This is a genomic window from Nocardia sp. NBC_01388 (assembly GCF_045040085.1).
GTDB lineage: Bacteria > Actinomycetota > Actinomycetes > Mycobacteriales > Mycobacteriaceae > Nocardia.
In genome coordinates this window covers 2845369-2903039 of the sequence record NZ_CP109553.1, presented here as the reverse complement: position 1 = coordinate 2903039, position 57671 = coordinate 2845369, and the positions used below count along the sequence as shown (strand labels likewise).

The 57671-nt window shown below is 66.3% G+C and carries 51 protein-coding genes and 2 pseudogenes (1 of these 53 running past the window's edge); 25 read left to right on the top strand and 28 right to left on the bottom strand.

Annotated features, from left to right (window positions below):
* The first annotated feature begins 13 nt into the window (after positions 1-13).
* Positions 14-1351 (top strand): magnesium transporter MgtE N-terminal domain-containing protein, encoded by a 1338-nt coding sequence (locus OG716_RS14215; RefSeq protein ID WP_405138099.1) that lies wholly within the window; start codon positions 14-16, stop codon positions 1349-1351.
* Between the two features lie 203 nt (positions 1352-1554).
* Positions 1555-3195: an NRAMP family divalent metal transporter gene (locus tag OG716_RS14210; RefSeq protein ID WP_405138098.1), complete on the top strand. Its 1641-nt coding sequence runs from the start codon at positions 1555-1557 to the stop codon at positions 3193-3195.
* Positions 3196-3198: 3 nt separating this feature from the next.
* On the opposite strand, the gene OG716_RS14205 is transcribed toward OG716_RS14210, so the two are convergent.
* The 4 genes from OG716_RS14205 to OG716_RS14190 are packed head-to-tail and all read right to left on the bottom strand — an operon-like array spanning position 3199 to position 6793.
* A complete protein-coding gene (locus tag OG716_RS14205) occupies positions 3199-3405 on the bottom strand; it encodes a hypothetical protein (protein ID WP_405138097.1) in 207 nt (68 codons plus the stop codon).
* Between the two features lie 54 nt (positions 3406-3459).
* The gene (locus OG716_RS14200; RefSeq protein WP_405138096.1) at positions 3460-4560 is read right to left on the bottom strand and encodes a TerD family protein; all 1101 of its coding nucleotides are present in this window, start codon (positions 4558-4560) and stop codon (positions 3460-3462) included.
* Positions 4561-4597: 37 nt separating this feature from the next.
* Positions 4598-5557 carry an NAD(P)H-dependent flavin oxidoreductase gene (locus OG716_RS14195; protein ID WP_405138095.1) on the bottom strand — a complete coding sequence of 320 codons (960 nt, stop codon included), beginning with the start codon at positions 5555-5557 and terminating at the stop codon, positions 4598-4600.
* A 42-nt stretch (positions 5558-5599) separates the two neighbouring features.
* Positions 5600-6793: a PucR family transcriptional regulator gene (locus tag OG716_RS14190; protein WP_405138094.1), complete on the bottom strand. Its 1194-nt coding sequence runs from the start codon at positions 6791-6793 to the stop codon at positions 5600-5602.
* A gap of 130 nt (positions 6794-6923) precedes the next feature.
* Here OG716_RS14190 and OG716_RS14185 point away from each other — a divergent pair, with 130 nt between their 5' ends.
* Both OG716_RS14185 and OG716_RS14180 read left to right on the top strand, forming a co-directional pair.
* Complete coding sequence (locus OG716_RS14185; protein WP_405138093.1) at positions 6924-7763, top strand: alpha/beta fold hydrolase; 840 nt, start codon at positions 6924-6926, stop codon at positions 7761-7763.
* 120 nt (positions 7764-7883) lie between these two features.
* On the top strand, positions 7884-8150 hold the full coding sequence (locus OG716_RS14180; protein ID WP_405138092.1) for a hypothetical protein: 267 nt from the start codon (positions 7884-7886) through the stop codon (positions 8148-8150).
* A 104-nt stretch (positions 8151-8254) separates the two neighbouring features.
* On the opposite strand, the gene OG716_RS14175 is transcribed toward OG716_RS14180, so the two are convergent.
* On the bottom strand, positions 8255-8632 hold the full coding sequence (locus OG716_RS14175) for a hypothetical protein (RefSeq protein WP_405138091.1): 378 nt from the start codon (positions 8630-8632) through the stop codon (positions 8255-8257).
* 95 nt (positions 8633-8727) lie between these two features.
* On the opposite strand from OG716_RS14175, the gene OG716_RS14170 reads away from it, so the two are divergent.
* Entirely contained in the window at positions 8728-9270 is a 543-nt protein-coding gene (locus OG716_RS14170) for a YaeQ family protein (protein ID WP_405138090.1), read from the top strand.
* A 68-nt stretch (positions 9271-9338) separates the two neighbouring features.
* Here the strand turns inward: OG716_RS14170 and OG716_RS14165 are convergent, their stop codons facing one another.
* Entirely contained in the window at positions 9339-9734 is a 396-nt protein-coding gene (locus OG716_RS14165) for a nuclear transport factor 2 family protein (protein WP_405138089.1), read from the bottom strand.
* A gap of 29 nt (positions 9735-9763) precedes the next feature.
* Complete coding sequence (locus OG716_RS14160; RefSeq protein WP_405138088.1) at positions 9764-11353, bottom strand: HD domain-containing phosphohydrolase; 1590 nt, start codon at positions 11351-11353, stop codon at positions 9764-9766.
* A gap of 129 nt (positions 11354-11482) precedes the next feature.
* Between OG716_RS14160 and OG716_RS14155 the strand changes: the two genes are divergently transcribed.
* The 3 genes from OG716_RS14155 to OG716_RS14145 all read left to right on the top strand — a co-directional run bounded on the left by OG716_RS14155 (position 11483) and on the right by OG716_RS14145 (position 14671).
* Positions 11483-11908 carry a hypothetical protein gene (locus OG716_RS14155; protein WP_405138087.1) on the top strand — a complete coding sequence of 142 codons (426 nt, stop codon included), beginning with the start codon at positions 11483-11485 and terminating at the stop codon, positions 11906-11908.
* Between the two features lie 169 nt (positions 11909-12077).
* Positions 12078-13322: a threonine--tRNA ligase gene (gene thrS / locus OG716_RS14150; RefSeq protein WP_405138086.1), complete on the top strand. Its 1245-nt coding sequence runs from the start codon at positions 12078-12080 to the stop codon at positions 13320-13322.
* A gap of 191 nt (positions 13323-13513) precedes the next feature.
* Positions 13514-14671: an alpha/beta hydrolase gene (locus tag OG716_RS14145; RefSeq protein WP_405138085.1), complete on the top strand. Its 1158-nt coding sequence runs from the start codon at positions 13514-13516 to the stop codon at positions 14669-14671.
* 85 nt (positions 14672-14756) lie between these two features.
* On the opposite strand, the gene OG716_RS14140 is transcribed toward OG716_RS14145, so the two are convergent.
* A complete protein-coding gene (locus tag OG716_RS14140; protein WP_405139685.1) occupies positions 14757-17792 on the bottom strand; it encodes an arabinosyltransferase domain-containing protein in 3036 nt (1011 codons plus the stop codon).
* 375 nt (positions 17793-18167) lie between these two features.
* A pseudogene (locus OG716_RS14135) lies at positions 18168-18464 on the bottom strand (hypothetical protein); the annotation flags it as partial.
* Between the two features lie 538 nt (positions 18465-19002).
* Between OG716_RS14135 and OG716_RS14130 the strand changes: the two are divergent.
* Positions 19003-19512, top strand: a complete 510-nt coding sequence (locus tag OG716_RS14130; RefSeq protein ID WP_405138084.1) for a hypothetical protein — start codon at positions 19003-19005, stop codon at positions 19510-19512.
* Positions 19513-20729: 1217 nt separating this feature from the next.
* On the opposite strand, the gene OG716_RS14125 is transcribed toward OG716_RS14130, so the two are convergent.
* On the bottom strand, positions 20730-22244 hold the full coding sequence (locus tag OG716_RS14125) for a DUF222 domain-containing protein (protein WP_405138083.1): 1515 nt from the start codon (positions 22242-22244) through the stop codon (positions 20730-20732).
* A 337-nt stretch (positions 22245-22581) separates the two neighbouring features.
* On the opposite strand from OG716_RS14125, the gene OG716_RS14120 reads away from it, so the two are divergent.
* From OG716_RS14120 to OG716_RS14095, 6 genes are all read left to right on the top strand, one after another.
* Positions 22582-22755 (top strand): hypothetical protein, encoded by a 174-nt coding sequence (locus tag OG716_RS14120; protein WP_327146223.1) that lies wholly within the window; start codon positions 22582-22584, stop codon positions 22753-22755.
* Positions 22756-22759: 4 nt separating this feature from the next.
* Positions 22760-23548: a helical backbone metal receptor gene (locus OG716_RS14115; protein WP_405138082.1), complete on the top strand. Its 789-nt coding sequence runs from the start codon at positions 22760-22762 to the stop codon at positions 23546-23548.
* Between the two features lie 154 nt (positions 23549-23702).
* On the top strand, positions 23703-26717 hold the full coding sequence (locus tag OG716_RS14110) for an alpha-mannosidase (RefSeq protein ID WP_405138081.1): 3015 nt from the start codon (positions 23703-23705) through the stop codon (positions 26715-26717).
* 147 nt (positions 26718-26864) lie between these two features.
* On the top strand, positions 26865-27872 hold the full coding sequence (locus tag OG716_RS14105; protein ID WP_405138080.1) for an LLM class flavin-dependent oxidoreductase: 1008 nt from the start codon (positions 26865-26867) through the stop codon (positions 27870-27872).
* 96 nt (positions 27873-27968) lie between these two features.
* A complete protein-coding gene (locus OG716_RS14100) occupies positions 27969-28709 on the top strand; it encodes an SDR family oxidoreductase (protein ID WP_405138079.1) in 741 nt (246 codons plus the stop codon).
* A gap of 117 nt (positions 28710-28826) precedes the next feature.
* Positions 28827-29153: a helix-turn-helix domain-containing protein gene (locus tag OG716_RS14095; RefSeq protein ID WP_405138078.1), complete on the top strand. Its 327-nt coding sequence runs from the start codon at positions 28827-28829 to the stop codon at positions 29151-29153.
* Between the two features lie 61 nt (positions 29154-29214).
* On the opposite strand, the gene OG716_RS14090 is transcribed toward OG716_RS14095, so the two are convergent.
* The 7 genes and pseudogenes from OG716_RS14090 to OG716_RS14060 form a co-directional block, all read right to left on the bottom strand.
* Entirely contained in the window at positions 29215-30051 is an 837-nt protein-coding gene (locus tag OG716_RS14090; protein WP_405138077.1) for a dienelactone hydrolase family protein, read from the bottom strand.
* Between the two features lie 2 nt (positions 30052-30053).
* On the bottom strand, positions 30054-30662 hold the full coding sequence (locus OG716_RS14085) for a TetR/AcrR family transcriptional regulator (protein ID WP_405138076.1): 609 nt from the start codon (positions 30660-30662) through the stop codon (positions 30054-30056).
* An 8-nt stretch (positions 30663-30670) separates the two neighbouring features.
* Positions 30671-31078 (bottom strand): hypothetical protein, encoded by a 408-nt coding sequence (locus OG716_RS14080; protein ID WP_405140318.1) that lies wholly within the window; start codon positions 31076-31078, stop codon positions 30671-30673.
* Positions 31079-31133: 55 nt separating this feature from the next.
* Positions 31134-31322, bottom strand: a pseudogene (locus OG716_RS14075) (maleylpyruvate isomerase N-terminal domain-containing protein); the annotation flags it as partial.
* 191 nt (positions 31323-31513) lie between these two features.
* The gene (locus OG716_RS14070; protein WP_405138075.1) at positions 31514-31975 is read right to left on the bottom strand and encodes a hypothetical protein; all 462 of its coding nucleotides are present in this window, start codon (positions 31973-31975) and stop codon (positions 31514-31516) included.
* A 131-nt stretch (positions 31976-32106) separates the two neighbouring features.
* Positions 32107-33453 (bottom strand): M1 family metallopeptidase, encoded by a 1347-nt coding sequence (locus tag OG716_RS14065; RefSeq protein WP_405138074.1) that lies wholly within the window; start codon positions 33451-33453, stop codon positions 32107-32109.
* Positions 33450-37340, bottom strand: coding sequence for a Pls/PosA family non-ribosomal peptide synthetase (locus OG716_RS14060; RefSeq protein WP_405138073.1), 3891 nt, complete (start codon positions 37338-37340; stop codon positions 33450-33452). The genes OG716_RS14065 and OG716_RS14060 overlap by 4 nt, the downstream gene beginning before the upstream one ends.
* 371 nt (positions 37341-37711) lie before the next feature.
* Here OG716_RS14060 and OG716_RS14055 point away from each other — a divergent pair, with 371 nt between their 5' ends.
* Entirely contained in the window at positions 37712-38638 is a 927-nt protein-coding gene (locus OG716_RS14055; RefSeq protein WP_405138072.1) for a cyclase family protein, read from the top strand.
* Between the two features lie 6 nt (positions 38639-38644).
* On the opposite strand, the gene OG716_RS14050 is transcribed toward OG716_RS14055, so the two are convergent.
* Together OG716_RS14050 and OG716_RS14045 are read right to left on the bottom strand one after the other, a co-directional pair.
* Positions 38645-39466, bottom strand: a complete 822-nt coding sequence (locus OG716_RS14050) for an acyl-CoA thioesterase (RefSeq protein WP_405138071.1) — start codon at positions 39464-39466, stop codon at positions 38645-38647.
* A gap of 95 nt (positions 39467-39561) precedes the next feature.
* Positions 39562-39768, bottom strand: a complete 207-nt coding sequence (locus tag OG716_RS14045; protein ID WP_405138070.1) for a hypothetical protein — start codon at positions 39766-39768, stop codon at positions 39562-39564.
* Between the two features lie 391 nt (positions 39769-40159).
* Here OG716_RS14045 and OG716_RS14040 point away from each other — a divergent pair, with 391 nt between their 5' ends.
* The 4 genes from OG716_RS14040 to OG716_RS14025 all read left to right on the top strand — a co-directional run bounded on the left by OG716_RS14040 (position 40160) and on the right by OG716_RS14025 (position 42858).
* Positions 40160-41053, top strand: a complete 894-nt coding sequence (locus OG716_RS14040; protein WP_405138069.1) for a helix-turn-helix domain-containing protein — start codon at positions 40160-40162, stop codon at positions 41051-41053.
* Positions 41050-41259, top strand: a complete 210-nt coding sequence (locus OG716_RS14035; protein WP_405138068.1) for a DUF397 domain-containing protein — start codon at positions 41050-41052, stop codon at positions 41257-41259. Before OG716_RS14040 ends, OG716_RS14035 begins: the two co-directional genes overlap by 4 nt.
* 316 nt (positions 41260-41575) lie before the next feature.
* Positions 41576-42145, top strand: a complete 570-nt coding sequence (locus OG716_RS14030; RefSeq protein WP_405138067.1) for a hypothetical protein — start codon at positions 41576-41578, stop codon at positions 42143-42145.
* Positions 42146-42450: 305 nt separating this feature from the next.
* Positions 42451-42858, top strand: coding sequence for a hypothetical protein (locus tag OG716_RS14025; RefSeq protein ID WP_405138066.1), 408 nt, complete (start codon positions 42451-42453; stop codon positions 42856-42858).
* Positions 42859-42962: 104 nt separating this feature from the next.
* Here OG716_RS14025 and OG716_RS14020 read toward each other — a convergent pair whose 3' ends face one another.
* The 4 genes from OG716_RS14020 to OG716_RS14005 form a co-directional block, all read right to left on the bottom strand.
* Complete coding sequence (locus OG716_RS14020; RefSeq protein ID WP_405138065.1) at positions 42963-43769, bottom strand: SDR family oxidoreductase; 807 nt, start codon at positions 43767-43769, stop codon at positions 42963-42965.
* A 20-nt stretch (positions 43770-43789) separates the two neighbouring features.
* The gene (locus tag OG716_RS14015; RefSeq protein ID WP_405138064.1) at positions 43790-44827 is read right to left on the bottom strand and encodes an alpha/beta hydrolase; all 1038 of its coding nucleotides are present in this window, start codon (positions 44825-44827) and stop codon (positions 43790-43792) included.
* A gap of 216 nt (positions 44828-45043) precedes the next feature.
* The gene (locus OG716_RS14010; RefSeq protein ID WP_405138063.1) at positions 45044-46267 is read right to left on the bottom strand and encodes a PucR family transcriptional regulator; all 1224 of its coding nucleotides are present in this window, start codon (positions 46265-46267) and stop codon (positions 45044-45046) included.
* 88 nt (positions 46268-46355) lie between these two features.
* A complete protein-coding gene (locus OG716_RS14005; RefSeq protein ID WP_405139683.1) occupies positions 46356-47675 on the bottom strand; it encodes a lipase family protein in 1320 nt (439 codons plus the stop codon).
* Positions 47676-47887: 212 nt separating this feature from the next.
* Here OG716_RS14005 and OG716_RS14000 point away from each other — a divergent pair, with 212 nt between their 5' ends.
* Entirely contained in the window at positions 47888-48901 is a 1014-nt protein-coding gene (locus tag OG716_RS14000; RefSeq protein ID WP_405138062.1) for an LLM class flavin-dependent oxidoreductase, read from the top strand.
* Here the strand turns inward: OG716_RS14000 and OG716_RS13995 are convergent.
* Positions 48898-49200, bottom strand: a complete 303-nt coding sequence (locus tag OG716_RS13995) for an ArsR family transcriptional regulator (RefSeq protein ID WP_327146254.1) — start codon at positions 49198-49200, stop codon at positions 48898-48900. The two genes, OG716_RS14000 and OG716_RS13995, sit on opposite strands and share 4 nt — an antisense overlap.
* A 305-nt stretch (positions 49201-49505) precedes the next feature.
* Here OG716_RS13995 and OG716_RS13990 point away from each other — a divergent pair, with 305 nt between their 5' ends.
* Genes OG716_RS13990 through OG716_RS13980 form a run of 3 tightly spaced genes read left to right on the top strand, consistent with a single transcriptional unit; the run spans position 49506 to position 52411 of the window.
* Entirely contained in the window at positions 49506-50507 is a 1002-nt protein-coding gene (locus OG716_RS13990; protein ID WP_405138061.1) for an AfsA-related hotdog domain-containing protein, read from the top strand.
* The gene (locus OG716_RS13985) at positions 50504-51169 is read left to right on the top strand and encodes an HAD family hydrolase (protein ID WP_405138060.1); all 666 of its coding nucleotides are present in this window, start codon (positions 50504-50506) and stop codon (positions 51167-51169) included. The genes OG716_RS13990 and OG716_RS13985 overlap by 4 nt, the downstream gene beginning before the upstream one ends.
* 24 nt (positions 51170-51193) lie before the next feature.
* Positions 51194-52411 (top strand): cytochrome P450, encoded by a 1218-nt coding sequence (locus OG716_RS13980; RefSeq protein WP_405138059.1) that lies wholly within the window; start codon positions 51194-51196, stop codon positions 52409-52411.
* Here OG716_RS13980 and OG716_RS13975 read toward each other — a convergent pair.
* Positions 52391-53914 carry an FAD-dependent monooxygenase gene (locus tag OG716_RS13975; RefSeq protein ID WP_405138058.1) on the bottom strand — a complete coding sequence of 508 codons (1524 nt, stop codon included), beginning with the start codon at positions 53912-53914 and terminating at the stop codon, positions 52391-52393. The genes OG716_RS13980 and OG716_RS13975 overlap by 21 nt on opposite strands.
* Entirely contained in the window at positions 53911-55455 is a 1545-nt protein-coding gene (locus tag OG716_RS13970; RefSeq protein WP_405138057.1) for an MFS transporter, read from the bottom strand. The genes OG716_RS13975 and OG716_RS13970 overlap by 4 nt, the downstream gene beginning before the upstream one ends.
* 166 nt (positions 55456-55621) lie before the next feature.
* Between OG716_RS13970 and OG716_RS13965 the strand changes: the two genes are divergently transcribed.
* Positions 55622-56623: a GAF domain-containing protein gene (locus tag OG716_RS13965; RefSeq protein ID WP_405138056.1), complete on the top strand. Its 1002-nt coding sequence runs from the start codon at positions 55622-55624 to the stop codon at positions 56621-56623.
* An 11-nt stretch (positions 56624-56634) separates the two neighbouring features.
* On the opposite strand, the gene OG716_RS13960 is transcribed toward OG716_RS13965, so the two are convergent.
* Both OG716_RS13960 and OG716_RS13955 read right to left on the bottom strand, forming a co-directional pair.
* Entirely contained in the window at positions 56635-57087 is a 453-nt protein-coding gene (locus tag OG716_RS13960; RefSeq protein ID WP_405138055.1) for a flavodoxin domain-containing protein, read from the bottom strand.
* Positions 57088-57170: 83 nt separating this feature from the next.
* Positions 57171-57671: the 3' portion of an LLM class flavin-dependent oxidoreductase gene (locus tag OG716_RS13955; RefSeq protein WP_405138054.1), read on the bottom strand. It continues 366 nt past the right edge of the window; the window shows 501 of its 867 coding nt (coding positions 367-867); the start codon falls outside the window, past its right edge; it ends in the stop codon at positions 57171-57173.

The window sequence follows — 57671 nt, the reverse complement described above, 5'->3', positions numbered from 1 at the left end:
ACCAGGAGTGCACATGACTGAGTTCACGCCCGCACCCTCCGAAGCGGCGGTGGCGACGATTCATCTGTCGCAACTGCTGAAGTCACCGGTGATCTCCGAGTCCGGGGAGTCCATCGGCCGCGTCGAGGATCTGATCGTCCGGCTGCCCGGTGGCGATGCCTATCCGCCGGTATCCGGAGTTGTGGTCGGAGTGGGCGGGCGGCACGTGTTCGTCTCGGCCGACCATATCTCGGAGTTCACGGCGGATCGAATCACCTTGACGCGCAATAAGGTCAACCTCACCGGGTTCGAACGCCGCGAGGGTGAGGTGCTGCTGCGCGCCGATATTCTCGGCCACCGGCTCATCGATGTGGCCGCGGCCGAATTGGTCCGGGCCTACGACGTCGAAGTGGACGACACCGGCTCCGGCTGGGTGCTGGCGCGGCTCGACACCCGCCGTCCCGCCCGGTTTTTCGGCCTGCTCAAGACCTCGTCGGGGCATGCCTCGCGGGATTGGAAGGCGTTCGAACCGCTCATCGGGCACAGCCAGTCCATGACGGTGCGGGTCAGCGGGCGGGTGCGCGGTCTGAAACCGGCCCAGCTCGCCGATCTGCTCGAGGACGCCGATAAGCGCGAGCAGGGCGAGATTCTGGATCGGGTGCACAGTGATCCGGAGCTGGAGGCCGATGTCTTCGAGGAATTGGATCCGGACAAGGCCAGCCGGCTGCTCAATGACAAGAGCGATGCCGATGTCGCCGCACTGCTCGGCCGAATGCGCGCCGACGATGCGGCCGATGCGGTCGTGGATCTGCGGCAGTCCCGGCGCCGGCGCGTACTGGATCTGATGCCCGCCGGACAGCGGACCAAGGTCATTACGCTGATGGGCTTCAACCCCGCCAGCGCGGGTGGCCTCATGAATGTGGACATCGTGTCCTGTGGGACCGATGCGACTGCGGCACAGGCGGTCTCGATCATCGCGTCGGCGGTGACGCTGCAGCCGGAGGCGCTGCTGAAGATGCACGTACTCGCCGAATCCGGGCGGCTGGTCGGTGTGATCTCACTTGTCGCGCTGCTGCAGGCACCGCCCGGAAGCCTGGTCGCCGACCTCATGGATTCCGATCCGGTGCGGGTCGGACCGGAGGCCGATCTCACCGATGTCGCGCTGCTCATGGCCGACTACAATCTCTACACCATTCCGGTTGTCGACCAGGACGATCATGTCCTGGGTGTGGTGACCGTCGACGATATTCTCGAGGCGACCATTCCCGAGGACTGGCGCCGACGCGAGCCCGCGCCCCGCCCGGCCCGGGAATCGGGACCGCTCACGGCGGAGAACGCCGGCAGCGGGACCGGCGGTCCCTCACGATCATGAGCAGCAATGACGAAAGACTCTCTGCCACAACCGGAAACGCCGGTCCACCCGGCGCCCAGCCGGTCGCACCGGCCGCAACCGGACCGGTGGCGGCACCAGAATCAGTGTCGGCAGCAGCAGCTGAATCCGCGCCGGTAGCGGAGCCGGCTGCCGCACCGCCCGCATCTGATGCCAATGCTTCGGTCGCGCCTGCGACCACTGCGGTGGTCACATCCGAGGCACCCGCCCCGCCCCGGCAGTCGGCTGTGCTCGATACCGCGCATCTGGGTGATATCGAGGGCGCGTTCGGCAAGATCAAACTTTCCGACGAGCGCTCGCGTGATATGCGCACCCGCATGCTGACCATGCTGGCGATTGTCGGCCCGGGCCTGATCGTCATGGTCGGTGACAATGACGCCGGTGGTGTCGCTACTTATGCGCAGGCCGGGCAGAACTACGGTTACAGTCTGCTCTGGGTGCTGCTGCTGTTGATTCCGGTGCTGATCGTCAACCAGGAGATGGTGGTTCGGCTCGGTGCGGTCACCGGTGTCGGGCACGCACGCCTGATCAATGAGCGCTTCGGCCGCGGCTGGGGCTGGTTCTCGGTCGGCGACCTGTTCATTCTGAACTTCCTGACCATTGTCACCGAATTCATCGGCGTCTCACTGGCCGCGGACTACATCGGCATCTCGAAATACATTGTGGTGCCCACCGCCGCGGTGGCGCTCATCGTGATCATGGCCAGCGGCAGCTTCCGGCGCTGGGAGCGAGCCATGTTCGCCTTCATCGCGATTACGCTGCTGCAGATTCCGATGCTGCTGCTCTCGCATCCCGATTGGAACCGCGCCGCACACGATTTGGTGGTGCCGGGCGTTTCGGGCGGGTTCACCTCGGATGCGGTGCTGCTGGTCATCGCCATTGTGGGCACCACCGTGGCACCGTGGCAGCTGTTCTTCCAGCAGTCCAATATCGTCGACAAGCGCATCACCCCACGTTTCATCGGCTACGAGCGCGCCGACACCACACTGGGCGCCTTCGTCGTGGTGATCGGTGCGGCGGCGGTGCTGATGACGGCCGACTATGCCGCTCGCGCAACCGATTCCGTCGGCAAGTTCATCGATGCCGGCGATATCGCGCACCTGCTCGGCGAGGTGGACGGGAAACTGGGATCGATCTTCGCGATCGTGCTGCTGGACGCGTCCATTATCGGCGCGGCGGCGGTCACCCTGGCGACCAGTTACGCCTTCGGTGATGTGTTCGGCATCAAGCACTCGCTGCATCGAGGGTTCAAGGACGCCAAGCAGTTCTACGTCTCCTATATCGCGATGGTCGCCCTCGCCGCGGGCATTGTGCTGATCCCGGGCGCACCGCTGGGCCTGATCACCACCGCCGTGCAGGCGCTGGCCGGACTGCTGCTGCCCAGTGCGAGCGTCTTCCTGCTGCTGCTCTGCAATGACCCACAGGTGCTGGGGCCGTGGGTGAATCGTGCCTGGCTCAATATCGTCGCGGTCGTCATCGTGGCGGTCCTGCTGCTGCTGTCGGGCATTCTCATGCTGACCACGCTGTTCCCGGATATCGATGTGATCGCCACCGCGGAGTATCTGGCGGTCGCCATGGTCGTGCTCGCTGTTGTTTCCCTGGGTGCGCTGAAGTGGCAGCGCCGCCGGTCGCCGCTGCCGCCGGCACCCGTGGCGCCGGTGATCAGCGCGACCGAGAAGGATAGTTGGCGCATGCCGCCGCTGGCGCTGCTGGAACCGGTGACCTGGTCTGCCGGAACAAAACTCGGCATGCTCGCCCTGCGCGGCTACCTCGTGGTGGGCGCAGTCCTGTTGCTGGTGAAGGCAGTTCAGCTCGGTCGCGGATAATCCTCACGCCTGCGGGCGGCGGGAGCGGCGCAATTGGGAGCGACGGCTCGGGCCGACGCCGCGATGCAGGCTCGGGCGCAGCAGTGCGATCACCACCGCCAGCACGATCAGCAGGACGATCGCCGTGCCGACCCAGACCTCGGTGGCGCTGTACGCCGGGACGCCGTCGGCCCCGAGCGTTGCGATCGCTTCGATACGGAATGAGATCACGAGACCAACGATATCGGCCGGTGCGGGCCGTGGCCCGTAAAGATTCCGCGCTGATCAGAGGAACGGGACGACCTGGGTGACGGCTTCGATGGGGTGACCGGCCTGGATAGGCTGGCCCAGGGACTGGATCTTCCAGACGCCGTCCTGCCGGTGCACCTTGGCCACCACCATGCCGGTGTGCGGCCCGCCCGCGCTGAGATTGGCGCGGGTGAGCTCGGCACTGCTGCTGCCGTCGATGAGCCGCCAGAAGGCATTGCGGACCCGTTCGAAGGTGTGCCCGGCGTAGGAGGTGATCACGAAGACGATCGCGGTCGCGCGCATGGGCAGGCGGGTGAGGTCGACGGTGATGACCTCGTTGTCACCCTTGCCCTCACCGGTGAGATTGTCACCGGAGTGCCGAATCGCACCGTCGCGGGTGGACAGCTGGCCGTAGAAAGCGGCGTCGATGAGATCGTTGCCGGCGAAGACCAGCGCCGAGGCATCGAGGTCGATCTCCGCCGGGCGCGATCCCCAGCGGCTCTGCACATGGACCGGATCCCAGCCCAGCGCCAGCTTCACATTCGCCAATTCCTTGCCGCCGTGTGTACGCAGCGCGACATCCTGGCCGGGCTGCAAAACCGCGGACCAGGCGGGCTCCGCGGACTGGGCGGGTTGGGAGGTACTGCCGATCGATACGGCGTGCGCGGCCACCAGCGCGGCGAACCCACTGGCATAACCATGCCCGACGGCCCGGGTCTGCCAGCCGTCACCCGTGCGATCGAGATCGAGCGCCACGAGCGTCGACTCGGGGCCGAGGCCCTCGATGACGTACTCGTACAACGGGTTTGCCTGCGCGTCCGCGATGGTGAGATGCGGCGGCGGATAATCGTTGAAGTGCGCATTGCGGTCATCGAGCGCCAGCACGATGCGAATGAACCCGATATCGGCCGGAATCTCGCGCAGATTGATCGCGAGCGAGGTCTGGCCCGGAATCAGGCGCACCCCGGGGCCGGCGGGCTGGTTGTAGAAGACGAGGTCCTCGTCACTGCGCACCCGCCCCCGGGCAGTCAGTAGGAGTGCCGCCAAATCGACGCGGGCACTGTGGAATACGGTAACGACGAGTTCGGCGAGACCGAGCTCGCCGGCCTGGCCCTGGGTCAAGAGTGCGGCCGCCACACCTGTCACTCTACGGTGGTTTCGGCCCAGTTCGCCGTCATCCGGTGGTTACGCGAGTCAGCGCGCGTTCGGCCTCGATCGTGAGTCGCTTGACCAGTTCCGCGGCCGAGGGCGCATCGGTGACCAGATCTACGGACTGACCTGCCCATATGGGCGCGACCAGGCCGTTTCCGTGCGGGGCGCCGGTGCGATAGGCCCGCTGGGCGTCGAGGTTGTGCACCAATTCGTCCTCGCGGCCGCGCCAGCGATCGACATCCTCGGTGCGCACGGTTCGGGCCGAATATTGCGGCGGCCAATCCGCGCCGCGCAGGATATCGGTGATCCGGCTGCGCTCGGTATCGCCGCCGCCGGCATCGATCAGCGCCTTGACGACCTCGGCGGGGACGCGCGCTTCGAGACTGGCCTGGAATCGGGTTCCGATGAGCGCCCCCGCTGCTCCGAGCGCCAGGGCGGCCGCGACCCCGCGACCGTCGGCGATACCGCCCGCTGCCAGGACCGGTGTGCTCTCGGCGAGGTCGACGACGGTCGGCACGAACGACATCGTTGACCAGCCCACCCGGCCGTGGCCGCCCGCCTCGCCGCCCTGCGCGATCAGCAGGTCGACGCCCAGATCAAGTGCGTGCCTCGCCTCGTCGAGATCGGTGACCTGCACCAGTACCGGGATGCCCGCTCTGCGTACCCGCTGTACGAACGGAGCCGGATCGCCGAAGGAGAACATGACCGCGGCGGGGCGATGCTCCAGAACCTTTTCGATGGTGCTGATATCCACCGCCCACGCGAGAAACCCGATGCCCCAGGGCTTATCGGTCGATTCGGCGACGAGCCGCAGGTCCTGGCCCAGCCAGTCGTGATCGCCGCGGCCGCCGCCGACCATGCCCAGCCCGCCGCCATTGGATACCGCCGCCGCCAGTGCGCCGCCGGCCGCACCGCCCATGGGTGCGAGCGCGATCGGACTCTCGATTCCGAAGGTCTCGGTGAACCTCGTGGTCAACGACATAGCCCCCAGTGTCGGCACACGATTTCGGCGGGGTCAAGGAATTCAAGGGATGTTTGTGATTTCCAATAGCGCGAGTGCTTGCAGCGCCGTGCCGAATTCGGTGACGGTCGCCGGGTCGCTCAGGGAGCGCTGGGTCAGTTCTTCCACGCGGCGCAGGCGGTAGCGAACGGTATTGGCGTGCAGATACATCCGGGTCGCGGTAGCGGCGGCGGATCCGCCTGCGGCATACCAGTTCTCGAGGGTTTCCAGGAGCCGCCGCCGCTCTTCGAACGGGAGCCGCAACAGCGGACCGAGTTGCACGCGCGCCATGCGCTCGGCCTCGACCGGTGCGGCGGCGATCAGCATGGCCAGGGGATTGTCGTCGAAACGGGCGACGCCGGTACGTCCGCGCAGGCCTGTCAGGGCCAGGCGTGCGAAGTGCAGCGCCTGCGGGGTCTCGGGCAGCGATTCGTACGGCGGGCTGATACCGACGCGGGTCCGATATTTGCGCAAGGTTTTCAGGACCGCCGCCTCGCTGTCGGCGGGCACGGCCAGCACTCCGATCTGCTGATCGGGCAGCAGCCGCCACGCGGAGGTGATCCGGTGCGCGCGCAGGGCGGATTCGATGCCGGGCAGGGCTTCTCGGCCGGGCGCGGGGACATCCGCGGCGGCAACCAGGAAGCGGGCGCTGACCGGCAGTCCGAGAACGCGGGTCGCCTCGCCCAGCGTGGTCGGATCGGCGATCACACCGGTGAACAGCGCCTCGACCAGAACCGATCGCTCGTGCTCGCGCTGCAGCAGGAGCTCCGAGGACTTCTCCCGGTACGACGTGGCCACCGCCACCGAGTACTCGCCCGCGAGCGCCCACACCTCGGCGGCCAGCGAAACCAGCACCGCATCACTCACCCCGGGATGGCGGCGGGCCTCGGAAACCATTTCGGACCAGAGGAATTCGAAGCCGAGCCGGAAGGCGTGCAGGGTTTCGGCCAGCGGCACGCCCTGCTGGGCGCGCAGCCGACCGGTCTCCTTCGGCGGCTCCGGATCGACCGGCGCCGTAGAGGTGAAGTGCTCGATCATCAGGGTCAGGTTCCGGGTGCACGAGGTGCGGATCGACGCGAACGGGACCTGCCCCTCATTGCGATAGGACTCCAGTTCCTGCTGGAAACGATGGGCCAGCGCCAGCCCGAGAGCGTCGATGCGGTCGAGCAGTGCGGCGGCCAGCTCGATGACTGCCTCCGATGGCTTGCTTCGCTGCATCGGACCAGGTTACTGCGGGTGTGATTGTCGCCGAGAACAATCGGCCACCGGTGCTGTTGTCCGTGCATCCATGGGCCGGGGCCCGTTGCGGTGCGACGATCGTCCGCACAGGGACTCACAGGAGCGGGCAGTGTTCACCTTCACCAGTAGCGACGGCGTCGATATCCACGTGCGGGCATGGCTCCCGGACATCGAGCCGGTCGGCATCGTCCAGATCGCGCACGGGATGGGGGAGTACGCCGCACGCTACGGCCATCTCGCCGAACGCCTTGCGGCCCTGGGTTATGCGGTCTACGCAGGCGATCATCGCGGCCACGGGCACAGCATGGCCGGCGCCCCGGGGGAGCTGGGTGCGAACGGCTGGAACCTGCTGGTCGAAGACCTGGTCACCCTCACCGGTCTGCTGCGCGGCAAACACCCCGGGGTGCCGCTGGTGCTCTTCGGCCACAGCCTCGGTTCGTTCGCTGTCCAGCAGTACATTCTCGACCATTCCGCGCTGGTCGATGATGTCGTATTGTGCGGCACCACAGCGGTGGACGAGCTCTTCGTGAATATCGCGGCGGCCGAGGGTGATCTGCTCGGGCTGTTCAATGCGGCGTTCCAGCCCACCCGTACCACCGCGGACTGGCTCAGCCGCGACGAATCCCAGGTGGATGCCTATATCGCGCATCCGTGGTGTGGGTTCGACATCGATGCGGCGAATATGGCGCTGCTGGCGGCGGTGGCGTCCGAGCGTCTGTCGGCCCCTGCCACCGTGCCGAGTGATCTGCCGCTCTACATCATGGTCGGGGACCGTGATCCGCTCAATGACGGTCTGCGCCTGAGCGATCTGCTGGTCGAGCGCTATCGCCGGGCCGGCCTGACCGACCTCACCTACCGCGTGTACGCCGGAGCCCGGCACGAGATTCTCAATGAGATCAATAGGGACGAGGTTGAATCCGATCTGATCGCCTGGATAGCTCGCGGTTAGCCCGGCGGGGAGCGGTGACGACTCGCGCGGTCGCGGCGCGCGGAGGCCGGTTTGGCCCGGTCGCGGGCCGGGCACCCCCGAGGGGTTGGGGAGCACGGCTATCCGAAGGAGATCCCCTCGATGAGTCACCAAGCCAACTTTCCGGAGACCAGCACTCGACCCGGAGAGTCCCTTCTGGATTCTGTTCACTGTTCCGGTCTCGTACTTCTGCTGTGCGGCATCATCATTCTCGGATCGAGCCTGACCGCGGCCACCGACGGCTTCGACGGCTGGACGATCACCTGGTCGCTGATCAGCGCGCTGTGCCTATTGGCAGGCGCTGCAGTCATTTTGATCGAGCATCAGCACGCCCGCGCCGACGGTTCGGTGCATTCCATGCAGAAATAGCGATTGTCGGAAGAAATGATCGAGCCCCGCGGATGGCATGGGCTACATGCCAACCACGGGGCTCTGTTTCAGCCGTTACGGCTGTCGTGGCCGGTGCCGGTGGGTCAGGAGATGATCATCAGGGGCTGGGTTTCGGTTGCGGGGCACGCGGATTCGACTACGGCGGTCAGCCGGATGCGGGAGTCTCCGACGGTGCCGGTGAATGCGCGCCGCCCGCCGGCGGCCTCCCGGTCCGTGGTGGCATCCACCATCTGCAAAGCCATGGCCCACTTCATCAGTTGGGCGTTCGCCTCGATTTCCGGTATATCGGGATGAATTGTGCCGCAGAATTCGGCGGCTCCGGTCGCGTGTGAGGCGAACCGGCCGCAGCAATCCCACATCCATGTCACGTGCGGTAGCGGTACTCCCGCGGCTGCGGCCGCATAGGAGTTCACCGTCTGCGAAAGATTCTCGATCGCAGCCATCGTCAGCGATTCGGTCACAGCCGAAAGGTTGCCACCTGCGGGAACAGCTAGCCCGCAACTCCTTTGAGTGCGCGTGTCGGCGCGCGCGGCGGGGTTAACTAAGCTGCTGCTCCATGGCCCTGAGCGCAACATTGCACACCTTCGCCGTCCAACTGGCCGACGTCGATCGCGGCGTCTACGTAGATTTGGATTTGCGGGTCGCGCGCCACCCGTCCGAGACCGCCGAATACATGCTGACTCGGGTACTGGCCTACTGCCTCGAATACGAGGAGGGAATTGCCTTCAGCGAAGGCGGCATTTCCGCGACCAAGGAACCGGCGGTAGTCGTGCGGGACCTCACCACGAGAGTCACCGCCTGGATCGAGGTCGGGGCGCCGGATGTGGACCGCGTGCACCGCGGCAGCAAACTGGCCGGGCGGGTGGCCATCTACACCCACCACGATCCGGCCAAGGTGCTCTCGCAGCTTCCTGCGAAACGAATCCACCAGGGGACGGAGATACCCCTCTACAGCTTCGACCCCGGCTTCATCGAGTCCGCGGTTCCCGCCATCCAGCGCCGCAACAATGTCACCCTGTCCATCACCGAGCGCCTGCTCTACCTGGACATCAACGGCACCGCCGTGCAGACCCAGATCGAACGACACTCGCTCCGGTAGCAGGCCGGTGCGACCGACGACAGTGCCGTCGCCGGCCGCGAACAGTTCGAATTCGAGACAGCCCGCTGTCACGGCATCGACTCGGGATTCCAGCCCGAGCACAGTAGGTCGAGGGAATCGATGCGGTCGCTGGCGGTCGCGAATACATGCTGCTCGGCCACCCGTGCCGCGCCGTCGGCATCGCACATGCGAATTCGCCAGCGCAGGTAGAGCTTTGCTCCGAGTCGGCCGGCGGAGGCATCCAGGACTTCGAAGCTGTCGCCGCCGCCGAACCATTGGCGGAAGCGGGCTTCGGTCGCATCGGCGCCCTCGGCGTCGAAGGGACCGGGCGGTATCAGACCGCGGAAGTGGACATCCGGGGCGAGACAGGCCGATAGTGCGCTGAAGTCGCGGTTGGCGAGTGCTTCGAGGAACAGTCCGGAGACGGGCCAGCCGGTTTCGGTGGTGGGGTCTGTTGTAGTCATACGCTCTTTCTACGAGCGTCGGGCCACGGTTACATCGGGTGATCACCCGATCTTTCGGCGGGGTCCGTCCCGGTGGTGATCAATCCATGGCGCATGGCGAACATGGCGGCGGCGCCCCGGGTCGTGACGCCGATTTTGGTATAGATGTGTTCGATATGACTGCCGACGGTGCGCGGGGTGATCGAAAGTTGTTGCGCGATCACTTTGTTGGAGCGTGCCCGGACCATCAGGCACAGGACCTCCACTTCGCGCGCGGTGAGTCCGGCGACCTGCACGGTGCGGCGTGGCACCGGCTGATCGGCGGCGATGAGCACCGCGCGCACCGCGTCCGCGTCGAGCCGACCGGCGGCGACCTCCTCGTTGAGCAGCGCGGTACCCGCATCCGGGGTCAGTGCGCCGCGATGCGGGCGGTCTTCGCGCACGGCCTGATAGGTCTGGGCGGCAGCCAGCACCCGCGCGGCGAATGGTATTGCGGCGCCGGACAATCCGCGCGGATAGCCGGATCCGTTCATGCGCTCGTGGCACATACCGGCGATCGTACCGAGCTGTCGTAGTGGAAGGCTCCGGGAAAGTACCCGCTCGGTCAGATAGGGGACCATCCGCACGCGTTCCCACTCCGTGGCAGACAACCCGCCCGTCTTGTTCCAGATACCGGTGGAAACGCCGATAACGCCGAGCCTGCACACCAGAGCTGCTCGTACGATGTCGGTCACCTCGGCCGGCGACATTCCGCGGAGGCGGGCGGCCGTTCCGGCGAGAGCGGCGGTAGCGCGTGAATGTCCCTGGAAACACGGTGCTTTCAGGTCGGCGTAGTCGCCGAAGGTTTCCAGGATCGCAGTCAGTTCGGCGTCCGGTATCGACCGGTCCAGTGGCGCGCAGCCCTCGATGACAACGCGCCAGGTGTCGACCGTATCCATACCGTCGAGGATGTCGTCGTGCTGTGCGCAGAGCTCTACCAGTGCCGGGTCGAATTCGGAGCCGCTACGATCTCGGAGCATCCCGATAGCGGCGTCCGGCCCGCCGATACGGCAGAAGACCTCGGCATCGTCCGCGATCTGGACCACTCGCATGACCGACGCGATCTGTAGGCCGGACAGCCCATTCGGTACCCCTCTGCCGTCCCATCGTTCGAAGGCCTGCGGCAGCGCGATCCGTACCGAGTCGGGCAATCGCAGCCGATCGGCAATATCGGCCGTGGTCTGGCAGTGGGTGATGAAGGAATTCGCCGCATCCCGGAAGCCTCCGGCCAGGAAACGGCCCGCCATGGTGATTCGCCGCATCGCGGACAGGTCGGGGCCGAGGTGGCGGAGTAGGAAGCTCAGCATGGGCGGCCCCGCCTTGTCGACCAGATAGCTGTCCGCCCTGACCTGGAGATCGTCGCCGAACCATGCGGCCATTTCATGGGAATCGGCGACGCAGCCCACCCAGGCGAGCAGCGAGACGTAGAAGGCGGCGGCCTGATCCTGCTCGGAGAGCCCTGCGGCCGCGGCCAGCCGGGTGGCTATCACGGTTTGGCGCAGCACATGCTCTTCCGGCTGGCCCAGTCCGAGATCGGTCGCCAGCGACAGGGACGCGACGAGTTCTGCCAGCCGCGGTCCGGGGGACACTCGCTCCACCATTGTGGTGAGCATATCGCCGGTACGCGGGAGCCGTGGCAAGGTTTGGTAGCGGACTTGTTGCCGATTCCGATAGGCGAGTCGTCCGGCTTCCGAACACGGCGTCATACGACAATGCAGGGAGATGCATTCATGGGTTTTGCTCGTACGTTCGCTATCTGTGCGACAGGGTTCGCCGCATTCGGATTGGCTGCCGCCGGTGCCGCTGCCGCCGATCCGGTCGCAATTCCTTTCCAGATCAATCCGGCGCCTTTCGGGAATCCGAACGGCAGTTTCGATGCCTTCCCCGGCCGCTGCGCCGCCGTGGTCGGTACACAGCCCGGAGTTGTTGTCATTACCGGTTCGATGCCCGGTGGCTGGGGATGTCCGATCTCCTCATCGGTGAGTTGGATCAACCTTTCCAACGGTGCGACGGGAGGTGCGGTGCTCTCCGACGGGTTGAACGGTATTCCGGCGGCGGCGACGTTGCAGACGGGCGTCGGCCAGGTCGCGCTTATTCTCAATACCGCGAGTGGCGGCACCACCACGCCGGGGTTGGCCACGTTCTACGTGCCGTAGTGCTGTCGTGCCGGGCGCCGAAATGTATTGCGGTTGTTCGGCGCCGGGCAGGCGAGGTACGGTGCTGAATATGCAGCGCGCACAGTCGACTACGACGCCGGACCACATCCCGGCGCGCTGATTCATGTTCTGACATCGAGCCCCGGGCGAGTGCCCGGGGCTTTCTCGTGTGGTCACTCGCCTGCAGTTTCAGGAGGAGACCATGCACGACCACCGCAAACTCGGCCGCGAGCTGGGCCTGTTCGACACCGATCCACTGATCGGAGCGGGCCTGCCGTACTGGCTGCCCGATGGGGCCATCGTGCGGCACGCCCTGGAGGAGTACATCCGCGATGCGGAACGGCGGGCCGGGTATCGGCACGTGTATTCGCCGGTGCTCGGCAAGCGGGCGCTGTACGAGATGTCCGGGCACTGGCAGCATTACAGCGACGATATGTATCCGCCCATGGCGGTCGGCGGGGAGCAGTTGGTGCTGCGGCCGAGCCTGTGCCCGCATCATGCGCTGATCTATCGATCGCGCTCGCACAGCTATCGCGAACTGCCGCTGCGGATTGCGGAGCTGGGCGGCATGTATCGCTCCGAAATGTCCGGTGCGCTGGGCGGTTTGACCCGGGTGTGCGCTATTCAGCTCAATGACGCGCACATCTTCTGCACCCTGGAGCAGGTTGCCGAGGAGGCGGTGGGGGCGCTGGAGCTGATCGGCTCGGCGTATCGCGCGCTGGGCATCAGCGCGGCTCGGTACCGGCTGTCGCTGCCTGGTCCGGAGGGGAAATATGTTGCCGGACAGGATATGTGGGAGCAGGCGAGCAAGCTGCTCGTCGCGGCGCTCGACGGGGCCGGGCTGGAGTACGAGGCGGTGGCGGGGGAGGCGGCGTTCTACGGCCCCAAGATCGATGTGCAGGTGTGCGACAGCGCCGGGCGGGAATCGACCCTGTCCACCGTGCAGGTGGACTTCTACCAGCCGCAGCAGTTCGACCTGCACTATGTCGGCGCGGACGGGGCGAAGCACCGGCCGGTTATGGTGCACCGCAGCATTATCGGCAGTGTCGAGCGGGCCGTGGCGCACGTGATAGAGCAGCACGGCGGTGCGTTTCCGGCCTGGCTGGCCCCGGTGCAGGTGGCGGTGCTGCCCGTCTCCGAGAGCGAGAGTTCGGCTGCCGCACAGTTTCTGGACCGCTGCACCGCCGCCGGGTTGCGTGCGCAGGTCCTGGATTCCGGCAGTCTCGGTGCGCGGGTGCGTGCTGGGCGGCTGGTGCCGTATCAGGTGATCATCGGGCCGATCGAAGCGGCGAACGGGGAGGTCGCGATGCGGCTGCGGGACGGGCGCCGGCTCGCCGCGCAACCCGCCGACGTGGTGGTCTCGCACGTCGGCGCGTTGGTGAACGATCACAGCGCTGACCTGTGGGCGGCCTGAGGCGTGCCGGTGTTGTGGCGAGTCGAACCGGCTGCGTCGCATCTCAATTCGATGGGACCGGCCCGTGTTGCGCGCGTTATGCTGCACGGCGAAACCGCCTGGCTCCGGTAGCCCGGGGCGGCGGTGGAACATCGTGGGGACGCGGCCGGTACGGCCGTATGACAGAAAGGCCGAAACAATATATGCGAGGCATGGCTGTGCGAGGGGCGCAGGGGCGCCGCCACAGATCCCGGGGTGGATGGCTCGAGCGCACCGTGGCGGGTGCCGTTGTGGCTGTATTGCTGCCGTTCGGGGCGTCGGTGGCAGTGGCAGGTCCGGCGTCGGCGGAGTATGACCCGTCCGGATTCGACTTCATGGTCGACTCCAGTATGGGGACGATCAAATCCCGGATTTTCCGTGCGGCCGATGGCAATACCGACCGCGTGGTTTACCTGCTCGACGGTGAGCGGGCGCAGAACGATCTGAACGGCTGGGAGCTGCACACCGGCATTCCGGCGGCCCTGGCCAAGTTCAATATCAATGTGGTGCTGCCGGTCGGCGGCGAATCCAGCTTCTACGCCGACTGGAATCAGCCGAGCAATTTCTTCGGCGTCAATCCCGATGCGTCGGCGCTGCCGGGGCGGGACTCCGGATCGGCCGTGGGCGGCTGGGACGAGACGCAGGGCAAGACGAATACCTACCAGTGGGAAACGTTCCTCACCCACGATCTGCGTAATGCGCTGCGGGATCGGCTGGGCTTCAGCGATAGCCGCAATGGCGTGTTCGGGCTGTCCAGCGGTGGCAGTGCCGCGTTGGTGCTGGCCGCCTACCACGCTGACCAGTTCGTCTATGCCGGTTCACTTTCCGGCTATCTGCACTCGTCGGCGCCCGGTATGCGTCAGGCCTTGGGGCTGGCCATGATCGCGGCCGGTGGCTACAACATCGACGCCATGGCGCCGGCGGACAGCCCGGCCTGGGATCGGCTGGACGCGGTGTCGTTCGCGCCGCTGCTGATCGCCAACAACACGCGGCTGTACATCGCCTCGGGTAGTGCGATTCCGGCGCAGCAGGATCTGTCCTCGGCGGATGCGGTCATCCAGGGCATGCCGCTGGAGGGCATCGCGCTGGCCAATACCAAGGCATTCCAGTCGCGGCTACAGGAGCTGGGCTACGACAATGTGACCTACGACTTCCCGAGCATCGGCGTGCACAACTGGGGTAACTGGGAACAGGTGGCCAACCGGCTACTGCCCGATATCGCGCAGCACATCGGTAAGCCGCTGCCGGCCGGTGCGCAGCCGGCGCCCCCGGCCGACGGTCCTCCGGGTGGCGGTCAGCCGCCGGCCGGTGGCGCTCCGCCCGCGAAATAGTCTGTTCTGCACAGAGATCCGCCGCTGTCCGATAGTCGTGCAGCGGCGGATCTGTTCAGTGTCAGCGAACTAGCATGTCAGGGCGCTAGTTGGTCTTGATGGGTGCGTCATTGGTCCAGCCCCAGCGGTTTTCGACCCGCACCGTGATATCGGCCTGGGGCGCCCGGGCATTCGAGACGAACTGATAGCGCTGCAGTTCACCCCAGTCGCGGGTCCAGTCGTGATCGAGATAGGCCGGGACGGTGCGCGGCTGCAGCAGTAGGTCGATCCAGCCGAGCGGCCCGCCGCCGGTATCGTCCTGCCAGGTCTCGGAGACCTGCGAATTGAGCTTGTCGGGCAGAATGCGCCAGCCGGGCACCTCCGCGATACCGTCCTTGTGATCGAAGGGGTGCTGGCACGGGAAGGCCAGGCCCACATGGAAATCCGCCAGTACCGGATCGGTGCGGCCGACCACGGAATTGAGGGTGGCCAGGCGGGGGAGCCGTGGCGGGGTGACGGCCAGCCACTGCTTTCCGGTGGGATCGTCGGCCCTGGCCACCAGGCGAATCGCATTGGTCTGCTCGGGAATTCGATCGAGTGCGATCGGCAGATTCCGCCACATCGGGGCGCCGCCGATACTCGGGGGAACAAGATCGCCCAGGGGCTTGACGGTGCCGTCGTCGGCGCGGTGCGCGAACTCGACCTGCAACTGCTGACCGTCGACCGCTCGGCCGCTGTCGTCGACCGAGGCGATCTGACCGGCGACGGTCAGAATCAGCACCTGGTAGGCCGAGTCCTTGTGTGCGGCGGCGAGATCCAGCTGGTACCACTGGGTGGTCAGGTGGGCCGGTTGCTTGTCGCCGGTGGTGTAGCTTCCCAGTACCGGTGTGCGGGCCGGATCCAGGCCGAATGGCAATTCGGTGGTACTGCCATTGATTCCGGTCACCCTGTGGGTATTGCCGCCGGGGCCACCTGGACCGCCGGGCGGGGGACCGGGCTTCTTGCCGCCGGGTCCGCCGCTGCCGCTGGGCGGGCCTCCCGGACCCGCGTCCGGGATGAGTTCGCCCAGTCCGTTGGCGGTGAATCCGGCATTGTCCGCGGCGAGGCTGTCGGCGGTGGTGCCGGTGTAGGGATGCAGTAGTGAGTCCGCGGTATTCGTCTCCACCAGAACGTCATCGGCCATGGCACAGGAGTGACCCGCGAGGGTGTGGAGGTTCGACAGCGCGACCGAATAGCCCGGGTACTGGTCGTAGGCGGCGTGCGCCATCGAGGCCACCTCGAACAGCACCAACGCGGCAGCGGCGACCGTCAGTGGACGGATCGTGAATCGACTGAAACGCGTTGTGCTGCTGTTCCTTGTGGCGGCAGGCGCGTACGGCTCACGGTAGTACTGCCAACCGGCCACCGCGACACACAGCACCGCCAGACAGAGGAACAGCGTGGCGATTCCCATACCGCCCAGCAGTGGTGCGCGATCCGGCCAGGACACACCGTAGCCGGAGACGTACCACCAGCCGTTCGAGCCGGTGAAGGTGACAGCGAGCAGGAACAGCACGGCTGCCGCGAACAGCGAGCGTGTGTAGCGGGCACGAATCACGGTGCTGCTCACCGCGACTGTTGTTATCGCCGCCAGCGCGGCAGCCAGTCCCGCGTACACACCGAAGTGGTGGGTCCACTTGGTGGGGGTGAACATCATCAGAAGCAGGGACATGAACACGATGCCGAGCACCCGCGCGACCGGTCCGCGTGCGGTGCTCGGGATCCGGCCGCCCTTGCCGCGGGCTACCAGGACGCATACCGCCGAGCACAGCAGCATGCCGAGAATGCCGAAGCGCCGGGACAGCGAGCCGTCGGGGGTCAGTGACAGCAGTGACTCCCACCGGGTGGGCTCATCGATCCAGGAGAAATCGGGGCCGACGAGCTGGCGCACACGGGTGGCTTCCAATACGGATGCCAGGGTCTGATCCGCGAAGACCACCACCAGGACGAGTGTGCCGGCCGCCAGGACCGGTCCGAGCAAAGCGCTGTAGCGCAGGAGCATTCGTGTCGACCGGCCGGAATCGGTGCGGGCGCGGGCGATGAATGTCTGAAGTATCGGCCGTGATCCGGCGAGCAGGGCGGCCACGCAGATCAGTCCGCTCGGTCCGGCCGCCAGTGAGAATGCCGCGACAAGTACGGCGACGGCGGCGGGGAGCAGTCGCCTGGTGGCGATCGCGCGCTCAATCGAGCACCAGGTGAGCAGTGCGCCCAGTGCGATGAGCGGTTCGGGACGCAGGCCGTTGTTGTACGGGAGCCAGACGGCCAGGAAAACCAGCCCGGCCGTCCACCGCGCCCCGGTGTTCGCGCGTACTCGGGAACCCAAGCGTGGCAGCACTTCCCGGCTGATCACCAACCAGCACAGCAGCCCCGCCAGCATCGAGGGCAAGCGCATCCAGAGGCTCGCGTCGCTGATCCGCGTCATCTGCGCGAGCACCTCGTACGGCCAGCCGAACGGAGCCTCCGCGACCCCGAACCAGCGGTAGTAGTTGGCCGTATAGCCCGCATGCTTGGACACCCGGGCCATGGTGAGGATGTAGCCGTCATCGGAAGTATTGGCGCCGATCACATGCCACAGCAGCAGGGCGCCCATCACGACCGCGTCGGCGACGGTGAACCGCCACCAGCGCGCGGGAAGGAACCGGCGCTTACGGCGTCCGTCGGAAGTGTCGACGAGGTAGAGGCAGACCAGCGCGACGAGGGTGAACAGCACCGCTCCGGCGATTGCCGCACGCTTCAGCAGGCTTGGGCTGGAGGAGAATCGGGAATCGATATCGGCATGCAGCTTCGCATCCCCGAGCCGGGTGCGATCGAGATCGGTGTAGATCCCGACAACCTGCGGCCGCACATCCTTGTCGACCGTAGTGCGGAAAGGTGTGCCGTCCTTATGATTCAGGCCGGTCAGCTCCGCAGTGGTGGCAGTGGCGGTCGAATGCACCTCGAGCGCCGAGCAGAGCGGAGCCGGCGCATTCTCCTGATTGGCAACGGGCGCAGAGCCATTCCCCAGCGCGGTATTCGCGCCGGAGCCTCCGTTGCCGCCGGGCGGGGTACCGATGGCCGGCGGCGTGGCGCCTGCGGATTGCGGAGCGCCTGCTGGTGGGTTCACTCCAGCGGGCGGGTTCGCCCCCGCGGGTGGAGCTGCGCTAGCGGGTGGGGTTGCGCCTGCAGGTGGAGCTGCGCCAGCGGGTGGGGTTGCCCCTGCCGGAGGCGTGACTCCCGCAGGTGGGGTCGCTCCAGGAGGCGGAGCCATGCCCGGCGGAGGAGTCATTCCGGGGGGTGGGGTAGCGCCTGGAGGCGGAGTTCCGCCCGGCGGGGGATAGGGAGCGCCCGCGGGTGGCAGTGGGGCGCCTGAGGGCGGGGTCGCGCCGGATGATGCGCCGGAGCCGATTCCATTCGCCGGAGCCCCGCCGCCCGGCGCCGGAGCGGTCCCCGCCGGCGGTGGCGTCGCGCCGCCGGATGCGGCATCCACGCCGGTGATATCGCTCAGTGAGGCGGTCAACAGCGGGATATCGCGCAGCAGCACCGACAAGGTCCGACCCGAACCTGCCTTGTCCTCGATCCGAGCCAGCAGCCCCTTTGCGCTCGCCTCGGGCCCCTGCCCCGGAACCGTCGCCAGCACAGTGCCGCTGGGCAAATCCCGCAACGCCGTACAGGGCACACTCAAATCGACGGTCAGCGGCACATAATCCACCAGCGCCGCAGTGACCTGAACCGACTGCCCCTGCGGCCAATCCAGGCTCGCTCGATCCTGCCTGACCGGAAGTAGCGGTGTCAGCACCGCCAGCAAAATACCGAGCACCCCCGAAATGAGAGCGACCAGCTGAACTCGGACGAATCCGGAAGAGTCTGCACGCACAATCGACGATGCTAACCACCGCACCAGCGAAACCCCCTGTCACATAATCGGAATCGAGCGCACCCCGTAGCCCCGCCGCCCGCGTACCGACCCTGCCTGTTTGCACCGCCCCAGGTCGAAACCCCGCCGAACGCGGCAGAACCCCCCAAACGTGCGCTCAACGATCTCGCGCAGATACTAAGCGCCCGCACAGCCCATGGCTACGTGTTTAATGCTGCACTGGCACCGACACTGGCACCGACACTGGCACCGACACTGGCACCGGCACCGGCACCGCCCGGCCGCGCCGGTGCGGCCAGCGATGCACTGAAGGTATCCGGGTGGCGATGTATCGAGGCCGGTAGGGTCATTTGTGAACACGGAATGTTGCATTCCGAAAGCTCAACGCCACCAATAGATCTTGCTGTAGCGTCCTCGCCAGAACGGGTCGATCGGGCCCGGCTCGCCTTGGGGAGTGTGTATGAAACTCACGAAGTACATTGCGGCCCTTGCTATGTCGGCCGCCGCGATCGTATCCATGAACACCGGACAGGCCGGCGCCGACGCGATCGGTTCGGTGCTCAATACGAATCAGGTACTGGCCCAAGGGGATTACTTGACGACAATAGCCCAGGACAGTCCAGCCTTCGCCATCCTGCAAGGCGACGGCAACTTCTGCGTCTATCGCGGAACCGGGCCGAGTAACAATCTGGGCGGCGTCTGGTGTTCCAGTACCTCCGGTCACTCACAGGTTTTTGCCACCATGCAGGGCGACGGAAACTTCGTCATCTACAAAGGCACCGGCCCCGGCAACAATCAGGGCTACCTCTGGGGCACCGGCGCCCATAGCGGGGCCTCCGGTTTCTACCTCGAACTCAACGGTTCCGGCTTCGGGCACTCGAACCCGAATCTCCAGGTAGTCGGATTCCCCTCCAGCGGCAGGAACACCTGCTACTGGTCCAGCGACGGCAATTGCAACCTGGGCGGTTAGCACCGCAACGGCACCCGCGGATCAGTCGAGTGCGTGATCTCGGCGGAGGTAGTGCAACAACCTGGCTCGGTGCTGGCGGCGTCGTCAGCACCGAGCCAGCAGCCCTCAGCGGCGTTCGGCGGCAAGTCCGTGGAGTGAGAACGGCCGCGACGAGCGCCCGGCGACTACACGAGCCCACGCCCATGACGCGAAGATCAGCCCCTAATGACCGGCCCCGACAACAAGCGCCCCGATCCACACTTCCCGTCCTCCGTCCTCGGTCCTCCGCTTTTAGTTTTCGTCTCGAGAACGGGACCACAGCTGGTCGACCCGGCTGGAACCGCAGGTGCTCGTCCTAACCGCGGGAGGTCAACCGGGTACGGCTCCCTACGTGCCCAGCACGGCCATCTCGGGCTTTGCCCGCACCCTCTGCCGGCCAACCCTGCCCGAGAGGCAGGCAACCCAGGTGCACCGACGGTTTCGGCATAGAACCATCGGCCACCATGGACGGAACGGCGGGTCTCTCAGCGGCACAACGGTTATCAGGTCTATGCCGCGTAGGCACCTGCTGTGCGGTCGGAGAGAGGGCCTGTGCAGTGCCTGCTTCGGGGGGATTCGAGGCCGAGGTAGGCCGGTGCACCTGGGTTGCTTGCGCCGAGGGGCGGTGGTGGGTTTCTGGGTGCGGGCAGGGCCCGAGATGGCCGTGCTGGTGACGTGGGGTGGGGTACCCGGTTGACCTTCCGGGCCGAGGAGATACCTGCGGTACCAGCGGGGTCGACCGGCTGTGGTCCGGTTTCACAGACACCCAACGAAAAGACAAGAGCCGAAAGACAAGGACACCTGGAAACAAGGGATCGAAGAACAGAACCCGGAAGGCCACGTCGGGCAGCGGCCTACAGCAGGAGCGGGATCAGGCCGACAGGGGCAGCGGCAGCGGCGGCAGCGGCGGCAGCGGCAGCGGCGGCAGCGGCGGCAGCGGCAGCGGCGGCAGCGGCGGCAGCGGCAGCGGCAGGGGCAGGGATGACTCGCGGTCTGGCGTGGTGGTGTGGTGGGCGGGCAGATTCGGTGGTGGCCCTCGGTGGTGTTGCCGCCCTGCGGGTACACGTCCGGGGCGGGGAAACCTGTTGTCGCGGTGGGGTTGTCATTGTTCGGCGAGCGAACCGGCCTGAAAGCCGATGCGGCAACGACCTCTAGCACCGACAGGAACAACCTGTCGGCGACACCAGAGGCCGGGGGACCTATTGTCGTGCCGGGGGTGTGGAGGTCCGGCGGGCCGAGCGGTCCCGAACCGGTTGCGGGCGCACCGGATTGCAGTAGTTGCGAGGGCCCATCGAGGGCGGAGCCTCGGTCAACAACTCCTCGGGATGGTGCAGGTGATTGACCCGTGGCGTCCGGGTCGGGTCCACATGCGCCGGGGCGATCCACGCCGTCCGGCCCGGGAAGTCCGAATCCGCACCGAGTTTGATGGTCTTCCACCCACGTGGCCCGTCTTTGACCAGGGCGTGGCAGTGATCGCACGCCAAGGTCAGGTTCTCGATGTCGGTGGGGCCGCCCTTGCTGAACTCGGTCACATGATGGGCCGCGGCCATACTCGCCGGAGCGCTGCAACCCGGGCGGGTGCACCCGCGTTCGGTGGCGATCAACGCCAACCGTTGTGCCGGGTTCGCCAACCGGATTTCCCCGATATGCAACGGCATCCCGTTCTTGTTCTTCACGAGCACGAACGTCTTGCAGTGGCGGGCCATCAACCGGAGGGCGTTCTCGACCGGGACCTGCCCACCGGTGGCGGTGGTGGCCACCCCCGCAGCGCGTTCGACATCCTCGATGCTCATGGTCATGATCGTGGAGACCGGCAGCCCACGGTGCGATCCCAGCTTGGCGGGGTTGAAGTCCGGGTGCAACACCGCCAGCAGGGCGTCGTGCTGGCGTTGGGCCTTGCTGCGCTCGTCCCGGGCCGCGCAGGCTTCCAGCACGTCTCGGGGTACCGGGTTGTCCTCGTCCTCGGCCCACGGGCTTTCCTTGTCGGCCGGGTTGCACATCCCCGGACGCGCGAGCTTGGCCATGACAGCATCGAAAGCCGAGCGGGCGTCGGGGGTGAGCTCGACCGTGAGGGTGGACATCAGGTCGTAGCGTTGCGGGCTCAGAACCGCGCTGCGCTGGTTCTGCCGGTCCGCGTCCTCGGTGAGCTTGCCGTCGGGGTCCAGGAAACCCAGGATCATCTCCCCGATCCTCGGCAGATGTGTCGGATCCAGGGCGCGCGCCTGGAAGGCGAGTTGCTTCTCGGCGTAGGCGCGGGCTTCGGGCGCGACCTTGCCGGGCAGCCGGTTCATGACCTGCCGGATGACCCGCACGTGATCGAGGGAGATCGCCCCCTCGTCGAGGGCTTGGGCCGCGTTCGGCAGGACCGGCGCCGGATCCGCGTCCGCGTCGTCACCGACGCGGTGCCACACCGCGAGATCCTCCGCGCTACGCCACCGGTTGATCGCATCCCCGTGCGAGATATGCAGCACCGATTGCAAATACAGGGCCGGACTACCCGAACCGTTGAGGGCAGGCAATGACCGGGCGCAGGCTTGCACGATCAGATCCCGTTGCACCGACGCCAACCGGCGAGTGCAGGTCTCGATCTGCTGCATCAACGCCACAATGTCGGTGTCCGGCAAAGGGATCAACGACAGGTTGGTGAGGGATTCGACCGCAGCGGCCAGTGCGGCTGCACCGGTCGTGATTGCGGATTCTCCCCCTGATTCCATGCCTCTATTCTACTCCCGGAAAACAGACCCGGAAAGGCGAATTCCGTTGTGATATAAGCCTATTCAGAATACTCGGATTTTATCTTTCAGCTCTTCTTGTTTTGCTTCTTCTTGTCCCGGCTTCTTTGCTCTTATCAGTGGAAATGAGGGCGGAGGTGTGGGGTTTGGTGGGCGATGTCAGGCGGGCCTCGATTATCGGTGTCTCTTGGTGCGAGTCCTCCGGCGATAACACGTCTTCAGGTAGTGCGCGCTGTGGCTGAACGGACTGTTCGGTTGTAGGTGAGCGAGTGGCGGCCGGGGGCTGAGAGGTCGGGGTTGCTCGTCTAGGCTGGCGGTTATGGACCCGAACATCTTGTCGGTGTACACAGGTTTGGTGGTCGGCGTGGCCGTGGATACCGTTTACGGGATTCTGGTTGCTGTCTCGCCGGTTGTCGGTGACCCCTTCGGGGTGGTGGCGCATCCGGAGTGTGTGCTGGGGGCGCTGTCAGCCGGCACGTTCTGTACCGGGTGAGGGTGTGGCTGCCGCGGAGGCGCTCGATGATCTCGGTGCCGTTGTGCGGCTGCGGCGGCCGGTGCGGCGTGTTGTATCGCTGGTGCCGTCGCTGACCGAGGCTATTGCGGTGAGCTGCCCGGATCTGTTGGTCGGTGCAACCGAGTGGTGTACGCATCCTCCGGAATTGGCGGTCGAGCGGGTTCGGGGGACGAAGAATCCGAATGTTCGGCGGATTGTCGAGATCGCTCCGGATCTGGTGGTGTGCAATCAGGAGGAGAATCGGCGGATCGATGTCGAGCGGCTTCGGGGTGCCGGTATTGCGGTGTGGGTGACCAGGATTCGGACGGTGGAGGAAGCGTTCACATCCATGGACCGCCTCTTCACCGTGGGCCTCGACGCCGGGATGCCGGACTGGTTGGGGCAGGCCGAGGCGAGCTGGGCGCCACCGCCGCCGAAAACGCTACGTAATGCGGTGATTCCGGTGTGGCGGGATCCGTGGATGGTTGTCGGGCGGGATACCTTCACGGGTGATCTAGCGCGGCGGCTCGGATTGCGACTCGTCCACGCCGATCTGCCGGAGCGGTATCCGACGGTGTCCACTCAGGAGTTGGTGGCGACCGTCGATCTTGCCGTGCTTCCGGACGAGCCCTATGTATTCACCGAAACCGATGGCCCGGAAGCCTTTCCAGGCATAGCGGTGGCATTGGTCGAGGGCCGCCACCTCACCTGGTACGGCCCCTCATTGGTCACCGCCCGCGAGTCGCTGACCGATCGATTGGCAGAGGCCGACGTACGGCCGCACCGAAATTAGCTTGCCGACCCCCGGCCGACTCTGCGAACGATGCCATACCGCCTCTCGAGCGGCAGGCCGCGCGTTCGATCCGCGCCGGGGGCACTGAAATCACCCATCGTTGCCGCAGAATGGGCCCTAGGTAGTGGCCGCCGCTTCGATGGGAGCTAGCGCTGTGCATGATGACCGTCGTTTGATCGAGAGTCGGCTCGGACGGGTGCTGGGGGAACGGATCGTTCCGGCGATTTATCCGGAGTCGATGCCGCTCAGGGCATCCATGTGGGTTGCGCCGGATGAGCCGGTGCCGGTGGCGGAGGGGTTGGCCGGGCCGCGGACCGGGGTCGCGTCGGGGGACCGGTGGGGTGCGCCCTGGGGGACGAGTTGGTTGACGGTGGAGGGGACGGTTCCCGCGGCGTGGGCGGGTAAGACTGTCGAGGCGATCATCGATCTCGGGTTCGATCGGAATATGACTGGGTTTCAGTGCGAGGGGCTGGTTTATCGGGCGGATGGGTCGCCGGTCAAGGGGTTGCATCCGCGCAATCAGTGGGTGCGGATCGCGGCGCCCGCGGTCGGTGGGGAGGAGGTGGTGCTGCATGTCGAGGCGGCGTCCAACCCGATCATTCCGTTCTTTTCGCCGACCGCCCTGGGCGACAGGCTCACCGCCGGTGGAGAGCCGCAGTATCGGCTGGGGCGGATGGACCTCGCGATCTTCGACGCGCAGGTCTGGCAATTGGTGATGGATCTGGAAGTGCTCGGCGAGCTGATGCACGAGATGCCCGAGGACCCGGCCCGGCGCTACGACATTGTCCGGGCGATCGAGCGCGCGCTGGACGCCATCGATCTGCAAGATGTGAACTCGACCGCCGAGGCTGCGCGCGAATGTCTGGCCGAGGTGCTGGCCGCGCCGGCGATAGCGTCGGCGCACACGATTTCCGCTGTCGGACATGCGCATATCGATACGGCCTGGTTGTGGCCGCTGCGGGAAACGGTGCGCAAGGTCGCGCGCACCACCGCGAATATGACCGCGCTGCTGGCAGACGAACCCGACTTCATCTTCACGATGTCCCAAGCCGCCCAATACGACTTCCTGAAACAGCATCGGCCCGAGGTCTACGAGCAGGTCAAGAAGGCGGTGTGGGACGGCCGGTTCGTGCCCGCCGGCGGGATGTGGGTGGAGTCGGATACGAATATGCCGGGCTCGGAGGCGATGGCGCGGCAGTTCGTATACGGGAAGCGGTTCTTCCTGGAGGAGTTCGGGATCGAGAACAAGGAGGCGTGGCTACCGGACACGTTCGGATTCGCCGCGGGACTGCCGCAGATCATCAAGGCGGCAGGGGCCAAATGGCTGTTGACACAGAAGATCTCATGGAGCGCGGTCAATCAGTTCCCGCACCACACTTTCCTGTGGGAGGGCATCGACGGGACCCGCGTCTTCACCCACTTTCCGCCGGTCGACACCTACAACTGCTCGATGCAGGGCAGTGAGATCGCGCATGCCGCAAGGAATTTCAAAGACAAGGGCCGTGCCTCGATGTCACTGGCGCCCACCGGGTGGGGCGACGGCGGTGGCGGCACCACGCGGGAGATGGTCGCCAAGGCCGCCAGGATGAAGAACCTCGAAGGCTCGCCGAAAGTGCTGTGGGACAAGCCCGCCGACTTCTTCGCCAAGGCCGAGGCCGAGTATGCGAACCCACCGGTGTGGGTGGGAGAGCTGTATCTGGAATTGCATCGCGCCACCTTGACCAGCCAGGCGAAGACCAAGCAGGGCAACCGTCGCAGCGAGCACCTGCTGCGGGAAGCCGAGCTGTGGACCGCCACCGCGGCGGTGCGCAAGAACGCCGAATACCCTCGCGCGGACTTGGACCGTCTCTGGAAGACGGTGCTACTGCACCAGTTCCACGATATTCTGCCGGGCTCGGCGATCGCCTGGGTGTATTGCGAGGCCGCACAGACGTACGCGGCGGTGACGCGGGAGCTGACCGAGATCATCGAGCGGGCCCAATGGGTGCTCGGCGGTGAGCGGGCGGGACCGAACGGCTTCAATTCCACGCCGCATACCTGGCAATCGGTACCGGCCGGGGCGGCCGCTGTCCCGGAGCAGTCCGGCTCGTGCTCGGTGACCGCACGTGCCGAGGGCGGCTTCGTCCTCGAAAACGGTGTGCTGCGAGTCGAAATCGATGTGCGCGGGCTTGTCGTATCGGTCTTCGACCTCGCCCACCAGCGTGAGACATTGCCGCCGGAATCGGCCGCGAACCTGCTGCAGTTGCATCCGGACCTGCCGAACTCGTGGGATGCCTGGGACGTCGACCGTTTCTACCGGAACCGGGTCACCGACCTCGTCGAGGTGGATTTCCTTGCGGCAGGACCGGATTCGACCGAATCCGCCGTGGTACGGGTCGGCCGGTCGTTCGGGTCCTCGAAGGTCGAGCAGACCCTGTCGCTGCGAGCGGGCGCACGTGGCCTCGATATCGACACCGGCGTCGACTGGCACGAGACCGAGAAATTCCTCAAACTCGCGTTCCCCCTGGACATTCACGCCGACCGCTACGCCTCCGAAACCCAGTTCGGGCATATGTTCCGGCCGACCCACACCAATACCAGCTGGGAGTACGCGAAGTTCGAAGCCTGCAATCACCGGTTCGTGCACGTCGCCGAGCCGGGCTGGGGTGTGGCGCTGGTCAACGATTCGACCTACGGCCACGATGTCACCCGCACGGTCCGGGCCGATGGCGGGACCACCACGACGGTGCGGGCGTCGCTTGTACGGGCGCCGCGGTTTCCCGATCCGCAGACCGACCATGGCACGCACACCTTCCGGCACTCGCTCATTCCGGGCGCCTCGATCGGCGATGCGGTGTGTGCGGGCTACCGCATCAACCTCGCTCCGATCACGCCGACCGTTGCCGAGGCGGTCGCGCCGCTGTTCACCATCGACAACCGCGCAGTGGTGACCAGCGCCGTCAAGCTCGCCGACGACGGTAGCGGCGATGTGGTGCTCCGCGTGTATGAAGCCGAGGGCGGCCGGGTCTCGGCCCTTGTCACCCTCGGATTCGATACCTCCCGATTGCAGGTTTGCGATCTGCTGGAGCGGCCGACAGAAAGCGATTCGTCCGCAGTTCTGGACGGTTCGGCAGTGCGGCTGCAGCTGCGCCCTTTCCAGCTGGTCACCCTCCGGTTCTCCCGTGTCTGACCTGGCGAATCGCGTCGAAGTCATGAATCTCACCGCTCTGGTCGGGCGGCCTCGGGCATAAGTTCGGCGGTTCGAGGATTGTGAAAGGAGGCGGGTGTTTGTCGCCCGCCACCGAACTTGCCGATTTCTCTGAAAGCTGGTGCTCGTATGCCCATCGCACTGTCCCTTCTCGACTTGGCGTCGATCGCGCCCGGGCAGACCGCGCGTGACAGCTTCGACAACAGCGTCAAGTTGGCGCAGGCCGCGGAGCGCAGTGGGCATCGCCGGGTCTGGTACGCCGAGCACCACAATATGAGCTCGATCGCCTCCAGTGCGACGAGCGTTCTCATCGGCTATGTGGCGGCGCATACCGACACCATTCGGCTCGGAGCCGGCGGCATCATGCTGCCCAATCACTCGCCGCTGGTGATCGCCGAGCAGTTCGGCACGCTGGAGACGCTGTTCCCCGGTCGCATCGACCTGGGTCTGGGCCGCGCGCCGGGTAGCGATCAGAAGACCATGCTGGCCCTGCGCCGCAATCCCGCCTCGGCGGATTCGTTCCCGCAGGATGTGCTGGAACTGCAGGGTTACCTGTCGGGTCATTCGCGCATCCCGGGCGTCAAGGCTGTGCCGCGCGCGGAAGGCATTGTGCCGCTGTACATTCTGGGCTCGTCGCTGTTCGGCGCTCAGCTCGCCGCGCATCTCGGCCTGCCGTACGCCTTCGCGTCGCACTTCTCGCCCGATGCCCTGCACCAGGCGGTTCGCGCCTACCGTGACGGGTTCCAGCCGTCCGAGCAGCTGGCCGAGCCGTACGTCATGGCCGGGGTCAATGTCTTCACCGCCGACGATCACGACCAGGCCGCGGAGCAGAAGACCATCTCCTACCGGGCGCGCACCCGGGCATTCATCAAGCGCAGCGCGGCCGGGGTCGATTACACCGATGACGAGATCGACGCCTTCCTGGCCTCGCCGAACGGACACCAGCTGGCATCGATGACCAAGTACACCGCGGTCGGCACGCCCGCCGAAGTTGTTGCGTACCTGGAGGATTTCGCCGCCGGCATCCAGGCGGACGAACTCATCCTCGCCCACCACGCGCACCGCATCGCGGACCGCGTCCACTCCGTGGAACTCACCGGCCAGGCGATGGCCGCCCGGGAGCCCGCCACCCGCTGAGTGCACCTCGAGAGGGGGACTGTCACTCCCTTCCTGACCGGGCCGTTCGGCGTGACCATTCTGATGTACCCGTCATCGGACAGGAAGCAGGCAGGCATGGACATCAGCGAGCGCACCGTTCTCATCGTCGGAGGGACCTCCGGGATCGGGCTCGGGCTGGCCCGTCGCTTTGTCGCGGCGGGCAGCAGGGTCATTGTCGGAGGGCGCAATACCGGCAGGGTTGACGATCTCGAGACGGTCGAGATCGACGTTGCCGACCCCGACTCCATCTTTCGTGCCCGCGACGAGGTCCTCGCGCGACATCCCGGCCTCGATGTCGTGGTGACGATGTCGGGCGTCATGCTCGTCGAGGACCTGCGCGACCCCGCCCACATCACCCAGGCGGAGACCACCATCGCGATCAATCTCCTCGGAACCATCCGGGTGATCGATGCCTTCACCCCGCATCTGATCGAGCGCGGTGGCGGCAACATCATCACGGTTACGTCCGGCATCGCCTTCCTTCCGTTCCCGCTCATGCCCACCTATGCCGCGTCGAAGGCAGGAGTGCACGCATACACCGAATCGCTTCGGGCGCAGCTCGCGGGCACGGGTGTCGAGGTCACCGAGCTCATTCCGCCCGCTGTCGCGACGGCCGGCCAGGAGAAGATCAACCCCGCCGCGCTGCCGCTGGATGGCTTCCTCGATGAGGTCACCGAACTCCTCAGCGAGAATCCCACCTCGAACGAGATCCTGGTCAAGGGCGTTCTCATGCATCGGTGGGCAGAACGCGACGGCACCTATGCCGAACTCGTCGAGCGCCGCTCCCGGTCCCTCAGCACCCTGCCCGGACGCTGACGGACCCTCGGAGACCTAACTCAGCACTCGTCGCAGGTAGGCGGTTCGCGCCGCGCACGTCCAGAGGCTCACCGGAATTGACGGTCCCGCCGACTGCGATACGAGGACCTCGGTGGGATGGGCATTATCGCCGAGCGGATCTCGCCGGCGGATGCACAGGTCGACGATGTGCTGGCGATTCGAGCGGCGCGGGACCAGATCCCCGGTGCGCTACCGACCCTCACGGCCTTCTCCGAACATGACAGCCTGCGTGCGGGGGCGGCGCTGTATCTCCATCACTCCACATTGCAGGCCCGAATTCCGCGCCTCGCAACAGTTCTCGGCTATCGGCCCGATACGGCGCTCGGCCGCCATCGCTTGCACATCGCCCTGGCTCTGAACCGGATCACCTCAACGGGCTACTGCCCTAGCGCGCCTCGGCGCGGTCGCCAGGGCCAGCTATAAGACCTCGGCGTGGTGTCCAGGGCCAGCATTACAGCGGCAGTGTGATCTCCAGGGTGAGCCATTACGACCTCGTCTCGGTCTCCGGGCTCAGGCGGTGCTGAAAGAAGGCGAGAATTTCATCGCGGGCGGCGATGGTCGGCTGGCCTGCCTCATCGATCAGGTGGGCGGTGACAACGCTGTGCGGACTCGCGACGTGCACCGAAAAGAACGGCGCCGTTTCGGGATTGGCCGCATGGTCGGGGAGGACGCGGCCGACGAATCGGTCGCCCAGGGCCTCCTGGTAGGCGGCGAAACGCTGGGCGCGGCAGAACGTGTCGCCCGCGAATCGGTAGGCGAGCACCGTGAGGTCGTCCTTCTCGAGCCGATTGCGTACGGCGGCAAGCTCATCGGGGGGACTCTCCAGACCCGCCGGGTTATCCATCGGCAGCGTCGGCTGGGAAAGTACGGGGGCGAGCACGGCGGGTTCGAGCATCATGGACAGTGCGAAATTGCCGGTGAAGCACATGCCGATCGCGCCTACGCCCGGACCGCCGCATTCATCCAGGGCCAGCCGTGCGAGTGCTCGCAACCAACTGGTGACGGGACTGGACTCGGCTGCGGCGAAGGCTCGGAATTCGGCACTGACACAGGCCTTTCGGAATATCGCCGCACCTTCGTCCGCGGTGGCGACGACGCCGTCCCGGCCGAACAGTGACGGCATGTAGACGGCGAACCCGGCATCCCGTACCCAGCGGCTGAAACGAGCGACATGCGGGCTGATGCCCGGCATCTCCGTCATGACGATCACGGCCGGGCCGGATCCGGCGATATACACCCGCTTCGTGACGTTTTCGAGGGTGATCTCACGAATGGTGAAGTCCGACAACGCATCATCGGCGGACATATTCTGCTGCGTCATCGTCAGACTTCCTGGATTCCGTTCGTGAGCGCGGTGAGTACGGGGAGAAGTAGTGCCGACAAGGTGCGGCGCTGGCGTTCGGCGGGCCACGATTGCGGCTCCAGCGTGGCCCGGGTGCCGACTCCGTCGATCGCCGCGAGGACCGAATCCGCGAAGACACCCAATTCCCGCGGTGCGGATGTGCCCTGAAGCGTCGAGAGCCGTCGCGTAATGCGCTCGACGATCTCCTCGTAGTAGCGGCGATGCACGGCGGCGAGGCGCTCATCGGTCATCGCCCGCCCCCAGAAGGCCAGCCACACCCGCCATTCGCCGAGCCCCCGCGCATCCAGGGGAAGGTATCCGCAGAACAGCTCGATGCAGCTCACCAGGCCGATCGGTACATCGGTCGAAGGCGCGGGCCGCTCGAGCATGCGCCGGACAACCTCCGACAGCGCGGCTTCCAGCACCGCGTCCTTACCGTCGAAATAGTGCGTGACCGCACCGGTCGTGACCTTCGCGGCCGCCGCCACATCCCGCAGCCGCGCCCCGTCGATCCCGGCCTTGTCGATCACCGCGACGGCGGCAGCCGCGATCGTCCGCCGCTGCTCGGCAAAGTCGACCTGTTTTGGCATAACGGTGATTATGTATCAAACGCGCCAGGTCGCCAAGTCCTCGGTAGCCACCGGCTGCACCAGGGATTTCTGCCCATCAGCCGCAGCAGCCGGTCCTGCCGCGTCCCGGCACCGACATTCGCAGGGGCGGCGAAGAACCGGTGGGAAGTGTCCACGGACGTCGGCATTTCGGAGAGTCCGGCATAGATCTCCTCGAGATTGTCGTCGATCCATCCGATCATGTCGGTGTCGAGTAGCTCCTCGGCACCGATGGACCGAGCCAAATCCCAAGTGTGAATGACAGTATCGGTGGTTCGCACCGCCAGAGCCTGTCGGCCGGACGCTTTCCCCATCGGGTAGTCGACAATCTGATCCAAAACCCCAGGCGCCGTAAACACCTCCCTGCTTTCGCGCACCGATGCGACGTACGCGGACACCCGGATCATCACCTAGCGCGTCGACGTCCCGCATACGCAGGAATTCCTCGCGGCCGCCCCCGCTCACAAGCTGAACGTAGCTGAGGTTCCCCCGAACCATATGGTTCACCAACTGCCGCACATTCCACTCCGCACACGGCGTCGGCCCCACCCGCTGACCAGCCCCTACCTCCCGCAGCCTCCACTCGAATTCCGCGCTGGCCGACACGAACCGGTCAACGATTCCATCGAAAGCCTCACCCATACAACAAGTCTGTCCGCCACCCACACCTGATACGCGCGGATATCGGACGCGGCATTGCACGCGGAGGGTCAGTGTGCGAGGGCCACCCACATCGGCAGCAGCAGAAGCGCTTTCACCGAGGTCTTGATGACCACCGATGCGGCGAGGTCGGCGTCGGTGGCGTAGTTCAGCTGGACGGTAGAAGCGTGCGGTCAGTGTGCGATGAAGACGCCCTGGGCTCCTGTGCTGGCTATGACGGTCGATCCTTGGGAAAGGTTGGCTGTGACGGTGCCGCCGGAATCGGTGGGGAGGGCGCGGCCGGGGGCGACCAGACGGCCTGACCAGTTGTGGGGGGCGCCGTCGCAGGTGACGAGGACCGAGCCGTCGAGCTGGACGGCGATCGGGCCGCCGATGCCGCCTTGGAACATCTGTTCCAGGGAGCCGTTCACGATAGTGACGCCGGCGGTGCCGCCTCCTGCGCAGGTGGCGGAGCCGTTGATGGTCAAGGTGGTGACGTTGTAGCTCATCTGCCGGTCGACGGAGATGGAAGCCGGTGGCTGTGCGGAGGCGAAGGCGGAGGTGATGCTCAGGCAGCCGGTGGCTGCGATGAGAACCGCGGTTCGGGCGGGGTGGCGGGTGTGGAGCATGGCGTTCTCCTGTCGATGCATGATCACAAGATGCCTGTAGTTAGATCATCCCCGCATTCTCGGCCGGTGGTACCGGTTGGCGGCCTCGAATTCGGGCCGATCCTGCGCACACCGCAGCTGTCGGTCACTGGGCTCGCCACCGGTACCACGCAAGAGCCTCAGGCGTGATGAGCGCCCGGCGGCGGCAGCTGTGGGAGCGGCAGGCTGTGCAGCCAGTCGTCCCATAGCGACCGCAGCGGGGCCGCGCTGTAATGCCCTGCCAGATCCATGAATTCGTCGGTGGTGACCGAGCTGTGGCGGTAGCGGGTGGTCCACTCGCGCAGCAGGTTGAAGAATTTCGGATCGCCCAGCCGCAGGCGGAGGGCGTGCAGGGTCAGGGCTCCGCGCTTGTAGACCCGGTCGTCGAACATGCGGGCCGGGCCGGGATCGCCGAGCAGGATGTCCTGGGGCTGGTGGGCCAGGCGCAGGCGGGCGGTGCGGGCCAGCTGGTCGGCGCTCGCGCCGCCGGAGGCCTCGGACCAGATCCATTCGGCATAACAGGCGAAGCCCTCGTGCAGCCAGATATCGCGCCACTGGCGGATGGTGAGGCTGTTGCCGAACCACTGGTGCGCAAGCTCGTGTGCGACAAGGCGTTCCGAGCCGCGGTGGCCGTCGCAGTGATTGGCGCCGAAGGTGGAGATGCCCTGCGCTTCGATGGGGATTTCCAGCTCGTCATCGGTGATGACAACCGTGTAGGCATCGAAGGGGTACGGGCCGAACTTATCGGTGAAGACCGCCATCATCTCCGGTTGGCGCGCGAAGTCGTGATCGAAGGCGGCGCGCAGGCGCTGCGGCAGCACGGCCTGCATGGGCACCGCACCGCGCGGGGCCTCCAGCCGATGCTTCCGGTACGGCCCGACCTGCACGGTGGCCAGGTAGGTCGCCATCGGTTCGGGCTGCTCGTACACCCAGGTGGTCTGGCTGGCCTTGGTCTGCTTCCGCATCAGCGTGCCATTGGCCAGCGCGTAGTACGGGGTGTCGGTGGTGATCGAAATGCGGTAGCTGGCTTTGGAACTCGGGTGATCGTCACACGGGAACCAGGAGGCGGCGCCATTGGGCTGACTGGCCACGAGCGCGCCCTCGGTGAGCTCCTCCCAGCCGACCTCACCCCACGGGCCGCGCACCGGTTTCGGCGTGCCCGCGTACTGGACGACCAGCGCCAGTGCCCCGCCGGCGGGGACCCTGATCGACGGCGTGATCACCAGCTTGCCTTGCTGGTGTGTGTATTTCGCGACCTTGTAGCCGTTGACCAGCACCTTGGACACGGTCAGCGACTGAGAAAGATCCAGTGCGAAGCGATCCCGCACGCCGGTGCTCACCGCCGTGATCTCGGCCCGCCCCGCCAGCCGGTTGCTGGCGACCTTGTAGACCAGTTCCAGGTCGTACCGCGACACCCGGTAACCGCGATTTCCGTTCTGCGGCAGATAATCGTCGATGGCGTCTTCGGAGAACTTGTTCGGCATCATTCGCCGGCCTCCGCCCGATCGGTCCACGGCGCAATGGGATTGCCCCACCAGCGGGTGGACGGCGGCACGGTGTCCCCACGCATGACCAGTGAGGCGGGGCCGACGGTGGCGCCCGGGCCGATGCTCGCGGCGGGCAGTGCGACGCAGTGCGGGCCGAGGGTAGCGCCCGCGCCGACGGTGACGGTGTCCATGGCCATGATTCGATCGTGGAACAGGTGGGTCTGCACCACGCAGCCCCGTTCCACGGTCGCGCCGTCGCCCAGAGTCACCAAGTCCGCCTCGGGTAGCCAGTAGGACTCGCACCATACCCCGCGGCCGATCTCGGCGCCGAGTCCGCGAAGCCACAAATTGAGTACGGGAGTACCGGTCGCCGCGCGTGCGAACCACGGCGCCGCAACATGTTCCACGAAGGTGTCGGCGACTTCATTGCGCCAGACGAACGAGCTCCACAGCGGATGCTCCTCGGCGCGAATGCGTCCCACCAAAACCCATTTGGCCACAACGGAACTCGTGCCCGCGATCGCGCCCGCCGCCAGCAGCACCAGGCCGCTGAGCAGCGCGGTGGGCAGATGCCCGAGGGTCTGCGCCAGCCACGCGAGGGTGAACAGCACGCCCAGCCCGATGGCGAAGGTCACCAGCACCGGAAGCAGACGGCAGGTCTCGACAATGCCCCGCGCGATTAGCAGCCGCGGCGGCGGATCGAAAGTGCGTGCGGTATCACCGGTTCCGGCGGTGCGGCGCAGGCGCACCGGCGGGCTGCCCAGCCATGACGAGCCCGCCTTGGACTTCGACGGTGCGGCCGAGAGCACCGCGACGAGACCGTTCTTCGGCACCCGGCGGCCCGGCGCGGTCATGCCGGAGTTGCCGAGGAAGGCGCGCTTGCCGACCTTGGATTCGCCGATGTGCAGCCAGCCGCCGCCGAGTTCATAACTGGCGATCATGGTGTCGTCGGCCAGGAACGCACCGTCGGCGACCGTGGTGAACTTCGGCAGCAGCAGCACGGTGGAGGCCTCGACGCCCTTGCCGATCTTCGCGCCCAGCAGGCGTAGCCACACCGGGGTCAGCAGGCTGGCGTACAGCGGGAACAGGAAGGTGCGCGCCGAATCCAGCAGGCGTTCGGTGGCCCAGGTCTGCCAGCCGATGCGGCTGCGCACGGGGTGATAACCCTCGGTGAGCCCGATGCTGAGCAGTCGCACCGCGACGATCGTCACGACGGCGTACACGCCCAGGCTGATCAGCGTCGCGATCGGCAGCAGGGCGAAGGCGTGGCCGAGAGCCGTTGTCAGCGTGGTGGTCTTGCGAATCTCCCAGGCGATGAAGAGCCCGCCGGTACCCAGGCCGAGAATCGGCACGGCCGCCAGCAGCATCGAGGTGATACCGAAGATCGCGACCCAGTGCCGTGCTCGCGGCGGCGTGTGATCGGGCCAGCGGTGCTGTGCCTTACCGACTTTCACCGCCGGTGAGCCGGCCCACGATTGCTCGGCCTTCACCTTGCCGGACACCGCGGAACCGGCGGCGATCTCGGCGTTCTTACCGATCTTGCTGCCGGGCAGCACGATCGAGCGTGCGCCGACCACCGCACCGGGACCGATCTCGATATGGCCGATGTGCACCACATCGCCGTCGATCCAGTACCCGGACAGGTCCACCTCGGGTTCGACGCTGCAGCCGTCGCCCAATTCGAGCATGCCGGTCACCGGCGGCAGCGTGTGCAGATCCACCCCCTTGCCGATCTTCGCGCCGAGCGCCCGGGCGAACGGCACCATCCACGGTGCGCCGGAGAGGTTTTCGGCCCCGCTGGCCTCCGAGAGCCGCACCGCGGTCCACAGTCGCAGGTGCACCCGGCCGCCGCGCGGATAGCTGCCCGGCTTCACATTGCGCAGGAGAGTACGTGCACCCGCCACACACAGCGCCATGCGCCCGGGCGGGGAGATGAAGAGCAGGAAGGCGATCAGCGCCCACCACCAGGACAGGCGCGGCAGCCAGGGCAGCGAGCCGGTCCAGGCCCCGATATTGCCGACAATGCCCAGCCAGGTGAGCCATTGCAGTCCGGTCAGCGTGGTCAGGGGGATGGTGGCCAGCACCTGGAACCACTGGGCGCGCAGGGGGACCGGGCGCACCACGCGATCCACGACCGCGACGGCCGGGGCGCTGGCATCCAGCAGTGACGCCAGCGCGCCGAGTCGCGGGTGGTCGTACAGGTCGGCGACGGTGATGCGCGGCTGCCGTTCCCGCAGTGCGGTGACCAGCTGTGCGGCCGCGAGCGAACCGCCGCCCAGATCGAAGAAATCGGCATTCGGATCGCTGACCTCGGCGCCCAGAATCGAATCCCACAGTCCGGCAACCCATTGCTCGGTGGCGGAGAGTCCCGGATCGGCGTCGGTCGCCTTCGGCAGCGGCCACGGCAGGGCATTGCGGTCGACCTTGCCGGAGGTGCGGGTGGGCAGTTCCGCCACCACCGCCAGCCGGGGGACCAGCGGGGCCGGGAGTTGTTCCCCTAGTTGAGCTCTGGCGGCCTTGATGTCGTAGTCCGCGCCCGGGCCGGTCAGGTAACCGACCAGGATCTTATTGCCCGCCTTGGTGGTTCGGATCGCGGCGGCCGCGCCCGTCACCCCCGGCAGGTGCTGCAGCGCATTGTCGATCTCGCCGAGTTCGATACGGCGGCCGCCGAGCTTGATCTGATCGTCGGCGCGACCGAGGAAGACCAATCCCTCACTGTCATTGCGGACCAGATCGCCACTGCGATAGGCGCGTTCCCAGCCGACCGACTCCAGCGGCGCGTACTTCTCCCCATCCTTGGCCGGGTCGAGATAGCGGGCCAGGCCGACGCCGCCGATGACCAGCTCACCGGATTCGCCCTCGCCCACCGGGTTTCCGGCCGCATCGACAACCGTGAGATCCCAGCCGTCCAGGGGTAGTCCGATGCGCACCGGGAAGGATCCGTCGAGCAGTGCGGCGCAGGCGACCACGGTAGCCTCGGTGGGGCCGTAGGTATTCCAGACCTCGCGGTCCTCGGTGCCGGCCAGACGTTCGGCGAGTTCCGGCGGGACAGCCTCACCGCCGAAGATGAGCAGTCGCACCGAATCCAGGGCCTCGGCGGGCCAGGTGGCGGCCAGCGTGGGCACCGTGGACACGATGCTGATCTCGCGCCGCACCAGCCACGGGCCCAGATCCGCGCCGGTGCGCACCAGCGCACGCGGTGCGGGCACCAGGCAGGCCCCGTGCCGCCAGGCCAGCCACATTTCCTCGCAGGAGGCGTCGAAGGCGACCGAAAGTCCCGCGAGGACACGGTCTCCGGGGCTGATCGGCGCCTGCCGCAGGAACAGCCGGGCCTCGGCATCGACGAAGGCGGCGGCATTGAGATGGGTTACCGCAACACCTTTCGGGGTTCCGGTGGAGCCGGAGGTGAAGATGATCCAGGCGTCGTCGGCCGGGGTGGGCGGCGCGGTCGACGCGGCGGTCGATTCATGTGCCACAGCGGTGGTTTCGATTCCGCCGGCGGTGGCCATGGCGGTCACCTTCGCCTCGCCGAAGACCAGCCGGGCGCGTTCGTCGGGGTCGTCGGCGTCCACGGGTACATAGGCCGCGCCCGCATGCAGCACCGCCAGAATCGTCAGGTACAGCTCCGCGGTGCCCGACGGCATCCGCACCCCGACGCGGTCACCGGCGCGCACGCCGGCCGCGGCCAGCTTGCCGACGACGATCTCGGTCTCCGCCAGTAGCTCGGCGTAGCTGAGCACTGTCTCGCCGTCGTCGATGGCGGGTGCGTCCGGGTGCTCCTGTGCGGTCGCGGCCAGGATATCGACCAGGGTGCGGGCGGGTGGTGCGAGTGCGGCCCGCAGCATCGGACTGACGCCCGTCGCGGTCTCGACCTCGTTCTGCACCATCAAGTCCTGCCCACCTCTCAGAGAACTGCCCGGTCAGCGAACTGTCCGGTCAGCGAACTGTCCGGCGTTTCGATGTCCGTTGTTTCACATAAGGGTTACCAGTGAGCAAACACCCCGGTGACCAACAGTCCACGGTACCCGCGAACTGGTCGTCCGCTGTTCACCGAACCGGTGCGGTCGTGCAGGTCACAGTCCTGCGCATTGTCGCGAGACCGGATTGAACTTAGAGTTTGCTCGTCACTTGCTAAACCTGCGCTGGATCCTTTCGGTCGCAGCAGCGAAATAACTCGAACCTGGGATCCCGCCCCGGTTGCGCGATGAGGGCGCAGCCGGGGCGCGGTCGTGTTCGGCCGGTCTGTAGGTTCGGATGTATGGCTTTTCCAGCGGAATTTCTCGACCTCGCAAAGCGTGTGAACAATTGGGGCCGTTGGGGTTCCGACGATCAGATCGGCACGCTCAATCTTATTACCGATGAGGTGGTGCGGGCCGCGGCGGGCACGGTGCGCAGCGGGCGCCGGGTGGCGCTGGCACTGCCCCTGAGTCAGCAGGGTGTGCAGACCGGGATGATTCCGGGCCGGGTCAATGCGCTCCACAGCATGATCGCGATCAATTGGGAGTTGTTCGGCCCCGGCACCATTGCGACCAGTGACGACGTGGTGACGATGGGTCTGCAGGCCGGAACGCACTGGGATGCCCTGACGCATATCTCGCATTCCGGGCGGATCTACAACGGCCGTCCCGCCGACACCATCACCGCGCACAAGGGTGCGGCCTTCAGCGGAATCGACAAGGTGCCGCACATCGTCTCGCGCGGCGTCCTGCTGGACGTGGCCCGAGCGCGTGGGGTGGACGGTCTGGCCAGCGATCACGCTGTCACGCCGGAGGATCTGGAGGCCGCCGAGGAATTCGGCCGGGTCAAGGTGCGTGCGGGCGATATCGTGCTCGTCCGCACCGGCCAGATGCGGCTGTTCCTGGCCGGGGACCGCCAGGGTTATGCCGTACCGGCGCCCGGTCTGTCCGTGCGGTGCCCCGAATGGTTCCATGCACGCGATGTCGCGGCCGTAGCCAACGACACGCTCACCTTCGAGATCTTCCCGCCGGAAATCGACAATCTGATGCTGGCCGTGCACGCGCTGCATCTTGTGGAGATGGGCATGCTGCAGGGGCAGAACTGGAATCTGCAGGAGCTGTCGGAAGTCTGCGCGGAGGAGGGGCAGTACGAATTCCTGCTCTCCGCCATGCCCGAGCCCTTTGCCGGCGCGACCGGAACCCCCGTGGCCCCGGTCGCGATCCTCTGAGGGCCGTCAGTCCTTGAAATAGACCATCTGGTGACTCGTTGCCAGCAGTGTGCCGTTATCGGCCCACAGCTCGGCCGACTGGTCGAAGAAGCCGTTGCCGAAGTGCTGTGAGCGGGCGGTGGCGAGCACCGGCAGGTCGGACTGTGCGGTCAGCAGCTGGGTGTCGGCGTGGAAATACACGGTCAGCGAGACGGTGCCGGCGGGCACGACCCGGCCCAGGCGGAGCATGACCCGCGGGAAGAACACATCGCTGAGCGCGGTCAGGCCGGGGTAGTCCAGCGGCCGCGCAGGCGTCTCCCGCACCCACAGCGTGGTGGTCGAACTGTGGTTCGGATCCGCGTCCTGAATCGCGATGGCGCCCTCGACGAATCGCATCTCGTAATTGCGGACCCAGGCGATGAACTCCGGCAGCGCCTCGGGCTCGAGGCTGTCCGCGGGCGGCACCGCCGGTGCGGTGACCTCGGTGGAGGACCACGTCTGGCGGCGGTTGCCGAATACCGCTGTCGCAGTGGTGGTGACGGCACCGTCCTGGCTGAGGGTCAGTGTCCAGTGCTGCGTATTGCGGTTCGTGCGCACCGGAACCGCGGAGATGACGAAGGGCCCGCTGGCAATCGGCCCGGCGTAATTGACGGTGATCGAAAGCGGTTCACCAAGGCAATCCGGATGCTCCTGCGCCGCACGCAGCAGAGTCGCGGCGGTGATCCCACCGAACGGGCCCACCATATTGGCGTAGTCCGGCGTGGTCTGCCCGCGATAGTTCCCGTCGCCGTCGTAGATCAGTTCGGTCGCGACGTCGAACGGATGCGGCGGGGTCACGGTGCGGGGCATCGATCGAGGCTACCGCGCGCGTGAATCGGGCTTGACGCGGCGGGTCGGCCACGGCGCAGGATCGGTGAGAGCTGGGCGCCGAGGCGAGGAAGTGGTCACCAAATGTTCCAGGCGCCCTTGCGGGGGCTGGAATCACGGGAGCTCTTGACCGGCTGCGCCTCCCGTTCCAGTCGGGGAACCCGGCGATCGAAATAGGCTTTGGCCAAACAACTTTCGGGGCAATCCGCGTGCTCCAATTGCCCGCGCTTCGCAACTTCCAGACTCATGACCGGATAATCCGGCGGCATATGGCTGATCGGCATTGCTCATCCTCCCTGGAACGAGAAGTCTCGAGTGCTTCGGAAAACCATGCGATGGCACGCCGCCCGCGACAGGCCGATGGCTTCCAATAGCGTTGCCCTGCAAGGGTGGTCACTCCACATGACGCGGTATCGGTGGTCATGAGTCCCCCGATGGCCGGTACTTCCGGGGCGTTGCTCCGATCGCCAGGGCACGTCGGTGGCGATCGGCCGGGACCATGGTTTCTCGTCCACCGGGGGTGTAACCAGTAGACCTCCGATCCTGAGAAACTGGCATTCTCAGATGACCGATTCCGTATGGTTGACGCCAGACTTTCTGCACGGGTGCCGCCAATTGCATACAGCCACTTGACGGCTTCCAGAAACTGCGCCGCTCGATAGTGAGGCTAAAGACATGAGCCTTTCCGGGAGTACGCTCGCCCGCCGTGCTCTAGGGCGGGAACTTCGCCGTCTACGCACGCACAAGGGGATACAGCAGGCCGAAGCAGCAAGGGCCGCAGAGACTTCCCCGCAGTCCATCAGCCGGACCGAGGAAGGGGTGACCACCCGCCTGACCTCGTTCCAGATCAATGCACTGTGCGATCTGTTCGACGCGAGCGACGAAGAGCGGAAGAGGCTGCTGGCCCTCCAGCAGGAAGTCCGATCGGCACGTGAACGGGGTGGCGGCTGGTGGCGCGCCTACGCTGACGCCCAGCTGCCGAGCGGATTCGATCACTTCCTGTCTCTGGAAGAAGCCGCACACCAGTTCACCGCGTGGAAGACAGGCGTGCTTCCTGGCATGTTGCAAACTCCGGACTATCGGCGAGCGCTGGCTTGGGCCGAGATTCCGCAGCTGACACCGGATGCCGTGGAAACGCGGATAGAGCTGGCCACCCGGCGGCAGGTTCGCCTGGAGGATCCCAAGTTCCGCATGACAGCGCTGCTGTCCGAGGCTGTGCTGAGGGAACAGATAGGTGGCCGAGCCGTCATGGGCAGACAACTCGCGCACCTGGCGAAAATGTCCGAGCTGCAGAATGTTTCGGTCCGAGTGGTTCCGTTCAGTGCAGCGCGGCACTTAGGGATTCTGGTGGGGCCATTCAGTCTCCTGGAGTTTCCGGTGCTTCCGCAGTCGAAGCTCACAGAGCCGCCGATCGTCTACGTCGAGGAGTATGCGGGGGATCTGTATCTGGAACGAGAGGCTGAAGTTCAGCGATATCGGGCTGCATTGCGGGAGATCGGGCAGGTAGCGTTGGACGAAGTTCAGTCCAGGCAAATGGTCCTGGCAGCAGCGGAGGAGTTCGGCGAGTGAATAGTGACCTGTCCGCCGCCAAGTGGTTCAAGTCAACCCGGAGCGGGTCGGGCAAGGACTGCGTGGAGGCTGCGCACCTGAGTGGGGGCTCCGTCTGGGTGCGAGACTCGAAGCTGGGTGAGTCCAGCCCGGTACTGACGTTCCGCCCGGCCGAGTGGGATGCCTTCACTGCCGCCCTTCAGGCAGGCAAGTTCGACCAATCGTAGCCTTCTGTCGGCAAGGATCAGGGAGTTCGGGAATCGCTCAGGTTCCTCTGTCGGCCGGTTCGGTAAGCGCGGTCAGAGGTCTCGACCGGCCTGAGCGGTCACAAACCCCTCCTCAGCGGCAAAATTTGCCGCCCCACCGCGATCTTTGACCGCTCAGGCCGATTCTCTAGTCAATCCCATGTAGCCCACAGCTCTGGCCGATTCCTGAGCCCCGGCTCGATCGAATGCGCGCGTCGCCCCACCGGTCTGGCAAGATCGTTGTGGAGCCGGAGCGAATATGTCTGTCCGGTGGGGAGATTCGATGGGTGGGAGTTCGATGAAGCGATTTGTTCTTGCGCTGGTCGCTGCGGCGGCTACGGTCGCCGCCGTGACCGGTTGCAGCACAACAACCTCGGGGACGGCCAGCCCTGCGCCCACCGGTGTCACAACCAGTGCGCCCACAACGACCGCTGATCGCGCAGCGGGCCTGGGTCCGGCATCCAGGACTGCCTGTTCTATATTCCTGGCCGAAAGCCAGTCCGACAAAGAGGATCTGCTGCGTCAGATCGCCGGCGAGAACCCCGGCTGGCACAGCTCGAGCGTTGGCGAACTGGGCGTCACCTGGGCGGAAATGAACTGCAAGGACAAAGGAACCCAGGCAATCGGGGTCGCCTTGGATGTCAATCCCTCGACCGAAGTACATACCACCAACGTCGCCGACATGACCTGCCACGACTTCCTGGCTCGAGACACAGACGACGACACCGGCATCGCGCTCATGCAAGAGCTGTCGAAGGAAAAGCCTGGCATCGGCGCCGTCGGCCCGTTCGGCACACTGGTCGAGGTCCGCATCGAATGTAAAGAGCCCGGCGCGGACACCAAGCCCTTGTCCGCAGTAGCCAAATAGACATCCAGTAGTCGCCGACGCCGCGCGGAGTAGGTGTTGTCGCTTCCCGGCCTCTTCTCGCCCGGCCGCATCGGCCGCGCTGGTCGCACCAGGTATCGATCGCAGCCTCACTGATTTATTGGAAAACGCTTCACGCGGAACAGCTTTCGCAGTCGCAACTGCATGTGAATTCGGATCGTGCACTGTCGGCGAAGCGGAGACGGCCGCAACGATCACTGCGCCATTGCCCTCCGGAAGACGCTGCGTGCGAAATGCAACACGTGCCACCGATGTTTCACCAAAACCACTACACTGGAAGGATATTCGTGAATCCGTCGGCACGCTGGGCCCTGGTCGGTTTGGGAGTTCTGGTGCTGGTCGCGGTTGCCGTGACGGTGAGTCTGCTCATCGGCGGGGTCCACGATCTGACGCACACTGCTACGTGCGGCGGCGCTGTGATGGCTCCGATCGATGGATGCGAGGTGCTGCGCGGTCACGCTCGCGGCGATCACGACGTGCATCTCTACTGGCCCGGCGGGCTGATGAAAGGGATGTCTGACAGCAGCCCCCGGGACCTGCGGAGCCAAGCGCAGATGCAGAGCCATGCTCGCAGCGATGGGCGCTTCGAGGTTTTCACCGGGTCCGCAATACTCATCGCCCTCGCTTACGCGCCGGTTCGATGGACCATCCGCCGGTGGCGGCGACCGCATGCAACGGGGAAGCGCGGTCGCTGATTGTGGCGCGCTGGGCGGCTGGAGGTTCGAAGCCGACAACGTGGAGTCTTGGCCGGAGTGGCTTTGGGGCTTCCACTTGTTCGGCGACTGGTTTGAGGATTCCGCTACAGCGAATCGGCCTTGCTGAGCCGGCCGACGACCGCCCGGGTGACCCATGCCGGGCCGAGCCGGACCGCCAGGCCGGTGAGTTTGGTTTGCAGGCCGATGAGGACGTGTGGGCCGCGCAGGCGGTGTTGATGAGTGGCGGTGCGCCACAAGGCTTCCGCGATATCGTCGGGGCTCAGGTGGACGCCGAGGGTGGTTGCGGACTTCGAGCCGCGTGATACCTCGTCCATCATTCCGGTGGCCACGAACAGGGGGAGTAGGTCGTGGACCGGGATGCCGTATTGCCGCCATTCCAGGTCGAGCGCCTCGGTGAGGTTGCGGACGGCGGCTTTGGTCGCGCCGTAGGTGGCCAGGCCGGGCTGGCCGTAGAAGGCCGAGGCGGAGGCCAGGTTGACGACCTGGCTGCCGGGGGTGCGGCGCAGGTGCGGGAGTGCGGTGTGGCAGCCGTTGAGGACGCCTTTGACGTTCACGTCGACCAGGCGGTGCTGGCGTTCCAGTGAGATGTCGCCGAAGGCTCCCGAATAGAGGATGCCCGCATTGTTGACCAGCAGGTCCAGGCGGCCGGTCGTGTCGGTGAACTCCTGCAGTGCGTGCTCCCAGCCTGCGGGATCGGTCACGTCGAAAGCCCCGGTGATGGTCCGGCCGCCGATCTCCTCGGCGGTGCGGCGCACCGCGTCGGCGTCGATGTCGTAGAGTCCGACCGTCCAGCCCGCACCCGCGAACCGGGCGGCAATGGCACGTCCGATGCCGGCGGCCGCGCCGGTGATGAGGACGGCGGGCTGGGACGTACTGACAGGCTGGACCATTCGAGCCTCTCGTGGTCGATTCAGGCGGCGCTGCGGCCGGAGGCGGCCGAATCGATCATCGCACGGTGGAACTCGGCCGCATCGCAGGCGGCATCGCGGCCGTCGGCGAGCAGACCTGCCCCGAGGTGAATGAGGGTGTGCGGAGCACTGGCCCGGATCTGCAGCCGCAGCGATACCTGTGCCTCCTCGCAGCGCCGGGCCACCGCGAGCGCGTCGGCGAGCAGCATTTCGCGGGAGCCGACCTGCAGCAGGATCGGCGGCAGTCCGGTGAAATCGTGATTGACCACCGACCAGCTGGGATCGAGCACCCCATCGATGGCGATCCCGCGCCGCACCACCATGCCGGGGCCCGCCGCCGGCAGCACCGCGTCGGAATTGGCATTGGCATGCGCCATGCGGGCCGTGGAATCGAAATCGGCCCACGGCGAGGTGACCGAAATAGCCGCGGGCAGTGGCAGACCCAGATCGCGCACCGTCAAAGCCAGGCGCAGCGCGAGACCGCCGCCCGCGGAATCTCCTGACATGATGATCTTTTCGGGCGCGAAGCCCTGATCGAGCAGGTAGTGGTACGCGGCCAGCGCATCGTCGAGGCTGTCATTGGGGTGCGCATCGGGCAGCTGCCGGTAGTCGACGGTGAACACCGGCAATTCACTGATGCTGCCCAGTCTCGCGGTGTGGCGCCGGTAGCTGTTGAGACCACCCGCGATGAACGCGCCGCCGTGGAAGTAGAGGATGGCCGCATCCCGCTCGATCCGTGGATCGGGAATCGGTGCGGTCCAAAGCCATTCGGCCTGGAAATTGTCGAAGAACACCGGATGCCGGTGCAGCCCGCGCGGCGCGCCCAGGATGCGGGCGGGCGCCTCCGAGAGCCGGGTGGCCCGGAAGATCAACTCCGCGGGAACCGGCCCGAAATCGGCCACCCAGGCGCCCGCGCGCAGAAATTGCTGCAGGGTGGTGCGCAGGACGGGATGCGCTATGCGGGTGCCGATCCGAGCCGGTGGGCTGGTTTCGACGATCACGGACGTGACGGATACCGAGGTCTGCGGCGACGTTGCCACGGGGTTCTCCTGTCCGCGCCGCGAGGGGCCGAAGCGCTGGAACTGTTCTTCGATATGGTTGATGTGTGGCCGGGGCCATTGATCATCTTGACTTGCCGGGGGCGAATTGTCATGCCCGAGAGGCAAATTCCGTCCGTACCGAGACCTACCTCCTCCTCGATTCAACCCCGGATGTGGGGTCTTCTCTTCCCGAATCCGGTGGATTGTCGATCGCGGTCATCCAGCACGAGGCCGGTGTTCGCCGTCGTGCTGGAAGGACTTCGATTCCAGCCGGCGAGCCGTACGCGCTGCCATGAGCGTCGAGATGCCGGACGGGTGCAGCGGGTCGTAGCCGGTGAGGTCCGCGATGCGGGTCAGCCGATAGGTGACGGTATTGCGGTGGATGAAAAGTGCTCGGGCGACGGCATTGTGGTTGAACTGATTGTCGATGAAGGCATCGAGGGTCTGGCCGAGCATGGGCTGATCGTCGAGCGGATCGAGCAGGGCCGCCAGCGTGCGCCGGGTGGAACCGGTGGTGGCGATGGCGAATTCGAACATCATGTCCTGCTGGCGGCACACGATCTCCGGAAGTTGCAGACAGCGCGCCACCTCCGCCACGATCTGGGCCTCGGCGTACGCGGCGGGAATCGCCGCGTGTGATGGAGCCGGCGCCACGCCGATCCAGAACTGCGGATGCGGCCGAATATCGCGCAGCGCAAGCGCATCCACGAGCACCTGCTCCGGTTCACCGCCGTCCGCCGCCATGGGGACCAATGCGGTCCAACCCCCGCTGTCCCGGTGCAGCAGGGTACCGGGCAGATGGGCGATGCGGCTGCGCAGCCGGGTCAGGGTGCCCGGGGTCGGTTCGCCGAGCCGGACCACGGTGATGAGAAATGCCGGGGCGAGCGGTGATTCGGGATCCACCGCCCAGCTACCGGGTTCGCGGCCGGACAGCAGCGCATCGGCGACCTCGTGCTGGCGTTCGAGGATGTCCCAGCGCGGCTGGCGGGCATCCTCGACCAGTGCGGTCGCGATGCGCGCCATGATCAGGCCCATGTACTCGGTGAGCCGCAGGCCGACCTCGGGGACGACCCCGTACTCGTCGCGATCCATCAGCGGTATCAGCTGCGACCAGAAGAACGCCGCGCCGACTCGGTAGTTGGTCAGCACCTCGGTCAGGCCCATACCGTCGTGGACCAGCGTCACCGCCCGGTCGATGAGCGGCTGGGTGTCCTCCGCGGACGGTTCGATGTGGTCGATGACGTAGCGGAAGAACAGTTCGAGATTGAGCTTCGCGCTCGGTACGAAATCCGCGTCCCGCATCGAGTGCGGGAGTGTGTCGTAGGGCGCGACCTCACCATTGAACTCCCCGGCCAGCGTCGTGGCGCGGGCGCGCAAGAGTTCCAGTGTGGCGGCCGGTTCCGCGAGCAGGACCGGGTCCGCCACGATGTGGTTGTTCACTGCTGCCTCCCCGGATCTACCTGAACTGTGTGTCCGCACACATTATGCGCTACACGCTGTCACAGATAGCCCCGGGGGAATTTTGGCGTCAGCTGCCCGGGAATCCCGGCGGGAGCGGCTGGAAATCGGCCTTGAACCGGGGTCCGGGCGGTAACCCGCGCAGCACGGCACTGGTCCACGCGACCGCCGGCGCCCAGCCGACCACGGCATTGGTGAGGTGCTCGGGAATCGGATCGGTGTAGAAACGCAGATCCGCGCCGCGATCCCAATAGGACTGGACCGTCGGAAGCACCGTGGACGGCGGAATCAGCTCGTCCCAGTCGCCGTGCCACCACAGCAGCGGAGTATCCGGAATGTGTTTGCCGAGACTGTTGTCCTCGAGGACCTTCAGCACCTCGGGCGAGGAATTGATCGATTTCCCCGGCAGGAAGTACTCGCTGATCGGGCGATACACACCTTCGGCCGCGATGGTGGCGTAGCAGCGGTGCTGCATATCCGCCAGCAGTCCCTGCCCTTCGGGGGTCAAGAACTCCTCGGGCTTGAACACCTCCGGATATTCGCGCGCCAGCGAGGCGAAACCCAGCCACATGGTGAAATTGCTGGTTCCCGTCACGCCCGGCTCGCGCGCGGAGCCGTAATTCGCGATCGCCACCAGGTCGCCGGGTGTGCCGCCGAAGGCCGTCCCGAGCAGCCGCACATCCGGTGCGTAGGTCTCCCGCAATTCGGCCGCGCGAATGGAACCGCTGCCGCCGCCGGAGAATCCGTAGAGCGCGATGCCCGAATCGGCGAATCCCAGGGCCGGATCGTTCTTCATCGCCCGCAGGCTGTCGAGCACCATCTTGCCTTCGTCGAAGGTGTTGAAGGTATTGAACTTTCCGTCGAAGTCCGGGATGTTGATCGCGAAACCCTGTGCCAGCCAACCGGCGACCAGCGTCGACTCCTTCATGGTGCCGACCTGCAGGGTGTGCGAGGGATTGCACGCCGAATCGGTGGAGTCGATGGCCTCCTGGAAGGACACCACCGGCCGCGCGCTGCCCTGCCACGGAATGCCCGGCACGATCACGGTGGTCGCGGTGACGATCGGATTGTCGTGCACATCGTTCGACCGGAACAGCAGCTGCTTGGTGTACACGGGGAACGGGATGCCCAGAATGCGGGTCTGGACCTCTCGCGACCGGACGATGTCACCCGGGTTGTAGTCGGCGAGGTTCGGCGGATCGTTGTACCAGGCGTCCTGATCCGGCGACGGGATCGGCAGCATGTCGTAAATCTGCGGCTCCGACGGCAATTGCGGGATCTGATTCTGATCCGACGGGAAGTTCGGCGGATAGGCGGGCTGCGCCGACACCGCGCCCGTTCCCACCGTCACCAAACATGCGGACGTGGCCACAACCAGCAGCCGCCGCATCCGAGACCTGTTCACCGAGCCTCCAAAAACTCCATTGTTTCCACACAGCCGAATCACATACTCCGGCCCATGCGACCTAGCTCACACCACTGCGAACTCGCGCGCAATCGGCGGTACGCCGAGCATTGACCACTGCTTTTGTGCATGTGCACGGGTGGTCGCGGGCCTCGCGCGCGCGGAATCAACGCGCGCGGAGCGCGTTGATCAGGTATGTGACCTCCGCATCGCAGGCGACCCGCTTCTCGATCCTCGACCGATCGCGCACCCGCCGCGGGCAGTCGCATCCGGAGGCGCTGCGGGAAACCGTCGAATTCGCGCGGCTCGCGGAAAGCTGGGGATACCACCGGTTCTGGGTGTCCGAACACCACAGCGTTCCCGGCGTCGCGGGCTCCGCGCCCACCGTGCTGGCGGCCGCGATTGCCGCCGCCACCGATCACATTCGTATCGGCACCGGCGGGGTCATGCTGCCGAACCACCAACCGCTCGTGGTGGCAGAACAATTCGGCACGCTCGAAGCTCTGTTCCCCGGCCGGATCGATATGGGTCTGGGCCGTTCGGTGGGATTCACCGACGGTGTGCGCCGTGCACTCGGTCATGGCCGCGATGATGCCGACGACTTCGATGCCCAGCTGACCGAACTGCTCGACTACTTCACCCGCGGCCGAAACGGTGTGCACGCCTGGCCCGCCGAAGGGCTGCGCGTTCCGGCGTATCTGCTCGCCACCGGTTCCGGCGCCGAACGCGCCGCCCGGTTCGGCTTGCCGCTGGTCATCGCCGCGGCCTCCGGTGAGGAGGCGATGGTCGAGGCAATCACGAACTATCGCAATGGTTTCCGCGTCACGGAGTGGGGTGCGGCGCCCTATGTGATCGTCTCGGCCTCGGTCGTCATCGCCGATACGACCGAAGCGGCCCACCGCCTGCTGCTTCCCGAAGCGTGGTCCGCCGCCTACTCGCGCACCCGGGGTGAATTCCCGCCATTGCGTTCACCGGAGGACATCGAGCGCGAACCCATGACCGACCGCCAGCGCCGTCTCTTCGAAGAATCCCTTCGCGGGCATATCCACGGCCCCGAGTCGATTGTGCTGCCCGCCCTGGATCGCCTTATCGCGCACACCGGAGCCGATGAAGTCCTCGTGCACACCAGCACCTACGACCGCGAGGCCCGCCTGAATTCGCATCGGCGGCTTGCCGAAGCAGTGTGGGCGCGGCCTTCGGTGACGGTTTAGACGATGGAGCTGAGCAGCCCCGGGAAACGTGTTTCGAGATCGCCGCGCCGGAGCGTTGCCATTCGGGAATTGCCGCGGTCGACCTGACGGATGAGGCCGGCTTCGCGCAGCACTTTGAAATGGTGGCTGCGGGTCGATTTCGAGACCGGGAGGCCGAAGGACGTGCAGTGGCGTTCGACGCCGTCGGGTTCGGCGAGCAGATCGCGCACGACTTTCAGCCGCAGCGGATCGGCGAGAGCGGCGAAGACGTCGACGAGTTCGATCTCGTCGACTTCGGGGTGACCTTCGTGATCGGGCACGAATCCAGTTTACCAGTGGTTCGTCTTTCATCGAACCAGGCCGTGGATGTGACCTGGTCTTCCTCGGGTTGCCGCGGGTCGGATGGTCTGTTTTACTTCAGTCGGACTCCCTCTCTCGGGACAGCACGGCGACCCTGATCGCTGTGCCCATCGTCCGGTGCAGGATTGCTCCTTCTCGGAGACTCCTTATGCCCGGTGCAGCGATGCGGCACAGCCCCCCACCGCCGTCATTGCATGTATCACCGCGTCCGGCATGACGAATTCTCCTGCACCCGTTCGGTCCAGCGACGTTTTAGGAGATACGTGTGACCACATTTGTGGAACCCAGACTGTCCTATCGCAGTTCGATACCCCGCGAAGACGTACATCGCGCTGCCATCTGTGAAGTATTCCTCACCGATATCGTGTGCGATCGCTATCCGAAATTCCGTCTGGGAGCGCAGCTTCCGCGGGTGCACAGCTATTACAGCGATCACGATTGCGTGGAACAGCGGTACGACCCGCTGCTACTGCTCGAAACCTTCCGGCAGGCCTCGATTCTCATCGCGCACCGGTATGTCCAGGCGCCGCCGGACTCCGCGTTCATCTTCAACACAGGTGAGCTCCGCATTGTTTCGCTGGACGCGCTGGCCATCGGACCGCGCCCCGCGGACGGCGTGCTCGATGCCGAGATCGTCGAGGAGAAGACCCGCGACGGCGTCATTGTCGGCGTCACGCTCAAAATGACGCTCTCCCTGGACAATCGGCCCGCGGCGGAGATGGACATGGTGATCCAGTGGATGCCGCGGGCGGCCTGGGCGCGTTTGCGCACCAAAGGCCGGGCGGCGCTGGCGCTCGAACCGGTGCGGGCCTACGGTCTCGACACTCGCATCGATCCCCGGGAAGTCGCGCGGCGCCTGACCGGCAATGTGCTCATCGCAGGTTTCGAGGTGCACGACAATGCGATCTCGACGCGGATTCTCGTCGACGAGGATCATCCCGCCCTGTTCGACCACCCTCTCGACCATGTGCCCGGTGTGCTGGTTTTCGAAGCGGTCCGCCAATCCGCGCTGGTCGCCGCGCACGAACTGTTCGGGCTCTCGCCGCATCGACTACTGCTGGTCGAGTGCGCCGTCCAGTTCGTCAGCATCGGCGAGCTCGAACTGCCGGTGGATTGCGAGGTGACGACGGAGATCACCGAATGCGGTAATCAGCTCGCCTTCGCCGCATCGCTGCATCAGGAGGGGCGGGTGATCGCCGCCGCGACCATTCTGCTGCAGCGGATCGGCACGTCACCGCGGGTGCGCGCGATTCGGATCCCGGCATGAACGCGATTGCGCCGCGGGCGATCTGGTTCGACTTCGGGGGAGTGCTGTCGCCGCCGCTGTCCGAGCTCTTCGACGCGTACGAGCAGAAGACCGGGATCACGCCGCGTGCGCTGCGGGCCGCCATGGACGCGGTGGGCGCCGATCTCGGGGCGCATCCACTCGCACCGATCGAACTCGCCTCGATCACCGAGTACGAGTGGGGATCTCGCCTGCGCACCCATCTCGCGGCCGCGAATCCCGCCTTGGATCTGTCGCGCGCCGAGCTGGAAATGTTCGGCGGCCAATGGTTCTCGGATATTCGCTGCAATTCCCTCATGGCCTCGACGGTCCGGTCGATGCGCGCCCAGGGGCACCTGGTGGGCGTGCTGTCCAACAATGTCGTGGAGTGGGAACCGCATTGGCATCGGATGATCGAGCCGGCGGGGGAGCTCGATGCCCTGATCGACTCGTGCATCGTCGGCGTGCGCAAGCCGGAACCGCGGATCTTCCGCATTGCCGAGGAAGCGCTCGGCGTCGCGCCGTCCGAATGCCTGCTCATCGACGACCTCGCCGAGAACTGCGCGGCCGCCGAGGAATCGGGCTGGCAGGCCATCAGATTCACCTCCAACGCACAGACCCTGCGTGAGCTGTCGTACCGCACCGGAACCTACAGCGTCGTTTGACGACCGTCTCGAAGGAGCATGCTCATGACCCTCGCCGAGCTGCCGATCTTCGCATCGGCTCCCGTTCTACTGACCGACATTCCGAATCTCGACCCACCGCCCGCGTACACGCCCCTCGCTGCATCGAGTAAGGGGTCGCTGCCGCAGATTGTGCTGCCCAGCGGTCACACCGCTGTGCATCTGACCCGCTATCGGGATGTGCTGGCGGTGCTGGCCGACCCGGCGTTCAGTCGCAGTGTCACCAATACCGATGACGGTGCGAGTTTTCTGCCCACCACCATGCCGCCGGAACTTCCGCTCAATCTCGATGTGCCCCACCACGCGCGGATGAAGGGGTACGTCACATCCGATTACAGCGCGCGCAGTGTGGCTGCGCTCGAATCGGCTGCCACCCGAATACTGGATGGCGCACTGTCGAATCTGCGGCGTTCGGAGCAGCCCGATCTCTTCGGCACCGTGCTGAACCGGATCCCGGTCGAGGTCAATATGGCGTTCCTCGGGTTGCCGATCAGCGATATCGACTACTTCCGGCCGTCATCGCGGGTGGTGCAGATGGCGCCCGAATCCGATGTTCCCGGGCTGCTGGAACATTTCTGGCTGGTGTACGACTACCTCACCGATCTGGTCACCGGTAAACGCGAAGTGCTCGAGGGCGGCCTGGTAGACCGCTTTATCGCCGGGCGCGACAGTGTGGAACCGCGACTGTCCGATGCCGAGCTGGTCGGACTGCTCATGGGCTCGTTGCTGGGCGCGGATCATAATGTGTTGTCGGTGCTCGCCAAGGCGGTCTACGTGCTGCTTTCGGCGCCGCCGCTGTGGGAGTGGGCGGTGCAGAACCCGGACCGCACACCGGAATTGGTCGAGGAACTGCTGCGGGTGCTGCCACTGGGCACCATCTCGACCTTTCCGCGGGTCGCGACCCGCGATCTGCCCGTGGGTGACGGCGTCATCTATGAGGGGGACGTCGTCTACGCCGATGCCTTTGCCGCCAACCGTGATCCGAGCGAATACCCGGAACCGCACCGCATCGACCCGGAGCGAAAAGGGCCGCGACACTTGCAGTTCGGCTACGGCATGCACCACTGCATGGGCGCTTCGCTCGCGCGTATGGAGCTCACCGTGGTCATCCGCAGGCTGACCGCCGAGTATCCGGGGCTGCGGCTGGCGGCGGATCCCGAATCGCTGCCCTGGGATTCGGGAGTCCTGCTCCGCCGGCCGACGCTACTGCCGGTGCGCTGGTAATGAGACAGGAGCGGCGGACAATGGCGTCCGCGGTTCCAGTGCCGCACCGAATGTTTCGGTCAGGCTGTCTCGCAGGTCGGCGCTGAGTTCGGCCGACGACCAGGCGATGAAACCGTCCGGGCGCAGCAGCACATCGTAATTCAGCGTGGGATACAGCACCGGGACGATGTCCACTCGGTCGTGCCACGGGCCAAGTTCGGCGCGTCGTTCTTCCGCGCGACTCACCGCGACCAGCAGGATCGCCTGTGTGCGCTCCGCCAGCAGTTCGATGACCGAGGTGCCGCCCATGGTCGTCGTGAGCTGCCGGTTGGTCAGGAACGAACCCACGGCGGGCGTCTCGATCGGCATCGGCACGCCGTCCACCTGTGCGCTGATCTCATTGCCGAGAGCGCGGCTGCGCGCGGAATCGCCGAAGACATCGATGATTTCGGCTCGCAGGGCATCGGCCTCGGGACCGGACCTCATGCGGTCGGCCTGATCGGCGACATTCACGATCACCCGCTCGGCGGCGGGGCGGCGCTCTGCCGAGAACGCGTCGAGCAGCCTCGCCGGTGCGCCGAACCGGGTGATCAGTCCGAGCCGCCAGCCGAGCTGTACGGCATCGGCGATGCCCAGATTCAGGCCCTGACCGCCGAGCGGGAAGTGCACATGCGCGGCATCGCCGATCGCCAGCACCCGTCCGTGCCGGTAGCTGTCGACCAGGCGGGAGAAGTCGCTGAATCGGGACAGGTGGGTGACACCGTGCATCGGAACAGGTTGGCCGACAATATGTTCCACACTCTGCTGCAGTTCCGCCGGAGTCAGTGGGCGCCGGTGGTCGCGCTCTGGACCGGACATATCGAACGTGATCACCCGGCTGTGGCCCAGCGACCGGTTGATCACCGTCCAGCCGCGCGGTGTGCGCACCCAGCCGTCCACCACCTGTGCCGGGTTGTCCAAACGTGCGAGGCCGAGCAGCGCCGCCGCGGTCGGCGGTACCTCGGTGACCGGAAAGCCCGCACTGCGCCGCACTGTGCTGCGCGCACCGTCGGCACCGACCACCCAGTCGGCCGAGACCGACTCGTCGACTCCCGCCCGCCGGTAATGGATGTCGACTCCGTCGCCGGAGTCGACTACGCCGGTCACGGCGGCCGGTCGCACCACATCCACACCGAGGCGCGGAAGCAGTGCGCTCCAGGAACTTTCGAGCTGACTCTGGCCGATGCCGGCGATCGCGGGGCCCTCGCCGCCCGGAACGGCGATCTCCAGCCCGGGCTGTCCCGCGTAGTGGAACATCGTCGACTGTGGCCCGAGGCCCGCGTTCGGCGCGTGGAAATAGCCGCGCCGAGTGAGCAATTGGATGCTCCGCGCGTGGATCGTGCCCGCCTTGGGTACCAGTGTTGTCGTCGGCGCGGCCTCGATCACCAGGACTCGAACACCCCAGCGGCCGAGCTCGGCCGCGAGCAGCGAACCGACCGGGCCCGAACCGACGACCACGACCTCATAGTGCGCGCTGGATGTCATGCCTTACGTCCGCCGCGCAGCAGGAGCGCAATGGCGCCCGACAGTGCGAGAACCACGACCGTCATGGTCACCAGCGTGGTGTGGAAGGCGCCGTTGTACGCATCCACCACCACCGAATGCACTTGGGCGCGAGCGGCTCCCGCGGAATCGAGGGCCTTGCCGAGATCGCCGGAGGCGGTCTTGGTGACCACGGCGTCGGGATCGGTGACGCCCGCGATGCCCGACAGGCCGTCCCGCGCTCGGCTCGCAGCGAGGCCCGACAGGATTGCCGCATACACCGCGACCGCGATCGCCTCGCTGCCGAGGCGCAGCGTATTCACCACGCCCGCAGCCATTCCCGCCTGTTCCTCCGGCACGAGAGCCAAGGCCTGCCCATCTACCAGACCGGCGGACAGCCCCATACCGCATCCGGCGAGCAGCAGGGGCAGCGCCAGTACGGCGACCAGGGTGTGCGGCCCGGCGAGCAGCAGGCCGAGATCGCCCAGGACCAGCGCGGCGAGGCTGAGCCAGATCACCACGAGCGGATTCACGCCCGCACTGACCGCCCGCCCGGCCGCCAGCGGCCCGACAACCACGGGGATTGTCAGCAGGACGATGGTCGCGCCCGCCTTCGCCGAGGAGTCCCCGGCGACGAACTGCAGATACGTCGGAAAGTAGGTCAGCAGTGTCACGAAGCCGAACGAGGCCGCCACCGGCACCAGGCACAGGGCGAGAAAGCGTCGATGAACGAGCAGCGGCAGATCCAATAGCGGTGTGGCGAGCCGTGATTCGACAACCGTGAACGCGCCGAGCAGTAGCACCGCGAGCACGAACGCGATGATCACGCCGGGCGAGCCCCAACCCCAGGGCCGGCCCTGCACGATGCCGATCATCGCGGCGAGCAGTCCGACCACCAGCAGGACACTGCCGGCGATATCGAAACGTCCGTCGACCTTGACCGCCGGAGCGCGCAGGCCGACCGCGGGTGACAGCACCAGCACGGCCACCAGAACGGCGGCCTGGATAGCGAAGATCACTCGCCAGCCCGCCGAATCGGCAAGTGCGCCAGAGATTGTCGGCCCGAGTGTGACACCGATGCCCGCCGTGGTGCCGAAGAGCGCGAAGGCGCGATGGCGGGCAGGCCCGTCGAACGAGGAGGACAGGATGGCCGCTCCGCACGAAAAGATCGCCGCACCACCGAGTCCGGCGATGCCACGGGCGATATCGAGCGTGCCGATTCCAGGTGCGAGCGCGCTCGCTGCGCTGCCGACCGCGAAGGTCGCCGCGCCCAGGGCGAAGAGCCTGCCACGCCCGAAGCGGTCGGCGAGTGATCCCCAGACCAGCGTGAAGCAGGCGAAGGCCAGGTTGAACGCGTTCACCACCCATTGCAGGCCGGCGGTGCCGCCGCCGATATCCGCCGAGATGGCCGGCAGTGCCACCGCGGTGCCCGAGATCGACATCGGTACGACGAACACCGCCAGCAGGACGGTCCCCAGGACCAGCGATTTCGACGGTGGTGTTTTCGCCCCGGTGTCGGTGTTCGTGGATAGATCAGTGCTCATGTGCGTCCTCCCGCGTAACGAGCGCCAGACGTGCGACCAGAAGGTTCGGCTGTGATCGAACCTAGGGTCGCATGCCCGGAGGTTCGAGACAAGTCGAACCTTTGGCGGCGCACTATTTCGTTCATCACATTTCCAGGGAACGCCCCGCCCGCATCCGGGTGCGACGATGCGTACGACGTCGTCGAAGGGGGCCGTGTTGGAAGTACGGGACAGTCGTAACTGGTTACTGATCGAGACGCTTTCCGAGGTGCCGACCGTGATTGCCGAGGGCGATCGCCAGCGGCAATTGCGCCCGCTCGGAAACGTGCTGCGCGGCAAGATCTTCGAATCGGTCAGCGAGGTTGTCGCCCAGGTGCGCAGCTCTCGTGAACCGCTCGTCCGGGACCTGTCCAGCACCGAGGCCGACGCCTGTCCGCTTATCGCGCATCCGCTCATCGCGCCCTGTGGTGAGGTGTTCGGTGTGCACGTCCACCTGGGCGAACCCGATATCGCGGCGCCGCACCCGCCGCGCGCCGCGGCCTGGACATGGCGGACGAATTCCATTGGCGCGCCGATGCGCACGCCTTTCACCAGCGACTTCCGGGACCTCTACGGCATTCTCGACGATCGGCCCGAGCATGCCGAATTCGGTCTGGCAGACCTGTATCGACGCATCCCGCGCATGTCCGACGTCGCCGTCGTCATGAACGGTGTCGATTCCGCCGTGGCCGGGGACGTCCGGTCGGGGCACCTGATCGCGCGTCATGACAGCGGCCGCCGGCGGCTGATCCGATACGTCCGCCGCAGCGTCTCGGGCCCGGACGGCGTGGTGCTGCGCGGAATCGATCACGATGTCACCGCGCCCGGTCAGGAACCGCTGCTGGAGATCGAAACCGCCGACGCCGATATCGCGCATCGGATCGCGCGCAGTTCCGGCTCCTATACCGCCCTGGTCGAAGTGCGTTCGGGCTGGGTGATCCGCTGGATCTCCGAACCCATCCCCGGCCTCACCCTCGAAGCCAGAGGTGGTGCGGCGCCACTGCTTCCGAATGCCCCGACGCCGTCCGGCGAGGCGACCACCGTCATGGTGGGAAGTCCGCTGCGCAGATACTGCGTGCAGGCGCTCGAATGGATCCGTTTCGGCTCCTCGCAGGCGGCCCTGATGACCTTCACCGCGCTCGGCGATTGATTCGCCGCGGCTCAACCGGTCATGAGCGCCGGAATCGGCAGTGTCCCAGCCCATTCGCGTGCCATATCCTTCGGCCGCACCTCGGTCGAGGCGTCGTGGCGGGCATGCTCGCCGACCTGGATCGCGCCACGGGCGACGAGCTTGTCGGCGGCGATCTCCCCGCCCCGGTTGTAGGTGTCACCGTAGATGGTGTCGCCCAGCCCGAAAACGGCGAACCGCAGTCCGGCCAGATCCGGTTGTGCGGCATCCAGCAGAGCGAAGAAAGGCTCTGCGCCCGTGGGCAATTCACCATCACCGTAGGTGGAGCAGACCACAATGTGAAAGTCGTCCGCGTCGAGGTCGCCGGGATCGAAGTCGAACATATCGAAAACCGATACGTCATAGGCGGACAGTTCGTCGGCGAGCGCCTCCGCCACCATTTCGGCGGTACCCAATTCAGATCCGAACAGAACGACGACGCGCACGCCCAACTCCCTTCGATGTATGTAAGCCTATCCTAACTTACGGTCATCGATTCTGGGTCTGCCCCATCGCGGGGACTGCGAACTCAGATCGAGGGGGTGATGAGTTCGTCGGCGACCCACCGCGCGACCTCGGCGGGGTAGGGCGTCGACAGTCCGAGGACGATGTGCCGGAAGCCCGCGTCGATCGCTGTGGCGATCGCCGCCCTGGTCGTGCCGGGCTCGTCGTAGGAGACCGGCAGGTGGATGGACCGGGTGATCGACGCGGGATCGCGGCCGATTTCGGTGCAGTAGCGGTCGAGCAGCGCGCTGCGCTCGATGACATCGTCGATATCGCCGCCGGGGATATTCCAGACATCGGCGTGTTCGGCGACCACGCGGAGCACCGCGGTCGAGCGGCCGCCGATGACTATCGGCGGGTGCGGGCGCTGCACGGGTTTGGGGTTGCCGAAGGCGCCGGTGAGATGGATATGGGCGCCGTCGACATCGAAGGGTTCGGTCTCGGTCCACAACCGCCGGATGACCGTGCACGCTTCGGCCAGGCTTTCCACGGCATGTTTGGCGTCGTGATACGGCAGGCCGTGGGC

What these genes read in the sequence shown, in the direction of transcription:
- OG716_RS14215 (WP_405138099.1), top strand. Translation starts at nt 14, where the DNA reads ATGACTGAGTTCACGCCCGCACCCTCCGAAGCGGCGGTGGCGACGATT.
- OG716_RS14195 (WP_405138095.1), bottom strand. Translation starts at nt 5,557, where the DNA reads ATGTCGTTGACCACGAGGTTCACCGAGACCTTCGGAATCGAGAGTCCG.
- OG716_RS14190 (WP_405138094.1), bottom strand. Translation starts at nt 6,793, where the DNA reads ATGCAGCGAAGCAAGCCATCGGAGGCAGTCATCGAGCTGGCCGCCGCA.
- OG716_RS14180 (WP_405138092.1), top strand. Translation starts at nt 7,884, where the DNA reads ATGAGTCACCAAGCCAACTTTCCGGAGACCAGCACTCGACCCGGAGAG.
- OG716_RS14170 (WP_405138090.1), top strand. Translation starts at nt 8,728, where the DNA reads ATGGCCCTGAGCGCAACATTGCACACCTTCGCCGTCCAACTGGCCGAC.
- OG716_RS14165 (WP_405138089.1), bottom strand. Translation starts at nt 9,734, where the DNA reads ATGACTACAACAGACCCCACCACCGAAACCGGCTGGCCCGTCTCCGGA.
- OG716_RS14160 (WP_405138088.1), bottom strand. Translation starts at nt 11,353, where the DNA reads ATGGTGGAGCGAGTGTCCCCCGGACCGCGGCTGGCAGAACTCGTCGCG.
- OG716_RS14155 (WP_405138087.1), top strand. Translation starts at nt 11,483, where the DNA reads ATGGGTTTTGCTCGTACGTTCGCTATCTGTGCGACAGGGTTCGCCGCA.
- OG716_RS14145 (WP_405138085.1), top strand. Translation starts at nt 13,514, where the DNA reads ATGGCTGTGCGAGGGGCGCAGGGGCGCCGCCACAGATCCCGGGGTGGA.
- OG716_RS14130 (WP_405138084.1), top strand. Translation starts at nt 19,003, where the DNA reads ATGAAACTCACGAAGTACATTGCGGCCCTTGCTATGTCGGCCGCCGCG.
- OG716_RS14125 (WP_405138083.1), bottom strand. Translation starts at nt 22,244, where the DNA reads ATGGAATCAGGGGGAGAATCCGCAATCACGACCGGTGCAGCCGCACTG.
- OG716_RS14120 (WP_327146223.1), top strand. Translation starts at nt 22,582, where the DNA reads ATGGACCCGAACATCTTGTCGGTGTACACAGGTTTGGTGGTCGGCGTG.
- OG716_RS14105 (WP_405138080.1), top strand. Translation starts at nt 26,865, where the DNA reads ATGCCCATCGCACTGTCCCTTCTCGACTTGGCGTCGATCGCGCCCGGG.
- OG716_RS14100 (WP_405138079.1), top strand. Translation starts at nt 27,969, where the DNA reads ATGGACATCAGCGAGCGCACCGTTCTCATCGTCGGAGGGACCTCCGGG.
- OG716_RS14095 (WP_405138078.1), top strand. Translation starts at nt 28,827, where the DNA reads ATGGGCATTATCGCCGAGCGGATCTCGCCGGCGGATGCACAGGTCGAC.
- OG716_RS14090 (WP_405138077.1), bottom strand. Translation starts at nt 30,051, where the DNA reads ATGACGCAGCAGAATATGTCCGCCGATGATGCGTTGTCGGACTTCACC.
- OG716_RS14085 (WP_405138076.1), bottom strand. Translation starts at nt 30,662, where the DNA reads ATGCCAAAACAGGTCGACTTTGCCGAGCAGCGGCGGACGATCGCGGCT.
- OG716_RS14065 (WP_405138074.1), bottom strand. Translation starts at nt 33,453, where the DNA reads ATGATGCCGAACAAGTTCTCCGAAGACGCCATCGACGATTATCTGCCG.
- OG716_RS14060 (WP_405138073.1), bottom strand. Translation starts at nt 37,340, where the DNA reads ATGGTGCAGAACGAGGTCGAGACCGCGACGGGCGTCAGTCCGATGCTG.
- OG716_RS14055 (WP_405138072.1), top strand. Translation starts at nt 37,712, where the DNA reads ATGGCTTTTCCAGCGGAATTTCTCGACCTCGCAAAGCGTGTGAACAAT.
- OG716_RS14050 (WP_405138071.1), bottom strand. Translation starts at nt 39,466, where the DNA reads ATGCCCCGCACCGTGACCCCGCCGCATCCGTTCGACGTCGCGACCGAA.
- OG716_RS14045 (WP_405138070.1), bottom strand. Translation starts at nt 39,768, where the DNA reads ATGCCGATCAGCCATATGCCGCCGGATTATCCGGTCATGAGTCTGGAA.
- OG716_RS14040 (WP_405138069.1), top strand. Translation starts at nt 40,160, where the DNA reads ATGAGCCTTTCCGGGAGTACGCTCGCCCGCCGTGCTCTAGGGCGGGAA.
- OG716_RS14030 (WP_405138067.1), top strand. Translation starts at nt 41,576, where the DNA reads ATGAAGCGATTTGTTCTTGCGCTGGTCGCTGCGGCGGCTACGGTCGCC.
- OG716_RS14020 (WP_405138065.1), bottom strand. Translation starts at nt 43,769, where the DNA reads ATGGTCCAGCCTGTCAGTACGTCCCAGCCCGCCGTCCTCATCACCGGC.
- OG716_RS14005 (WP_405139683.1), bottom strand. Translation starts at nt 47,675, where the DNA reads ATGCGGCGGCTGCTGGTTGTGGCCACGTCCGCATGTTTGGTGACGGTG.
- OG716_RS13985 (WP_405138060.1), top strand. Translation starts at nt 50,504, where the DNA reads ATGAACGCGATTGCGCCGCGGGCGATCTGGTTCGACTTCGGGGGAGTG.
- OG716_RS13980 (WP_405138059.1), top strand. Translation starts at nt 51,194, where the DNA reads ATGACCCTCGCCGAGCTGCCGATCTTCGCATCGGCTCCCGTTCTACTG.
- OG716_RS13975 (WP_405138058.1), bottom strand. Translation starts at nt 53,914, where the DNA reads ATGACATCCAGCGCGCACTATGAGGTCGTGGTCGTCGGTTCGGGCCCG.
- OG716_RS13970 (WP_405138057.1), bottom strand. Translation starts at nt 55,455, where the DNA reads ATGAGCACTGATCTATCCACGAACACCGACACCGGGGCGAAAACACCA.
- OG716_RS13965 (WP_405138056.1), top strand. Translation starts at nt 55,622, where the DNA reads ATGCGTACGACGTCGTCGAAGGGGGCCGTGTTGGAAGTACGGGACAGT.